At 49.7% G+C, this 54,448-nt stretch carries 45 protein-coding genes; 10 read left to right on the forward strand and 35 right to left on the reverse strand.

The annotated features are described in order from the left end of the window. On the forward strand, positions 1-812 hold an 812-nt coding region (locus tag QNJ26_17870; GenBank protein ID MDJ0987412.1), incomplete at its 5' end, for a hypothetical protein. A 209-nt stretch (positions 813-1,021) separates the two neighbouring features. Here the strand turns inward: QNJ26_17870 and QNJ26_17875 are convergent. The 18 genes from QNJ26_17875 to QNJ26_17960 all read right to left on the reverse strand — a co-directional run bounded on the left by QNJ26_17875 (position 1,022) and on the right by QNJ26_17960 (position 18,264). Then, positions 1,022-1,690, reverse strand: coding sequence for a potassium channel family protein (locus tag QNJ26_17875; protein ID MDJ0987413.1), 669 nt, complete (start codon positions 1,688-1,690; stop codon positions 1,022-1,024). Positions 1,691-1,740: 50 nt separating this feature from the next. Then, positions 1,741-5,415 carry an AsmA family protein gene (locus QNJ26_17880; protein MDJ0987414.1) on the reverse strand — a complete coding sequence of 1,225 codons (3,675 nt, stop codon included), beginning with the start codon at positions 5,413-5,415 and terminating at the stop codon, positions 1,741-1,743. Positions 5,416-5,475: 60 nt separating this feature from the next. After that, positions 5,476-6,453: a hypothetical protein gene (locus QNJ26_17885; protein MDJ0987415.1), complete on the reverse strand. Its 978-nt coding sequence runs from the start codon at positions 6,451-6,453 to the stop codon at positions 5,476-5,478. Positions 6,454-6,621: 168 nt separating this feature from the next. Then, on the reverse strand, positions 6,622-7,035 hold the full coding sequence (locus tag QNJ26_17890) for a GIY-YIG nuclease family protein (protein MDJ0987416.1): 414 nt from the start codon (positions 7,033-7,035) through the stop codon (positions 6,622-6,624). Between the two features lie 151 nt (positions 7,036-7,186). Then, a complete protein-coding gene (locus QNJ26_17895) occupies positions 7,187-7,972 on the reverse strand; it encodes a TatD family hydrolase (protein ID MDJ0987417.1) in 786 nt (261 codons plus the stop codon). Positions 7,973-7,982: 10 nt separating this feature from the next. Continuing rightward, the gene (locus tag QNJ26_17900) at positions 7,983-8,258 is read right to left on the reverse strand and encodes a cupin domain-containing protein (protein ID MDJ0987418.1); all 276 of its coding nucleotides are present in this window, start codon (positions 8,256-8,258) and stop codon (positions 7,983-7,985) included. Between the two features lie 10 nt (positions 8,259-8,268). Further along, positions 8,269-9,192 (reverse strand): MBL fold metallo-hydrolase, encoded by a 924-nt coding sequence (locus QNJ26_17905; GenBank protein ID MDJ0987419.1) that lies wholly within the window; start codon positions 9,190-9,192, stop codon positions 8,269-8,271. Between the two features lie 32 nt (positions 9,193-9,224). Continuing rightward, complete coding sequence (locus QNJ26_17910) at positions 9,225-9,542, reverse strand: hypothetical protein (GenBank protein ID MDJ0987420.1); 318 nt, start codon at positions 9,540-9,542, stop codon at positions 9,225-9,227. A gap of 118 nt (positions 9,543-9,660) precedes the next feature. After that, complete coding sequence (locus tag QNJ26_17915) at positions 9,661-10,317, reverse strand: transglutaminase domain-containing protein (GenBank protein MDJ0987421.1); 657 nt, start codon at positions 10,315-10,317, stop codon at positions 9,661-9,663. 29 nt (positions 10,318-10,346) lie between these two features. Then, a complete protein-coding gene (locus tag QNJ26_17920; GenBank protein ID MDJ0987422.1) occupies positions 10,347-11,093 on the reverse strand; it encodes a hypothetical protein in 747 nt (248 codons plus the stop codon). A gap of 6 nt (positions 11,094-11,099) precedes the next feature. Then, the gene (locus QNJ26_17925) at positions 11,100-11,498 is read right to left on the reverse strand and encodes a hypothetical protein (protein MDJ0987423.1); all 399 of its coding nucleotides are present in this window, start codon (positions 11,496-11,498) and stop codon (positions 11,100-11,102) included. Between the two features lie 3 nt (positions 11,499-11,501). Beyond that, complete coding sequence (locus QNJ26_17930; protein MDJ0987424.1) at positions 11,502-11,924, reverse strand: hypothetical protein; 423 nt, start codon at positions 11,922-11,924, stop codon at positions 11,502-11,504. Between the two features lie 151 nt (positions 11,925-12,075). Further along, the gene (locus QNJ26_17935; GenBank protein ID MDJ0987425.1) at positions 12,076-12,717 is read right to left on the reverse strand and encodes a hypothetical protein; all 642 of its coding nucleotides are present in this window, start codon (positions 12,715-12,717) and stop codon (positions 12,076-12,078) included. Positions 12,718-12,746: 29 nt separating this feature from the next. Then, the gene (locus QNJ26_17940; protein ID MDJ0987426.1) at positions 12,747-13,289 is read right to left on the reverse strand and encodes a GNAT family N-acetyltransferase; all 543 of its coding nucleotides are present in this window, start codon (positions 13,287-13,289) and stop codon (positions 12,747-12,749) included. A gap of 89 nt (positions 13,290-13,378) precedes the next feature. Then, positions 13,379-14,119: a hypothetical protein gene (locus tag QNJ26_17945; GenBank protein MDJ0987427.1), complete on the reverse strand. Its 741-nt coding sequence runs from the start codon at positions 14,117-14,119 to the stop codon at positions 13,379-13,381. A gap of 330 nt (positions 14,120-14,449) precedes the next feature. Continuing rightward, positions 14,450-15,007 carry an NUDIX hydrolase gene (locus tag QNJ26_17950; protein ID MDJ0987428.1) on the reverse strand — a complete coding sequence of 186 codons (558 nt, stop codon included), beginning with the start codon at positions 15,005-15,007 and terminating at the stop codon, positions 14,450-14,452. Between the two features lie 222 nt (positions 15,008-15,229). Then, entirely contained in the window at positions 15,230-16,084 is an 855-nt protein-coding gene (locus QNJ26_17955; protein MDJ0987429.1) for a ChaN family lipoprotein, read from the reverse strand. A gap of 11 nt (positions 16,085-16,095) precedes the next feature. Further along, complete coding sequence (locus QNJ26_17960; GenBank protein MDJ0987430.1) at positions 16,096-18,264, reverse strand: M1 family aminopeptidase; 2,169 nt, start codon at positions 18,262-18,264, stop codon at positions 16,096-16,098. A gap of 688 nt (positions 18,265-18,952) precedes the next feature. Here QNJ26_17960 and QNJ26_17965 point away from each other — a divergent pair. Next, positions 18,953-19,492, forward strand: a complete 540-nt coding sequence (locus tag QNJ26_17965) for an NUDIX hydrolase (protein ID MDJ0987431.1) — start codon at positions 18,953-18,955, stop codon at positions 19,490-19,492. Between the two features lie 70 nt (positions 19,493-19,562). Continuing rightward, entirely contained in the window at positions 19,563-20,180 is a 618-nt protein-coding gene (locus QNJ26_17970; protein MDJ0987432.1) for a tetratricopeptide repeat protein, read from the forward strand. Here the strand turns inward: QNJ26_17970 and QNJ26_17975 are convergent. From QNJ26_17975 to QNJ26_17995, 5 genes are all read right to left on the reverse strand, one after another. After that, positions 20,177-21,118, reverse strand: a complete 942-nt coding sequence (locus QNJ26_17975) for an Hsp33 family molecular chaperone HslO (protein ID MDJ0987433.1) — start codon at positions 21,116-21,118, stop codon at positions 20,177-20,179. The genes QNJ26_17970 and QNJ26_17975 overlap by 4 nt on opposite strands. Beyond that, positions 21,111-21,806 (reverse strand): ligase-associated DNA damage response endonuclease PdeM, encoded by a 696-nt coding sequence (gene pdeM / locus QNJ26_17980; protein ID MDJ0987434.1) that lies wholly within the window; start codon positions 21,804-21,806, stop codon positions 21,111-21,113. Before pdeM ends, QNJ26_17975 begins: the two co-directional genes overlap by 8 nt. A gap of 74 nt (positions 21,807-21,880) precedes the next feature. Then, a complete protein-coding gene (locus QNJ26_17985; protein MDJ0987435.1) occupies positions 21,881-24,400 on the reverse strand; it encodes a ligase-associated DNA damage response DEXH box helicase in 2,520 nt (839 codons plus the stop codon). A 13-nt stretch (positions 24,401-24,413) separates the two neighbouring features. Next, the gene (locus QNJ26_17990; GenBank protein MDJ0987436.1) at positions 24,414-26,003 is read right to left on the reverse strand and encodes an ATP-dependent DNA ligase; all 1,590 of its coding nucleotides are present in this window, start codon (positions 26,001-26,003) and stop codon (positions 24,414-24,416) included. Positions 26,004-26,039: 36 nt separating this feature from the next. Next, entirely contained in the window at positions 26,040-27,050 is a 1,011-nt protein-coding gene (locus QNJ26_17995) for a ligase-associated DNA damage response exonuclease (GenBank protein ID MDJ0987437.1), read from the reverse strand. A gap of 248 nt (positions 27,051-27,298) precedes the next feature. Between QNJ26_17995 and QNJ26_18000 the strand changes: the two genes are divergently transcribed. Next, positions 27,299-28,555, forward strand: coding sequence for an NAD(P)/FAD-dependent oxidoreductase (locus tag QNJ26_18000; GenBank protein MDJ0987438.1), 1,257 nt, complete (start codon positions 27,299-27,301; stop codon positions 28,553-28,555). A 34-nt stretch (positions 28,556-28,589) separates the two neighbouring features. On the opposite strand, the gene QNJ26_18005 is transcribed toward QNJ26_18000, so the two are convergent. The 10 genes from QNJ26_18005 to QNJ26_18050 form a co-directional block, all read right to left on the reverse strand. Continuing rightward, a complete protein-coding gene (locus QNJ26_18005) occupies positions 28,590-29,456 on the reverse strand; it encodes an alpha/beta hydrolase (protein MDJ0987439.1) in 867 nt (288 codons plus the stop codon). 18 nt (positions 29,457-29,474) lie between these two features. Next, on the reverse strand, positions 29,475-30,413 hold the full coding sequence (locus tag QNJ26_18010; protein MDJ0987440.1) for an alpha/beta hydrolase: 939 nt from the start codon (positions 30,411-30,413) through the stop codon (positions 29,475-29,477). 131 nt (positions 30,414-30,544) lie between these two features. Further along, the gene (locus QNJ26_18015; GenBank protein ID MDJ0987441.1) at positions 30,545-31,438 is read right to left on the reverse strand and encodes an alpha/beta hydrolase; all 894 of its coding nucleotides are present in this window, start codon (positions 31,436-31,438) and stop codon (positions 30,545-30,547) included. Between the two features lie 162 nt (positions 31,439-31,600). Then, entirely contained in the window at positions 31,601-32,752 is a 1,152-nt protein-coding gene (locus QNJ26_18020; GenBank protein ID MDJ0987442.1) for a serine hydrolase domain-containing protein, read from the reverse strand. 33 nt (positions 32,753-32,785) lie between these two features. Beyond that, positions 32,786-33,031: a hypothetical protein gene (locus QNJ26_18025; GenBank protein MDJ0987443.1), complete on the reverse strand. Its 246-nt coding sequence runs from the start codon at positions 33,029-33,031 to the stop codon at positions 32,786-32,788. 547 nt (positions 33,032-33,578) lie between these two features. Continuing rightward, positions 33,579-36,278 carry a LuxR C-terminal-related transcriptional regulator gene (locus QNJ26_18030; protein ID MDJ0987444.1) on the reverse strand — a complete coding sequence of 900 codons (2,700 nt, stop codon included), beginning with the start codon at positions 36,276-36,278 and terminating at the stop codon, positions 33,579-33,581. Between the two features lie 408 nt (positions 36,279-36,686). Continuing rightward, positions 36,687-39,095, reverse strand: coding sequence for an AAA family ATPase (locus QNJ26_18035; protein MDJ0987445.1), 2,409 nt, complete (start codon positions 39,093-39,095; stop codon positions 36,687-36,689). A 248-nt stretch (positions 39,096-39,343) separates the two neighbouring features. Next, positions 39,344-40,159 carry a nitrilase-related carbon-nitrogen hydrolase gene (locus tag QNJ26_18040; GenBank protein ID MDJ0987446.1) on the reverse strand — a complete coding sequence of 272 codons (816 nt, stop codon included), beginning with the start codon at positions 40,157-40,159 and terminating at the stop codon, positions 39,344-39,346. Positions 40,160-40,907: 748 nt separating this feature from the next. Further along, a complete protein-coding gene (uvrA, locus tag QNJ26_18045; GenBank protein MDJ0987447.1) occupies positions 40,908-46,283 on the reverse strand; it encodes an excinuclease ABC subunit UvrA in 5,376 nt (1,791 codons plus the stop codon). 155 nt (positions 46,284-46,438) lie between these two features. Continuing rightward, the gene (locus QNJ26_18050) at positions 46,439-46,633 is read right to left on the reverse strand and encodes a ferredoxin (GenBank protein ID MDJ0987448.1); all 195 of its coding nucleotides are present in this window, start codon (positions 46,631-46,633) and stop codon (positions 46,439-46,441) included. A 210-nt stretch (positions 46,634-46,843) separates the two neighbouring features. Here QNJ26_18050 and QNJ26_18055 point away from each other — a divergent pair, with 210 nt between their 5' ends. Both QNJ26_18055 and QNJ26_18060 read left to right on the forward strand, forming a co-directional pair. Continuing rightward, positions 46,844-48,031, forward strand: coding sequence for a hypothetical protein (locus tag QNJ26_18055; protein MDJ0987449.1), 1,188 nt, complete (start codon positions 46,844-46,846; stop codon positions 48,029-48,031). Positions 48,032-48,080: 49 nt separating this feature from the next. Then, positions 48,081-48,872, forward strand: a complete 792-nt coding sequence (locus tag QNJ26_18060) for an SDR family NAD(P)-dependent oxidoreductase (protein MDJ0987450.1) — start codon at positions 48,081-48,083, stop codon at positions 48,870-48,872. 98 nt (positions 48,873-48,970) lie between these two features. Here the strand turns inward: QNJ26_18060 and QNJ26_18065 are convergent, their stop codons facing one another. Next, positions 48,971-49,609, reverse strand: coding sequence for a nuclear transport factor 2 family protein (locus QNJ26_18065; protein MDJ0987451.1), 639 nt, complete (start codon positions 49,607-49,609; stop codon positions 48,971-48,973). Positions 49,610-50,036: 427 nt separating this feature from the next. On the opposite strand from QNJ26_18065, the gene QNJ26_18070 reads away from it, so the two are divergent. The 3 genes from QNJ26_18070 (at position 50,037) to QNJ26_18080 (ending at position 53,552) form a co-directional block, all read left to right on the forward strand. After that, positions 50,037-51,251, forward strand: a complete 1,215-nt coding sequence (locus tag QNJ26_18070) for an LbtU family siderophore porin (protein ID MDJ0987452.1) — start codon at positions 50,037-50,039, stop codon at positions 51,249-51,251. A gap of 245 nt (positions 51,252-51,496) precedes the next feature. After that, on the forward strand, positions 51,497-52,174 hold the full coding sequence (locus tag QNJ26_18075; protein ID MDJ0987453.1) for a response regulator transcription factor: 678 nt from the start codon (positions 51,497-51,499) through the stop codon (positions 52,172-52,174). Continuing rightward, positions 52,152-53,552 (forward strand): HAMP domain-containing sensor histidine kinase, encoded by a 1,401-nt coding sequence (locus QNJ26_18080; protein MDJ0987454.1) that lies wholly within the window; start codon positions 52,152-52,154, stop codon positions 53,550-53,552. Before QNJ26_18075 ends, QNJ26_18080 begins: the two co-directional genes overlap by 23 nt. A gap of 46 nt (positions 53,553-53,598) precedes the next feature. Here the strand turns inward: QNJ26_18080 and QNJ26_18085 are convergent, their stop codons facing one another. Continuing rightward, on the reverse strand, positions 53,599-53,775 hold the full coding sequence (locus QNJ26_18085; GenBank protein ID MDJ0987455.1) for a hypothetical protein: 177 nt from the start codon (positions 53,773-53,775) through the stop codon (positions 53,599-53,601). 182 nt (positions 53,776-53,957) lie between these two features. Between QNJ26_18085 and QNJ26_18090 the strand changes: the two genes are divergently transcribed. Next, positions 53,958-54,448, forward strand: a 491-nt coding sequence (locus QNJ26_18090) for a DUF4390 domain-containing protein (protein MDJ0987456.1), incomplete at its 3' end; no start/stop codon positions are given.

Genomic DNA, 54,448 nt, shown 5'->3' on the forward strand with positions numbered 1-54,448 from the left:
TTCACGGTCTGGACGATCCCGGTAAGGTGTGGCAGAATTTGGCCCCTACACTGGTTAAACAAGATTATAATGTATGGCTGATGCGCTACCCCAATGACCAGCCGATCGTGGAGTCGGCCCAGCTGTTTTTCGGCAAGCTGCAGGAGTTTAAACAACAAGGCATCAATTCCATTTCGATTGTAGCCCACAGCATGGGGGGTCTGGTTACCCGAGAAATGCTCACCCGTCCGGAAATAGACTATGGCAGATCAGCAGATCGCCATCAGGTGCCTATGGTCGAAGCTTTCATTATGGTGGGAACACCCAATCATGGTTCTCAGCTGGCAAGATTCCGGGTGTTTGCTGAAATGCGTGATCAACTGGAGCGTTTGGTAAAAGGCGAAGCAGACTGGCTGGGGTCCATTATCGACGGTGTCGGCGAGGCCAAGATCGACCTGCTGCCGGGAAGCCGTTTTTTAACCGAGCTCAATGCCCGACCGCACCCGGCGGGGTTAGAAATGTTGATTATTGCCGGTGTGACCAGCCCCTGGAAGGAAAGTGAAATCAACCGCTGGGTGACTGACGTACGTCGAAAAGTGCCGCCTGAGCAGCAAAAATGGGTGGATGACCTGGGAAAAGATATGATTGCCCTAACCCATGGATTGGGGGATGGCCTGGTGACAGTCGCGTCAACCCAACTGGCAGGGGTGCCCCACCGGACAGTGGACGGCACCCACCTGTCGATGATTCGCAATATTACGCTCAGCAGCCAACGCATACCACCGGCGGTGCCCATCATTGTCAATCAGCTCAAGGGTCAAGAAACTCAATAAGGTTTCAGGTTTCAGTGTTCAGGTGTCAGTCTTTGGCCCGGAGGGCCTAACCTTTGCCTTGAAAGCTGTGGACAAAAAGCGTTTCAAGAGAGATTGCATGCCACGGAATAAAAGTTGAATGCTGACACCTGACACCTGATCCGCCTTCGGCGGAAACACTGAAACCTTATGAAAAACCAAATTCTAAAATCAACTTCGAGACTCAATACCTACTTTCTGGAGTTTTTAGACTTTGTAGCAACCCGCATTCCCACAAACCAGGCGATCACCACCACCAGATAAAGCTGACCGATCACCGCCTCCAGAGCCGAGAACATTTTGGCCACGTTGGTAAGGGGGGTAATATCACCAAAGCCCAAAGTGGTCAGCGTCACAAAACTATAATATTCAAATAACAGTAAATTACCTAGTCCCCCTGACAAATTAAAGGCGGCCGCATCGATCAGATACAATAGCATGTAAACCATGGCCCACATCTTCGCGATCAAAATATAAAGCAGCATGGCCGCATAAACCACCTCCCGGGAGACCGTCTCTGTTTTAATAATCAACATTAAGGTGTTTTTGGTCACAACAAGCGTTAATAAAATACCGCATATCATACTTACCGTAGAAAAAATATCATGTTCAAAGAAATTATCCAGCCACATCGTCAAGATCATTATGCCCGCCAAAACACCGCCAAAATAGAGCAGACGTTTTCTGTTGGTGATTAGATACAGCATACATATGACGGTGGCTGTCATAAAGACATCGATCAGGTTGCTGACAGCCACGAAAGACTCCAGAATCGGCCCGACAATCAGCAGAGACAGGATGAGAACCGTCAGGATTAAAAATCGTTCGCTTGTTTGCATTACCTGGTGTAGTGATTTCAACTAAAGTGTCCTTTGTGTGTATTCTGGTCGATTGATAACTGTTTCGACTCTCATTGCTGCTCAGTTTCGAGTCTGTTCCGGGCATGTTCCACCGCGGCATCACAGGGATTGGCCTCACCGGTGCCGCGGTCACTAAAGGCAAAGACCAGGAAAGCAGGATTGACCAGGCCTGCCAAAATGCCCGAACCGGCCACCTGACGTCTCCGGGGGAGCCGGGTGACCGATACTTCCGGTTCGGTCAGGGTGCCTTGAATTCGCACTGGATTGGCCAGACTGACGAGACTGGCCCGCTTGGGTCTGGGGGCCATGATGATATCCAGTTCTTCATTTTCAAGATTCAGTATACCGCCGGCGGCGATGGTAATGCGCTGGGTATCGAGCAAAAATTCTTCTATCGCTGCCTGGCCTTCCCCCACCTCGATGCGGGCAACGAGACAGTTTGTTTCAGTTACATCCTCACTTTCCCATTGGTTGGATAACATCGTGGGGACCAGGTCGGCCGCCCACAGATCGATCTTTCGGCCCGAAATTCGGCCGGGACCGCCGATGACGCTGATGCGGCCTGCGACATTTCCAAGAATGTTGTAACGTGTGGTGCCGCTGCCGGCAAGATCGACCAGCAGGTCGACGTTGCCTTCAACCAGGTCGGTAACTTCCAGGTTGCTCAGCAGAAATCCCAAATCAATATCGTTAGCCTTTATGTGTAACCTGGACAACGGCGGATCCGAAGCGGCATCAACGTCAAACTCACCGTTGAACTGGGCGCCCTTAGACCCTGTAGCGCTGTAAGAAGATGTGAGCTGACCGTTTTTCAGGTGAAATTTAGAGATGATTTCACCGAGACCGCCCAATTTGCCGCGCACTTGTTTGGCGTTTAATTCTATGTCCACATCCACCGCGAAAAAGGCATCAACCGGGATGGTGTAATCGGGAATGACGCGGGATTTATTTTCGGCTGCCGGCGTCTCACTGTCCACATCCAGCAGTTGCAGGTCATCCATATGTATTTGGGTTGCGGTTATGAGACCCTTGACTATGGGGCGCGGTGTTTGTTGAACAATGGTAAGATTGGCCTTAAGATCACTTTTGCCGACCCGCAGATCTTCCTCATATGTGAAACGGTTGCCATTAGCCGTGAAGCGCCCCCGGGTATCGAACTCGCCCCGCAGCGGCACCAAAAAATTGGCTAAAGGGTCAATAACCTGTATGTCGGTGCCTGACATTTCGTACGCCAATTCAAACACTTTATTTTCAAATGGCCTGTTAATGCTTCCTTCGGCCTGTAACTGCAAGTCTTCTCTGTGAAACTTCACCCGCAACGGCAGGGGGGAGCCGGCTTTGCGAATTTGGGTCAAATTTGCGGTGCTGAATTCGGCATTAAAAGGCACATCCTGCAGTGTTCCTTTGATATCACCCTTTAGTGGCAGATCTTTATCAGCCCCAATCGCTGCACTTTCGATCTCGAAATCGTAGATCCGGTCGCCAACATCAAGTGTGTAGGTCAAGTTGGCCGGCTTAATTTGCACAGTGAAGGACGGTTGTGCCAGCAATGCGCGCAGCGTATTCCCGCGACTGCTGCCATCAAAGGTGACTGTCTCCGCCGTCCCGGCAACGATATCCGGCATTTTTAGCTGTTTAAGTGTTTGGCCCACATCCATTTTAGCGGCCTTGGCCTTAAGCGAAACAGTGGCAACGTTATTACGCTGGCGCAGCTGCATTTGACCTTTTACGGGGTGGCCCGCCGCTTTTGTGCGAAACGTGACACCCAGGTTACCGTTTTCCAGTGTCACGGTAGATTTAACGTCTGTAACGGGAATAGGGCTGTCCACTATATCCTTTACCGAAAGGTCAAGCTTGGCGTCAAAGGCTTTTAAACTCTCAAACTTTATAAGGCGATCCAACAGCCCCTTCGACTTGCTTTTCGCCGCTGTTTTGGATGAGGCGTTAAACGCGCTGAGGGTGAGGCGCTTGGCAGACAACTTGCCGCTCAGAGCCGGTCGGGGTGCTTTGTCTTCCCAGCGGGCACTTCCGGTAATTCGGTTTTTTCTAGCCTGAATCTGCAGGTTATTGATTTGGTGCCCAGTACCGTCGCTGTTGATGTCAGCCCGTAGATCGAATTTACCGATGGCTGGAAGAGAAGTACCGAACAACGGGCTCAGACTCTCAAAGCGATTGCCAGAGATACGCGTAGCAAGCTGTAAGACGTTGCCGCCTTCGCTGGTCCCGATAGCGCCTTCGCCCTTAATGGTCGCCCCGGAGGCAGCGGCTTCAAATTTTAGGGGCCAGGTCTTGTTGGCGGTCTTAGCGGTTGCTGTGGGGCCGCCTGTCATGGACAGCGTTAAGGGGACTTTGTCAAGCTTGGCGTCCAGTGATGCCGTTAGGGATCCTTTTTTGTTAGCGGTTATGCTGCCCTGTGCAACGCTTAGCGTCTGCCAGGGCCCAACTTTTTCAATGGTGCCTTTGAGTTTGCTGAAGGTGAAATGATCTTCTTGAAATTGAGTGCGAAATGAAAGCTGATAGGGACCGGTTTGCGGCAATCCCGCGTCGAGGAATTTTGCCAGGGCCTCCAGATTTTTGCCCTGCAATCGGGCATCAAACTCTAAACGTTCCTTGATATTGGTCGGGATCAATTCTCCTTTGATGGTCAATTTTGTATCCACCACGTCTAGTTGTGCCGCTATCGGCCAGGGGGCTGTATGCGAGATACCCTTAAGAGATTGCGAAGAGTTGATCTTAAGCGCAAACGGTGTTTCTCCAAACTGCCCCTGCACGGAAACCTGAAGCGGATCGTCCTGTCCGCCGGAGGCTTCTCCACTAAGGATATTGAGTGCGGGTGTTTCCGCAGGCCCCTGGAGTCGGGCGGTGATGTCGGTCACGCGGAAGGAACCCGGATATTTATTGACGTTGGCCGATAAATCAAAAGGGCCGGTGGTTGGAAAAGTCTCGCCAAATAGTGTTTCAAGAGAATCCGCCTGGCTGCCACTGATCTTGATGTGGTAGTCGCCCCGTTGCCATTTGAATGCCTGCTCCATTTGCCCGGCAAGTGCCAGTGACATATCGGGCCCTTGGATGTCCAAATGAATGGACCACGGGTTTTCAGGCGTCGATAACTCTGCAGCACCATCAGCGGCCAGCAGGAGGGTAAATGTCATGTCTTTGGTTGAGCCCTTAGCCTCAATTCGTTCCGGCTCTCCGGGAATGTTCCAGAGCCGGGCGTGATTGATCCCAAAGCGCATGCTGTGTCCGTCAGCGGTTTTATAATCGATGACGCTGTCATTGACCTGGAAGCGTTCAACCGCCGGGAATAGCCTGGGTGCGTCGCTTTGGTCGCGATCTCCAAAAGTGTAATTATTGACACCGTCAGGGCCTTTCTCGATGATCAGATTCGCACCGTTAAATACAACATCCAGAACTTCCAATTTGCCGAAAAACAGTGGTATAAGAGCCACTTGGACAGCGACTTTTTCAGCCGTAGCAAAATACGGGCTCGTGGCCCAATCCGGGTTGGCGATGGATATATCCTCGACGATTATTCGCGGTTGCAGGGAGCGTTCCAAATCAATGGGGCCGGCTATCTTAAATTTCCGGCCGAAGGCTTCGCTGGCTCTGGTCTCAATTTGATTGCGAAAAACAGAAGGATCCACGAACATCAGAGTCGCAACGGTCGCAACGGCCGCCAGCACCAGCCCAATAATCACAATTAAAACGATTTTGTTTATGCGCATGTTTCGTGTTTTGTTCTAAAACGATGTCATATGGCTGAGATTTTTTATCAAAAATGATGCCTACTGCCCCGGGCTAAATAGAAAAATTCCAGGAGTTTTCAATCTGGCACGATCGATAACGTCAAATACACCCAGGCCAAAGTTTAATCCGGCCACATAAAAAGTACTCGCCAAGCCGTATACATTACGTGTTTCACCGGGAGTGTCGTATGCGGCAACGACTTGTAAAGATTTAGGGTTGCGAATATTGATAAGCTGAAGACCACCGGAACCGTCAGCGACCAGAAGCAGGTCATACAGCGGGTAGACACCCTGGGCCTCACCGGGTGTCACCAGCGACCCGGTCACACGCGGCTGTTTCGGGTTGCTGATATTGATCGTATAAATACCACCGAGCAAATCAGCTACAAAGGCATTTTCTTCCAAGATAATAGCCGAGCGCGCATCTCGCGGTGCATTGACAGATGCCGCCAATATCGGCTGAGAAGGTCTTTTGATGTTAATAATCTGAAGACCGCCCCTGCCGGCTGCCACATACGCATGGTCGCCGGCAACAAAAACGCTGTGAGCCTTGCCCGGAAGAGACAAAGATGCTTCTATTCTCGGGTGTGCGGCATCGCGTATGTTGATCACCTGAAGACCGGCCTGGGCATCCGCCACGCAGGCGTAATCGCCAAACACATAAACATTGCGCGCATCACCGGGTGTCGCAATCGAACCAGTAATCCTGGGGCTATCCGGTTTGCGAATATCTATAATTTGAAGACCGGCAGAACCGGCGGCTACATAAGCAAAGCTGCTGATGGCAAAAACGCCCTTGGCTTCTCCGGGCGTATCCACCGCGGCAACCTGGATAGGCTGATTAGCGCGGATATCGACTACGTGAAGCCCGTGCGTCCCCCCCGCAACATAGGCATGCTGACCCAACACAAAGACATCTGATCCCGTCAGCTTTTCGGCGCCGGCACCGGCTGAGACCAGAACAAGGCTTATCAAGATGGCTACGCGCACCAAAGGTAAAGAACGACGTTGTATCATATGACCTCCCAACTTCAATGCGACATTATCTCCGAATATTGTCGTGGCAGCTGCTGAAAACAGTGACTTATTGCATCCGTATTTATTTCTGGCGGTCTAACGATCATAAGTTCTATATTCTATGAACGAATACGGGTGAAATCAATACTTCTTCCAAGATGAATCCACTCAAATAACGCCGGGCTGTTGGCGGCAACCCATTAAATGACACTTCAATTTACGGCGCAATAGCCGATCGGACGGTTTGCGGCTGAATCTGAAAAGATGAGATGGGCAGCTGCAATCTGAAGCGCCGAAACCGATAATTGGAACTGAGGCACCTTTAAAACCATTGAAGGCGCCTGCCCATCGGTGTTCATGTCTTTCAGGGTGATACGAATAGCATACTTCTTTTAGTTTTAAAATCGGTCGTAAATAATCCATGTGCCAGTGCGGACGGTGCGACATGCGGATATGGTGGGCAATGCGCGCTTTGAGACCGCCGGGACCGAAGGCGCTGCCGACGTACACATAGCTGCCGGGTTTGATATTAAATCGGCCGAGCTTGCCGACCTCAACCTGTTGATCGGAATCACAAGTCATGATCAACGCATATGTACCGGGCTGAGCTTTCATAGAAATAGTGTAAATTTTTACCACAGAGAGCACAGAGCTCACAGAGATAAATTAAAACTGTTAAGCGTTAGATTGAAAGTTTTTGATTTCTCCGTGGGCTCCGCGAGCTCTGTGGTAATTATTTTTCAAAAGAAACTTCCGTTAACTTTCCGTATAACCGCTCGGTATTTTCAGTTACAGCCGTCACAACCTCTTCTTCAGAGACGTCCTTAATCTCCGCGATGGCTTTGACCGATTGCCAGACATTTGCCGGTTCATTGCGTTCCTGCGGGGTGGGGCCCAGAACCGGGCTGTCGGTTTCTATCAGCAGACAGGAAAGGGGCAGGCGTTTAACCAGTTTTTGCTTCTGGCGGGAGCGGACCACCGATGGTGGCACTGAAAAATAGTAACCGGCTTCAACCGCCGGTAAAGCGGCAGCGGCTTTGCCGTCAAAGGCATGCATTTGTACCAGGGCGGCATTGTTTTCCAGCAGCAGCGCAATCGCATGACGGCCGGCAGATCGGGAGTGTATGTTCAACGGCAGATTTAGCTCTTTTGAACAATCGATAAATATTTTTAGAATTTCGCGTTGCAGCTCTTTTTGGGGATCATCTTTTATGACCCAGTAATCGAGCCCCACTTCTCCGATGGCCACCAACCGGGATTGATGATGGCGCAGAAAACCTGCCAATAGATGAGCTTGTTCTAAATCCAGGTGCGTCGGATATAGCCCGGCAGCCGGTTTGCATATCGGGTATTTGCGGGACAGCTCGATGTTTTTGCGCGCATCGCTAATATTTTCCCCAACAGCAATGATGGCATTGACACCGGCTTTGCCAGCTCTTGTCAAAACCGCCTGCCGGTCGCCATCAAAGCTAGGATCGCATATGTGGGCGTGGGTGTCGGTCAGTCTTGCGTTTGGCATTGTCAGGCCTTTACCCGAACCGATAATGCTTTTTAACGTCTTTACGGATTTTCCAGGTGCAGGACATGCCGGTGGGGAAGGTGACCAGATCCCCTTTGCCGACTTCGACCGGTTCCTGCCCTTCGGGTGTGACGACAACATCGCCTTCCAGGAAGTAGCAGGTCTCAGATTCATCGTAGGACCAGGGAAATTCCGATGATTCCTTGGTCCATATGGGCCAGTCGCTGACACCCAGCTCTTTGAGTTGCTCAGGGCTGGGATTGCGAATCACTTTAATCTTGCTCATGTTATCTCCTTCAAGGTTTGATGGTTGTTTGCATATAGCCGTTTTGCGTTATGACGATACCGCGCTTCAAAAAATCTTTCATAATGGTATCATAGATGGGCCGGTATTCGGCATTAAAATACAGATCAACGGTTTCCTTATACCAGTGGGTTTTCATCAGGTCATCATAAAATGAATTTTCATCCACAGTTTTGCGCATCATCAAAGTATAAATGGATATTTTTTTCAACAGGTCGAGACCCATTTGATCACGATGGTTCAGAAAGTGATTGAGCCGTCTGCGGGTTCTCGTCAGGGCTTTATGCATATCCGTGAATGCTGGGCCGTGTCCGGGATAAACGATCTGAACGTCGAGAGCCGACAGTTTTTCAAGGGACTCCAGCATTTGAAAGGGCGCTGCACTGCCCTCGATCTGCAGGGTCATAACGGCCATATCGTTTTTCCAGAGGGTATCGGAAGAGATGAGCAGTTTATCGCGGCGGTTATACAGCACGATCCCCTCCGCGGCATGGCCCGGTGTATGCATGACCGTGAATTCATGTGGGCCGACTTGGAGAATGTCCCCGTCGTTCAATTCGATTGTGCAGTCGAAAAAATCGGCTTCCTGATCGAAGTACCCCCACCAGGTGGCCCGATCATTGCGCGTATCAATAAAATGTTTTCCGATTTTATGCAGCGCAATATCACAACCGGATTGATCCTGAATGTGTCGATTGCCGCCGATGTGATCGCAATGGCAGTGGGTGCTGATAATCAACTGCACATCTGCCAGTTTTATGCCCAGCTGTTTGATCAACTTTGCGGTTTGGTCAAAATCGGCAATATAAGCGGTATCAATTAAAACCGGTTTTTCAGACCAATAGGCAAAATGGTTGCCATTCAGGAAACCGCGCTCGATAAAAAACAGGTCTTTTAATATTTCAACAGGCTTCATGTGAACTGAGATACACTTTGTTTATGGGTAACTTAGCGATGGGCTTCCAGGCAGGCGACACCCTCGGGCCCAACAACGGCATTGTGCCGCACACCGGCCGGCAAATTCAGGCGATCCCCGCTGTTCAGGGTGACTTTATCTCCGGCATCCGGCAGACCGAAAGTGATGGAGCCGCGAACCACAAAAATGACCTTGTGATAGGAATGGTCATGGGCACCGTAAACATCCCCGGGGCCGTTGGACCACACATAGGGGTGTAAATCTTCATCCGCCATCAAGCCGCGCAACAAGGCCTCATCCGGTGCTGTTTTTTCCAACCAGCGAATGACTTCAATATTATCTGATTGCATGGTGTCCTTCTCCGCTTTTGTTATTATTTAAAACCAATTTTATCGTTTGCATATTCTAATTAAAACTTTGCATTTTTCATCTCAGGTCAAGCTTCGAGCCGCTCTTTGTTGCGGGCCCTCAATTCAGCCGCCGTCTTTTTTCAGAACGATCGGGGTAAATTTTATACAGCGGGTCATCGTAAAAACCCGGGATGCCGTAAATTATTTTTCTGTCAGAATTCCGATCCAGTTCCAGCACCTGCCAGCGATGGTTCTCATACGCCACCACCCACATATGGCCATTGGAGATGCCGGCGTATGCATCGTAGCCGGCTGATACCAAAAATGACATCAACAGCAAGGATAAGCTTTTGCAATCTCCTTTGCGGGTCTGAAGGGTCTCTTCGACTGACTGCCATCTGTGGGGATCCATCACATACTGATAGCGGCTGAGGATGTACTGATAGATTCGCTTTACCTTGTGCGGTTCTCTGGAGATAACATCTGTGCGGAGCAGGACATTAATGGCGGCCACCTGCTCGGGTTCGATCAAATTCTGAATGATCGCACTGCCGTATGAGGTGTCGACGATAAATTCATAAGGGGCATAGTCGGTTGAATAATGCTGCTTGATTTGTGACATGTTTTCCTTGACAAAGGCCGCATAGCTTTCCAGCTGCCGTTTTTCTTCCGGGATAATGCTGTTTTCAGGGATCTGTTCGTGCCGGACGGCGGCACAACCCCACAGGATAAGTAAACACAACAAACTGGTGGTGATAACGTTTGGTTTCATCATTTAGCGACGTGGTGACAGTTGATCTGATACTATCTCATTTGTATTTGGATATCCTCGATATCGATACTGACCAGGGTAATAAGGCGCAGCGGCGATCCGTCTTTTTTGCGTGGAAACACCCGCCGGCGAGTTGGAAATGGTATGCCGCTTATTTCCTTGTGATCCCAGGAGTAGTGCGCGGCTTTGGCAAAATTTCCAAAAACCAGGGCGGTGTAATCGTGACGTTTGAGCAAACCCTCGGTGTCAAAGTAAAATGTTTGCTGTGGAGAGTGGGTTAAGAGACCCGGTGGGAAGGTAACTTGCAGGCGATTCCAGGTCTCGTTATTTTCCTGCCAGGGGGATAACTTTTGTAAATGAATCCCCGGCCGGCACAGCAAAAAGGGTGTTGTCAGGTAATTCCAGAGGGCATAGCCGGCAAAATGGGTGGCATCTAAATGATCCCACCAGATTTTATGGCGCCAATCTTTGAATGCCTTGCGGGCGCTTTGGCGTTCCTGAATGATTTCACCGTTTTCAGATTCAATACGGACGGTATCTTCGGAAAAGATGCCTTGCATCCCGGACCTGGGGTGTGGCGTAATCCGGACGTACACCTCGTGGGCACGGATGTGGGCACGATAATCCTTGAAGGCGCCAAATTTAAAGCGCAACGGCAAGGCGACGCCCCCGGTTTTGGCGTGCATGCTGATTGATTCAACCGCAGACCAGAGCTTCATTCCCCCGTGACGCTCGATAATCCGGTTGATGAGATCTTGCCCATTTGGGTTATTAACCATGAGTTATCAGGGATTGGTTGCATCGTCTTGCAAATAAGCGAGACCTTCAAGGAGGCTCAGCCCAATTAGAAGCAGAACCAACAACCAAAGCAGGAGCTGTCCTCTTAAAGACAGCTTTAATGCACCGGACAGAAGCCAGACAGTCAGGACCAATCCACCACAAAGGTTAATGGCAATGGCGCCTCCCAGCCCGAGCCCATTGAAGCGGCTGGATTTCCCATAACATCCAAATAACAGGGCCAGGCCAATTCCAAAAAGTATACTGCCTAAAAGGGTTGGATAAAAGGATGACGCTGCCGGCGGGATGCCCAATACCTTTGCCAGTCCGGCCGGGAACGCCATCAACAGGATGCCCAAACTGATATTGATGGCGGCGTCCGCTTTGAGCAAAAAGTTGCGTTTCATCCGCTATCCCGGGAAGGTCAGGGTAACCCGATCTCCCTTCTCTTTGGATTTCATTTTGATCTTCAGTTCGATGCTGTCTTCACGAATACCCAATGCCAGAGGGGATTTGCCTTTACCGCTTTCAATATGTGTAATTTCACGAACGGTGCGCATGATCTTCTCGCCAATTTCGGTGCCTGGTGTTGGAAGTTCGGATTCGCGATATGTGGCGGTCACCTTGATATTTCCATCTTTTGAACGCCTGATGGAAACCTCTTTGGCATTGTTGTTGACACCATGCAGCGCGGCCAGCGCGAGCCATTTGACGGCAGCCTCTTCCTGATCGCTTTCCCCCTCTATTTCGGACATTTCCTTCAACGGATCTGTGGTGGCATAACAATCACACATCTCCTGTACTTTTAAATGTATATTCCGCTTTTCTTTCATAATCGAGTCCTCCTTCATCGATAACCGCAAAAAATTTTAGGTTAACGCTAAATTATACACTTTTTTGCAAAATTCAAGACGACTTTATGCGGCTTTTTAGGGAATCCAGCCCCAGCTCCGATAGATAAAAAGGTGAAGGGCAAATTGCGTCTTAAAACGGTTCTGCAGAAGTAAAGTCCGGTGTGGATGAAGGCTTTTCTTGGCCGAATATTTCCTGATAGGCGACAGCCAAAATACAAATTTGAATAGGGATGGTTAAAACAACACCAATGCCGAAGGCTAGCGCGCCGATACTGCCAATGATGCTGGCGATGGCTGCCAGACCAAAAAAAGGCCAAAAATTGGTTTTGACCGCCTGGATGCTGATCTGAGAAGCCGGCCAGAAAGCCATCTGGCGGTCGACAATCAGATACAGACCGAACATCAAAAAGGCTTGGGCAGCATAGACGAAGAACAAGGAAGCCAGCTGCCCGATGATCGGAAACAAACCCAGTACCAGGGAACCAATCAGGATCACAATTCCCCAGATGACGGTAAAGAGAAACGAATGCAGAAAATAGCTGAACCCTCTAAAAACTGCACCGGGCTCAGGTTTGGGTTCTTCGCTGCGCACAAGTTGCAGCGTCATTATGATCAAACCGGCGATCATCGGGCCGGTTAAAATGCCGATGCTGACCGTGCTTAAGACCAGCGCTATCAGCGCAGCCAGGACCAGTGTCATAAAGTTGTTTTTATACAAGTTGAAACCCGCTTCAATCCATTTGCCCATATGAACATCTATTTTTTGCATCATGATCAGCCTTTCTCTCGGCAGTATATATTTCAAAAATTCAATTCAAATTTCTGCTCTTTGATGAGCTGACCCCATTGATCGATCTCGTGGGATTCACACAATCGGAAATTGTGGCGCTCGTAAAGCCGGCGGGCGGCATCCAGCCCCTCAAAGGTCCACAAAAAAATTTTGGGATAGCTTTTGTCTTTGCAAAATTCGACCGCCCGAGAAATCAAGCGGCTGCCCAAGCCGGTGGCTTGAAATTTGGGATCCACGATGAACCAACGTAAGCGGGCCCCTTCAGTCATGGCCTGTTGGCCGTCGATGGCTACTGCACCCGCAAATTTTCCGTCTACGGTTGCCACCCATAGGCCATCGCGGTCTTCATCGAACTCATTGACAAAAATCGAAAGTTCTCTACCCACCTGGGTTTCAAATGAACAATCAAATCCCCAGTGATCATAATAATAGATGGCATGCAGTTCGGTGATCTTGCCCACAACTCCCGGGTAATAACCCCTGATTTCCATTTCCTGCATGGCCATTTTATAGTCGTCTGTTTGGTTTTGTGACCCGATCGATAATGATCTCAAAAATGGGAGTGTCCACCTGTGACCCCAACATCAGGTGGGATTTCGCAACAGATTTAAATATATTGAAATACACAAAAGACGCGCATCGATCAAAAGGCTCTTTGGCCTGATTTAGCCCTTTTCAGCTCCTGTCTTTCTTTTTCGATCAATTCCTGCTCGAGGAGCGCATTTATGTTGTCGACGAAAAATATTCGGATTTGATATGCTGGATCACCGAACTGGTCTGGGACGAGGGATACCATGAAAACATCGTTGTTTTTCTGCCAATACAAAGATTGGCCGTTTTTGTGCTGCCAGTCAATTGTTTGGGGTTCGCCGTATTTGGTCTTGAGCGTTGCAACCACGCTGGCTTCATCTTCTTTGAAGTTGATTTTAAACAACAAAGGACGCTGGCTATAATTTGAAAAGACCAGCTCGACAAGATCAAATGGCAGGTCTTTTTTGCGGGCGTATCGATACATCAATTTTGAAATATTGTGCTCGATGCGTTCCCCGGAAGTAGGATTCAATTGAATGTTCAATGCGTGAAGGGCAGGAAAGTGTTCTTGCAGAAAGCCGTAATAGTTGATTTCCAGATTGAGCAAACTTTTTCTTTCAATAGCGTCATTTCCCAGTTGGCGATTGAGATTTTTTCGAACGCCCTCAGATAGCCTGGAATCTGTACCCAAATCGAAAAATGTAAAACTATCGGATGGTGCCTCAGTGCTTTGATCTGTGGCGCTGTCTTTTTTATCACCACAGGCGGAAATCATAAAAAGCGGCAATGCGAACACTAGCGCATATAGCAATGTCCTGGATATGTGATTTCGCCTATTTTGTTCTGGTGTCATGTGACTTCAGCTGACTATTTATGAATAACCTTATTATAGCACGAATTGGAAGCTTCCATAGGCAAGGCACTTAAGGGCGAGGCTATAGTCGACTATGCTTCGCCCTTAATAATCCACCTGAGGCGGACCTATGGGAGCCTCCGGCTCGCCGCGCTGTTCTAAGGGTGAAAATAGATGAGAAATAAACAAAATCCTTATCTTTTTTCATTTTAATTAAAATAGTTTGTTTGTCACCCATATGCAAGTCTGCTGTAACTAAATGGTGAAAAGATTCTCATCTATTTTCATGCAAAATACAGGTATCATAATATAAAATGTGTACATCATCCGTCAATACTCGCCTGCGATTTCTCTTGTTTGCGGTAAAATGTCTCCCATGTGGAAGGGAAATGAACCAGTGGGTTTGTCTTTGAAGTATTGTCGCAATGTCGCTTCTATTACGGTGAAAGCAATTTCATCCCAGGGGATTTCGCTTTCCGCAAACAATCGTACGTCGCTGCTTTCGTGGCCGGCTGCAAAATGATCGTCGAGCATCCGCGCGCGGAACATCACATAAATCTGGCTGACATAGCTGATGTTAAACAGCGCATACGGGGCGATAATATCAATGCGGGCTCCGGCCTCTTCCAGTGTTTCACGCTGAGCACCCTGCGCAACAGTTTCACCGTTTTCCAGGTAGCCGGCCGGCAGCGTCCACATACCGGAGCGCGGTTCGATCGCCCGCCGGCACAGCAAAAGCTTTTCACCCATTTCCGGTATGCAGCCCACTACCACCTTGGGATTTTCGTAATGGATGGTGCCGCAGGATGCGCACAAGTGGCGTGGTCGATCATCACCCGGGGGTGTACCCAATTCCACTTTGTGTCCGCAGTTACTACAGTAGTTCATCGTCAAATGCCTTTAGGCTTGGCGTTATCAATCAATGTCCAATCAGAAATCGATAAATCAAATCTGGGTACCGGAAGATTGGAATATTGATATGAAAGACAGAATGTCTAATTTTTATCATTCTGAATTCCAAGGCCCAATATTCCAGCATTCCATTATTCCACAATTCCAAAAAAGCTGCTTTGCTTGATCGGTTTAGGTGACTACGGTTTTTGACACCAGCTATTTTTGTAGACCGAGGATGATATAATCGGCCTCATTTGAGCTGATGGTTTGCTTGTCGATGCCCCCGGCGACCTCCGGTAAAATAACCGTATGGGGCAGTTTTGATCGCAATTGGATTTGCCTCGGCACCGCACCTTTTTGGGCATGACCGACACCGGTCAGGAGCACAACGACGGCATTTGGATTTTTTTCCAGATAGTTTAGTGAATAAACAGCGAAAGCCGTATCCCATACCATCTGGGCTTCGCAGAAGTAGATAAAATTAAGCTGACCATGACCGTGGCCGCCAAAGGCCTGCCTGATGTAGTTCATATACTGCTGGTCGACCACACAGCTGACTTCAGCCAACTGTCCTTTCTGCTCAGGTGTCAGCGATTTAAAACCGTCGCGGGATACTTTGCGGGTAATTTCCCGCGGGACATTTAACCCGATCATCGGTATTTGATTTTCACGGGCATACTCAAAGATCATGCTATAGGCTTGCCAGGGAAAATTCCAATTGTCATAGTATATTTTCTCGAAGCTCTTGGTGTCGATTTTACCGGATACCCACCGGTCAAGCTCAAGCTGGCTTTCATGGCGAAACATCTCCAGGCCAATGGCAACTTCAACGCCGGCTTCCTTAAGGGCGCGAATTACTGCAAGTTGGGCTCTGTGATGCTGAACCTTACTGTGATGCTCGCCCACCAGCACGATCCGGTTTTTTTTCAAATCGGCGACCGCCTCAGCAAGCGTCAAATCCATTCCACGATTAAAATCGTGTAGACGATAGGCTTCATGCGCGGAGCCGGCTCCAAAAGTCATACCAATCACCAAAACAGCAATAAAGATCACAACGGTACTTTTGCTCATAATCGTATTCCTCATTTCTTGCTTAGCTTAGTATTATGCGGCATCCTGTCTGATATCTCAAAAGCACCGTATGGGGACCGGCGGCTAATATTTGGCGAGCGAGTGCTGCCGCTCTGCAACCATTGGTATTCAAGGGGTGATTGCTCGGTCAACCAGAAGCCCTTATCGCGGTTTGATCCCTTTTGAAATGCCAGATAACTATATTTACCGTAATGCGTTACCTTGCGGGCGACTTCTTCCGCATGCGCCGACGACAGCGGCAAAAACAACGCCGTCACACGGTCTTTGCGCTGCGGGTGGACAAATACCCCAAAAAATATGTCCGTTGCATGGTCATAGGATTTTTTGTTTAGGATAAAGGATTTTGGGTTGATAACCACCTGCTGTGGCATTTTTGAAAGCAGTTCCTTTTGTTTTGGATAACCAACCATCAATATGTCATTTTCGCTAAACTCTTGTTGATCAAAGGCGCTTTCCTGTGCAAATGTGTAGTTCTTGACGCCCAAAGAGCGCAGCAGCATTCGCGTCGCGCTTTTGATATCCGGCTCAAGGTTATCTGCCAGTAAAACCAGCAGCGCCTCAGTGCTTTTGAGAGAATTAATCGCCGGGGGAATTTCGTCAGCAAACAGTAACCTGAATAGATCAACATCGGGGTCCGCACTCAGTTTGAGCGGCATGGAATCACTGACCATTTTAAATCGCGTTTCTTTATGAGCCACCTGGATGGTCTGGGAGATCGTCTTGCCGCGATTTTGCAGCACCAAATTCATCTCAAAGCTGAAGGTTGGATTCTTCTGCACGACACGCCCTTCAATGGTCCAGGTCTTACCGGTCTGTCGTGCTTGAACGTCATCCAGGTAAATTTGGGGGGCCCCTTTGCGAAATACCCATTGTTTAAAGAAGCCTTCCAGTGATCGATCGGCACGGGATTCAAAAACCTTTTGCATATCGTGCCAAGAGGTTTCCTTAAACAGTCGCTCCCGGTAAATGTCTTTGAGGGCTCCCCAGAACGCATCATCGCCCAGCTGTTGTCGCAGCATATGAAATACCATGGCCCCTTTGTCATAACCGATGGTTTTGGTAATCGGATTATATCGGCTTTGAAAACGATGCAGCGCAAAATCCTGACCCGGTTTGACCAGGGTGGCGTAGTTTCTCAAAATCTGTTGTCGATATGCGCGGCCGTCGTCTTTGGATTTCATTTCTTTGTATAAATAGTCAGCTACATAAGTGGTTAATGCTTCGCTCCAGTTGCCCGCCTCATAATCGACCAGTACGCCGTTGCCCCACCAGCAATGGGCAATTTCATGCCCTAGACTGGTATGGATGATAAACGGCAATCTCAGGACCCGCCCGCCGATCAGGGTGTAAGAGGGGAAACCATATCCGGTTGGAAAGAAATTCTCAACGACCGCAAATTTATCGAACGGATAAGGACCGAAAAGATCCTGATACAGCGTCAGATATCTAACCGTAGCATCCAGGTAAGCATCTGACAGGTGATCGGTTTCCGGAAAGAAATAAGTCGCAGCAGTAATTTGGCCTGCCTTTTTTTGGCGCACGACGTATGGACCAACCGATAAACTGAGTCCCCGGATGGGATCTTTGATCAGCCATGTAGATACGCTTTTACCGTCCTGGGTTCTATGCCCTTTGGATTGACCGGCAGTTACGGCCAGCATGCCCTTGGGTGCAATCACCTTCAACGTATAGGCCGAATGCCCCTCAACCCACTGGGGGTACCAGCCGGAGCCGGCCAGCAAAAAACTGCCACGTTCGGAGATCGTGGCACTGACACCGTATCCGGGATTGTCGGCATTTGCCGGGCGTATGGGGGCCGGATCATCAAAAACGGCCGTATAACCAATAGTTATCTGGCTTTTTGAGCTGCTGTGGTCTTGCGGCAATCTGACCAGCAGCAGACCGCCCTCAAAATCAAATTCAAGTGAGCTGCCGTTTTGAGAAACCTCGAGCCTTTTCGCCCGAGGTGAAAGTTTAAATGTCGCTGTACCATTCAAGCTGTTCTCAAAAGTTATCTGATCCAGCACTTGCAGACGCTGTTGCCCTGGAAACAATTCGACCTGAAGGTGATGCCGAGCGGTGTTCTGCGACCCCTGAGCAACAGGTGTCGTTAGGGCAAGAATGATCAACAGTATGATAGCGGTGGCACCATTCATCATCAGGCCGTTTAATCTCTCTGGAAGAGATATACACTTTAAAATTGTGACTTTTTGAGCCAATCTTCTAAACCTTTCATGCACACACCTATGATTTGATAAGCTGCGTTTAATTTCTCTAAAATGTTCAAACAAATTAAGTATTCTGCAGAATATGTCAAAATCGATCCGGTATTCAATTTCACTCACAGCTCTAATGCTCGAGTTGACTTCCGCGTCATTACCCTTAATATTTTAATAAGGAGTACGCACACTCCTGAGCCTAATTGAATAAGTTCTAACTACACCCGCTAACGGTTCACAAGGGAGGTGCCACATGGCCAATCATGAAAATGCAAAGATTTGCTGTTCAATGGAAAAAAGAAGGTTGATGGATGACCTTGAACGCTGTGATTTTTGTTCAGAAAATTATGAGGAATTTCACAACTGTTATCGCAAGGCAGCTCGCGAAAGCGGAAAGCGGTCACGAGCCTGTATTAACGGCTGATAAACAGCCATTATCCAGATGCCTTAAGCGCTCCCCATCGTTTTTTCAAAATTAACAAAATAAAACTACAACATATCATCCTTTAAACCTAAAGCCCGGCGGTGTTACCGGGCTTTTTTCTGACATAGTTGTTTGTAAATTACAGCTTAAGCCCAAACAGTCAGAATCAAAGCAAAGCGGTTCATCTGTTAGGAAGGGGTTCATATGGATTTCCAATTTTGCCCTTTTTGTGGCCAGACGCTCAAGCAGTCAGAGAGCGCCCAAATGGCGCATCTCTTTTGTGACCATTGTCGCTGGACCCACTACCGCAATCCTACCGTAGGTGTTGCCGTTATTGTGGTTGAGGAAAATGATCTGCTGCTGGTCAAAAGATTGGGTTCGTATGCCCATCAGTGGTGTATTCCCTGTGGCCACGTGGAATGGAACGAGGATATCCGAATGGCTGCGGTACGGGAGTTTAAAGAGGAAACTGGTTTGCAAGTAGCGGTAGGCCCTGTGTTTGATGTGCATTCCAACTTCCACGATAAGGAACGGCAAACTGTCGGGATCTGGTTCTGGGGGACAGTCACCGGGGGTAAACTGCAAGCTGGCTCTGATGCGGCTGAGGTCCGATTTTTTGCGCTTGATGATCTGCCATCAGCGCTGGCCTTTCCCACCGACCGTTTGATTTGTAACAAACTCAAACGCTGTCTGTCTTCCGGCGATTGGTCGACCTGGCTGAATTCCTGTCCGGCTCAAAGATAAACGATTAAATAGATTTACCCGGCCGTTTTCGTGTTTATATTTAGGCAAATTTGACAGTTTAGGGGGGGAAATGGCAAAAAAACAAAAACTGGAACAGGGTCAGTATGTCCGCAAGGAAATATTTTTAATGGTCTCGCTGCTGTGCCTGGCAGTGGGGTTTTTCGGTGGGGTTGTCTTTGCGGTTTTTAAGTCCGATTCGCGTGCACCGGTCACTTCTCCACCAGCCCAAATGGGAGCACCCTCATCGGTAAGCGCTGATCGGATTGCAGCCCTCAAACGCCAGACCGAGGCTGAGCCCGGAAATGTTAAAGTCTGGACAGAATTGGGAAATGCCTATTTCGATTCCGATCAGCACCAAGCATCCATTTCCGCCTATCGCAAAGCACTGGATCTGGACCCCCATAATCCCAATGTTTGGACCGACATGGGTGTCATGTACCGGCGCAGCGGCAAACCTGAAGAAGCTATCAAAGCCTTTGACCAGGCCATTTCCGTAGATCCCAAACACGAAGTATCCCGCATGAATAAAGGCATTGTGATGCTGCATGATCTCAATGACGCCGATGGCGCCATCAAAGCCTGGGAAGGGCTGCTGGAGGTGAATCCGATTGCCGTGGCACCCAACGGCATTTCAATTGATCAGATGGTCACGCAGCTCAAAAAGCAGCAGGCGGGACAAAAGCCTTAGCGCAAATGCACTTTGGAACTGTAAACTTGCTGGATCTCTTCTTTTGAAAATCTATAGCTTGTATTGCAAAAATGACAGCGCATCTCAAGCGGAAACGGCCCCTGATCGCGGATATCCTGCAATTGATCAATAGGCAGCATCTTTAGAACACGTCGCAGGCGTTCAGGGCTGCAATGGCACATAAACTCAATGCGCTTATCGGCCAGAAAGTGGGGCGTGTATTTTATGAATACCTTCTGCACCAAATCCTGAGGTTCCTGCCCATCGGCAAAGGCTTCACCTAACGACGGAAATTCAATCACCAAATCCTCAAGCTCCGCGGCCAGTGTATCATCAGCACCGGGCATGGCCTGCAAGAACAGCCCACCGGCACCGGTTACCTGTCCGTCCTTATCGTACTTAATACTGAGGTTGAATGCGGTCGGGATTTGCTCGGATGTCAGATAATAATTGGCCAAATCCTGAGCGATGTTGCCGTATTCCAAGGCGATTTTGCTGGTAAACGGCTGTTTGGCATCTGCCATGTTGCGAATCACCGAGAGAAACCCGGCACCAAAAAAAGGGGAGAGATCAAAATTTTCCATGGGCTTGTCAATCGGAATCGGCACATTTTTCAAAAACCCGCGCACCTCACCGAAAGTGTTGGCCTCCACTGTAAGGCCCTTGATGGGCCCCGAGCATTCGATCTTTAAACTGACACTCTCGATGCCTTTTATATTAGCAGACATCAAGGCAACGCCCAGATAGGCCCGCCCCAGCACCAGGGTCTCCAAGATGCCCAGCTCATGGTTGGCGCGCATTTCATTGACCATGCGCGTGCCATGCAAAACTGCACCCCGAACCGCACCATCGGCCAGTAAAAAATTATACAGGCGATCCTTGGCGCTGGCCACTAAGCGTTCTTTTAAGGATTCAGCCGGAAGCTGTTTTTTAATCACGACGTGATACCTTGCTTTTCTCCGTTGTTGGCCGGATTGGAGCTGGCATAATCTGATCTTCGGCGACAATATACACACGATCCCCGGCAGAGGGGCGTACGAGGTGATGCCCGGTGAAACTGCCAAATGCCGGTAAGATAGCATAATCGGCAGAAAAATAGAAACAGGCAAAGCGTTCCTTATGCCGCCCTTTTCCCTTTAGCATAACGGCCGGATGAACATGGCCGGCGATCGTGTATCCGCGGGCCTGCTGACAGGGTTGATGCGCGAAAATGATGGGTCCGAGGCTGTAATCCTTCTGAACGTGATCAATTCTTAATTCCGATGGCGGATCGCCGGACCTGCGGTCGTGATTTCCCTGAATCAGTCTGATGCGAAGATCTGAAAAATTTTGACGCCACTGACGCAATTCGCTCAAAACATAGCGGCTTTTGCTGCTGGCAGAATGAATCAAATCGCCCAGGATGACCAGTTGGCGCGGCCGAAGCAAACTGATCAAATCTGCCAGGCGGTCCAGATCATGGCGGGTCGTTCCCCTGGGGATGGCAATACCCTGCGAGCGAAAACTTGCTGCTTTGCCGAAATGCGGATCGGCAATGAGCAGTATCCCTTGTTCCTTCCAGAATGCTGCACGTTGCGCCATCAGAAGGAAATGATTTTGCTGTATGGTGTGCCAGGTCGATTTCATTTTGCAATCTTAAAGTATATGCTGTATTGATACCACCCCCAATCACATGACGGCCCTTTCAGTCTTCGCCTTGCTCACGACACCTTATCCGCAGCTGCTTCAAGCCGCAATTGCATTTTGCGGACGCGGTCCGTCAGTTTTTCCGAGCTGATTTTGGCCCGTAGGCGATTGACCATAATGGGAAACGCCAGCGGTGTGGGGTGCTGGACATCGACGATGTGTATCCGGCTTGCAGACATCTTGTTCAAGGTGGCCGTTAAGCGTTGATGCTCCAGTTGGTTTTCCAAAACCTCGCGGTCGGCCTGCGCTACAAGAAAATTGTCCGGTTCATAGCGCTTGAAAACATTAAAAATCAGGCTGCTCGATGCCTGAATCTGGCTGTTTTTCTTCGGCCTTCCAGGGTATCCTTGAAATACGAGACCGGCAATTCTGGCAATTTCGCGAAATTGCCGCCGTGCCATTTCAGACACATTAACACTTTGCAAAATATCATCGAGCAGGTTTTCAGTTGCCATCAGTTGTTTTACATTCGATCGTTGCAACGGAATATTGGCATCTGACAGCAGTTCGAAACCGTAGTCATTAACAGCCATGGAAATGGTCAGCGGCTTTAGTTTAGCCAAACGAAAAGCGAGCAGCGCTGCCAACCCCTCATGCGTCAGATGACCCTCGAAGGGATAAACGAAAAGATGAAAACCATCACGGGATGTGAGGCGCTCTATCAACAGCGTATTTTCATCCGGCAGCATTGACCATTGGGTCTGCAGTTCAAGCAACGGTTTGACGGCCGTCAATTCTGTGCTGTCAAATCGATTTTGCCCGGCGTGCTTCATTTGTAGACGAACCGAATATGCCAGCTGGCTAGACAGCGGCATTCTGCCTCCCATCCATTGCGGCACAGGGCCTTTGTGCGGCCCCGCTTTTTTGACCAGTAGCGTCATGTCCTTGATCTTGACAAATTCCAGCTTATGGCCGGCAAAAACAAAGCGGTCACCTTTATTGAGCCTGGCGGCAAAGCTTTCTTCAATGGTTCCCAACCGTCGTCCATTGCGGTACTTGACGGCCATGGCGGCATCACTGGTGATGGTGCCGATGTTCATACGATGTCGTTTAAGGATCTCCTTGTTGCGAACGTGGTAGCTGCCGTTTTTGCGGACGAGGCGAGCATATTCAGGATAGGCCTGCAATGTCGGCCCGCCGCTTGTGACAAATTCCAGGACGCGTTTGAATTCAGCGTAGGTTAACTGACCGAAGGCATGGGTGTTCTTGGCTTCGCGGTAAATATCATCGGCTGAAAAGCCGCCGCCGGACGCGATGGTAATCAAATGCTGGGATAAGACATCCAGGGGGTTGATCACCGGTTGGCGCAGCTCGATGTTGCTCTTAACTATCGCCTGTCTGGCCGCCGCGATTTCAATTAGCTCCAGCGCATTGGTGGGCACACAGGTGATGCGACTGCGTTCACCCGGCTGGTGCCCGCTGCGGCCGGCGCGCTGCATCAAGCGGGCAATGCCTTTGGGGCTGCCAATCTGGATGACGTGGTCGACCGGTAAAAAATCTACTCCCAGATCAAGGCTTGAGGTGCAAACGACACATTTGAGCTGCCCCTGCTGCAATTGGCTTTCGACAAATTGGCGCTTTTTTTTATCCAGCGAGCCATGGTGTAAAGCCATGCGACCTGCCCAAGCAGGCTGCGCTTCCAGAATGGCTTGATACCAGATTTCAGTTTGCGAGCGCGTATTGGTAAACACCAGGGTGCTGCGGGCAGCTGCAATGGTTTCAATGACCTGTGGCAACAAGGTGAGCCCCAGATGCCCGGCCCATGGGAAGCGCTCGATGTGCTCAGGCACGACACTTTCAACCGTAATTTCTTTGGGCATCAGCCCCTGTATTTTCAATCCGCCGGCTGCCCGGGCTCCCAACAACACCTGCATGGCGGTATCGGTGTTGCCCAGTGTTGCTGAAAGCCCCCAAATTCGCAAGTCTGGGCACCAGCTGTGCAGGCGGGCCATGGCCAGTTGCGCCAAAACCCCGCGCTTGCTGCCCATCAGTTCATGCCATTCATCGGCGATAATTGCAGCCAGGGAGCTGAACTTACGCTTTGAGCCGGGATATGACAACAGGAGCGAAAGACTTTCAGGGGTGGTAATCAAAACAGCGGGCAATTGTTTTTGCTGCCGGGAGCGCACCGAAGCGGGCGTGTCCCCGGTGCGTGTTTCCACTGTCCAGTCCAGCTCAACAGTCGATAAAGGTTCGCGCAATGCCTGGCAGATGTCCTCTGCCAAGGCACGCAGGGGTGTTAACCACAAGACCTTTAAGGCTGGCAATTTTGCGCCCGGGTCTGCAGATGGACCTTCGCCTGAATGGCGGTTGTGCGTATCGGTAAGCTCCGCCATCAGAGGGCCCATAAAAGCTGCATAGGTTTTTCCAATACCGGTGGGCGCATGAATCAAACCGCTGCGGCCCTGCAGGTAAGCATGCCATGCCTGTTTCTGAAAATCGAACGGCCGCCACTTTTTCGATTGAAACCAGCGGGTCACCTGCTTGAAAGCGGGCCGATATCGTTTGCTAAATGTTGGCGGTTGTCGGGTCATGAATTCTCTTTGGTCAGGCAGCTGTCAGCAGGGATTTTAACGTCTGCAGCGAATCGGCATCCTGTATTTTTTTATCAGTTCGCCAGCGCGATATGCGCGGGAATCGGACGGCGATACCGGATTTGTGACGGGAGGATTGGCGAATGTCTTCAAAGGCGATTTCAAATACCAGCTGCGGTTCGACAGAGCGCACCGGCCCGAAGCGCTCCAGCGTATGGGTGCGAACGAAGCGGTCCACCTGACGAATTTCTGCATCTGTTAATCCTGAATAGGCTTTGGCAAAGGGCACCAGTTTGTCCGCATCCCAGACCGCAAAGGTGTAATCCGTATAAAGTCCGGAGCGCCGTCCATGGCCGCGCTGGGCGTAAAGCAGCACGGCATCGATCATCAGCGGATCCACTTTCCACTTCCACCAATCACCCCGGCGGCGTCCCACACGGTAAGGTGAAGACAAGCGCTTTAACATCAAACCCTCGACACCCCGGCTGCGGGCCTGCTCTCTGGCCCCGGCCAGCTGTTGCCAACTGCCGGCGGTGACCGGTGATATTTTCAAGATCTTATCGTCCGGCAGTGTGGCTGAGATTTGTGTCAGGGCCTCAAAACGTTGCGTGAGGGTGTGGTCGCGTACATCTTTTCCGTCAACTTCCAGGATATCATAGGCCATCAGGATCACTGGCACCTCTTTTAGCAGTTTGGGGCCGACGTTTTTACGGCCGATGCGGCGCTGAAGTTCGGAAAAATTTAATGGCCGCTCGTTATCCCAGGCTAAAATCTCACCATCGAGCACGGTTCCGTTGGGTAACCTTTCAGCGGCCTGCGATATCTCCGGAAATTTATCGGTCACCAATTCTTCCCCCCGAGACCAGATAAACACCTGATCCTGCCGTTTGATCACCTGGGCGCGAATACCGTCCCATTTCCATTCAGCCTGCCAGTCATTGATGTCTCCCAGGTCGGTGGTTTTCTGATCGAGCGGGTAAGCCAGATAAAACGGATAGGGCCGACTGATGTCACTATCGCTTGTGTCGGTTGACAGAATCTGATGATAGGTTTGTGCGTCGGGCGTCCAGTCTCCCATCAAGCGATGTGCGATCACAGCGGCATCGATGCCGCTCAGCTGCGAAAGTGCCCGGGTCACCAAACGTTGCGATACTCCGACCCGAAAGGCACCGGTGATCAGTTTGTTGCACACAAATCGCTGCGGGCTGTCCAGCTGCTGCCACGTATCCAGGATGGTTTTTTGCTGGTCCGTTTCGTCTTTTCCGCGCAGGGGTAAAAGGATGTCTTCGATCCAGACGTGCAACGGCCGGTTTTGCAACCGAGTGCTCAGGGGCAATACCAGGGTAATGGTTTCCGCCAGATCGCCGACCACGTCATAGGAAGCATCAAACAACCAATTGGGTATACCGGCAAGCTGGGCGGCCCATTCTCTGAGCTTGCGTGTCGGGACCACCTGACGCGGCTTGCGGCCAATCAGAAAATGAATGGCCCAGACGGCATCCTTCGGAGGCGCTTGCTGAAAATAATCCACCAGGGCCTGGATCTTGACATTGGTCCGGGTGGTTTCATCCAGAGCCGTATAGAGTTGCGCAAATAATTTCATAATAATGATCGAGGATATTTTAGATCGCTAAATCACCTATGCCTCGGTGCGATCGATTCCGCTGCTGAACCGGGTGTCGACCTGACGGGCGTTTAAGCCCTGCTCCTGCAGGTACTGAACCACTTCGGCTGTGTAGCCGTGTGTTACCCAGATGTTTTCCGCTTCGCTGGCCATAATCGTTTTGATCAATCCGCTCCAATCGGAATGGTCTGAGAGCACAAATCCACGATCGACGGACCGCCGTCGGCGCATGCCGCGGATCTGCATCCAGCCGGAGGTAAACGCTTTGCTGACGTTGGTAAATCTTTTGGTGTAGGCCGGCGTATCGGCTGAAGGCGGTACGACCACCATTCCGCCGACAAAGGCATTCTTTTTTTCCACACTGGCTACGTGGCGGGTTTCCGGCAGTGAAATACCCGCCTGCAGATAGCATTTGTTAACATTTTCAACCGCACCATGCGTGAAAATTGGGCCGAGAGTTGCGTCCAGTCCGGCAATGACCCGCTGAGCCTTACCCAGCGAATATGCAAACAACACACTGGTTTTTTCAGCAGCCTGGTTGGACCGCCACCAGCCATTAATGTCTGCAAAGACGTCTGTTTGCGGTCGCCATTTAAAAACAGGCAGGCCAAACGTCGATTCGGTCACAAATGTATCGCATTTAAGCTGCTCGAAAGCAGCGCAGGTCGTATCCGACTCGATTTTGTAATCGCCGGAAACCACCCAGACTTCGCCTTTGTGTTCGATTCTGACCTGAGCGGATCCGAGCACATGTCCGGCCGGATGCAATGATACACTCACACCGTTGAGCGCCACTTTTTCCCCGTAGCCTACTGATTGCAACCGGATATCATTTCCCAGTCGCAGCCGCAAAATTCCTTCACCGTCCGATGCAGCCAGGTAATGCCGGCAATCCGGCCGGGCATGATCGGCATGTGCGTGGGTGATGACCGCGCGGTCGACCGCCTGCCAGGGATCGATGTAAAAATCGCCCGGCCGGCAGTAAATGCCGGCCGCAGTTATTTCGAGAAGCTCATTTTTAGGCATGGACCGATCACCTTCACGTTGATTTTTGACCAATCGTTAACATAATTACCCATGAGGTCTTTGCAATATGTCAATCTATCGTAGGGGTACGGGGAACCAATCTTTTGCCTGCAAACAATATACAAAGAAAAGTAATACATTTGGTTTCAGGTGTCAGGTGTCAGGTTTCAGGGCCGATTACAAGGGCTGACACCTGAAACCTGAAACCATATTTTGCTAATGAGTTAGAAATGGGCTAAGAACTTAAAATGGGAACCACTACTGAAATGGTGATCATCGTGGGAGCCGGCATAGCCGGCCTGAGCTGTGCGCGGCGACTGCAAAAGGCCGGAATTCCTTTTCAAATTATCGAGGCTTCGGACCGTATCGGCGGACGTGTCAAGACCGATCAAATTGATGGATTCATACTGGACCACGGTTTTCAGGTCTTGCAGGATGCCTACCCCGAAGCCCGGCGGCAGTTGGATTATGAGGTCCTGGATTTGCGCCCATATGCACCCGGCGTCATTGTACGGGCCGACGGCCGATTTTATCGCCTGGCCGACCCTCGACGCATGCCGCAATATGTAAAGGAGACCCTGCGGGCGCCGATTGGCACCTTTATGGATCGTCTAAAACTGGTACAATTAAGTCGTCGGGTCAGTCACGGGTCATTGGCGGATCTTTTCCAGCAGCCGGATATGCTGACGGACGATTTTCTGCGAACCAACGGCTTTACAGAAACCATGATCCAACGATTCTTCAAACCGTTTTTTAGCGGGGTGTGCCTGGATCCGCACATTCGCGTGTCCAGCAACTTCTTTCAATTTGTCTTTCGCATGTTTGTCAAAGGAGACGCCACCTTGCCGGCTGAAGGCATGGCGGCTATCCCCCGGCAGCTGGCTGCGGGAATTCCGGACGATTCGATCAGATTCGGTCAACGGGTGACATCGGTAGGCGAGAACCGGATCCGTCTTGAGTCCGGCGAGGAGTTGAAGACACGCGCTTTGGTTCTCGCCACTGACGGTCCTGAAACGGCGCGCTTGTTAGTAGCCGGTGAGACGATTGCCTCCCGCCCGGTGAGCTGTGTGTATTATGCTGCCGACAAACCGCCGATCAAAGAACCTTTTCTGGTGCTTAACGCTGACGGCCCCGGTCCGGTCCACAGCCTGAGTGTGCCCAGTTTGGTGGCGCCGACCTATGCGCCGCCGGGGCAGGCGCTAATATCGGTTGTGGTGCTCGGCAATTTAGATGTGGCGGACGCTGTTTTAGAAGGGCAGGTCAGAAAGCAGCTCTCCGGCTGGTACGGGGCAGCGGTTGATGGCTGGCGCTTGATTAAAATGTATCGAATCCAGCATGCATTGTCAGCTGAAGGGCCGCCGATGCACAATCCGATTTTACCTGTCGGCCAAATCAAGCGGGGCATTTATGTTTGCGGGGAGTATCGAAGCACACCGTCAATTCAGTGGGCCCTGGTGTCCGGCCGCCAGGCCGCCGAGACACTCATTGCGGATCTGAAACAATAGGTTGGTGGTTGGGTGTATCGACGACCTGAAAGGCTTATTTGCTTAAGAATTTCAGAATATGGGCGTTAATGCTCTCCGGCTGATCCAAGATCAGGAGATGACCGGCGTCTGCAATGATTTCAAATGTTAGATCGGGCATTAATCGTTGCGCGCGTTCGATAGCCTTGCGGGGATTGTATATCTTTTCGGCATCACCGATTAACAATAGAGCGGGCAGATCGATCTGCTTGAGTTCCTGATCTGTATACACGGTCGGATATATCATGGCCGGGCGACAATAGCGCGTGACTTCCTCCATCAGATGAACAAAGGTCTCTTCCAGCACCGTTTGTTTGGCGGCCGCTGCCTTTAACATCGACCTTGCGGGGGGATGAATCCTGAACTCACCCAGAAAAAATACGAGTTTCGTTATGAAACCCAGGGGGCGGTAGGATGCCGCCGGGGCCAGCAATACGATTTTGCGCAGCCGCTGCGGAAAGGCCTGCGCCATATTCAGCGTTAACCAGCCCCCGTAGGAATGCCCCAGCAGATCTCCTCTTTCAATGTTTAACCCGTCAAACACCTCTTTTAGCCATATTGCATAATCTGCCCGCTTATCCAGTAGTCGCTCCGCCACGCTTTTGCCGGCGTCCCCGATCATATCGACCGCGTAAACCCGATGATGGGCGCTTAACTGAGCAATGTTGGCGAACCAGACGGTTGAGCTCAAACCGGCGGCATGCAACAGCACCAGCGGATACCCATCCTCAGAACCACTGGCATTGATATGGGTAGAGCCATAGCTTGTTTTGACGTCAATGGCATCATGGGGCACTTTCCACAGCGAAAACATGGCCTCGTAGGCCGCCAGATATTGTTCGCGACCCTCCACAGTTGAAAAAATAGGTAGTTTCCTTTTCATCGTCGCACCGAATCCTTTTCATAAATGTTTTTTTAAAAAGCCGGCAATAGCGTCTCGACATTGTTGGTGAATTCCAATTACAAAATGCCCGCCGCTTGGGAATGTGATCAGCTCGGAATCGTGTATGCGCGCATGCGCGTAGGTTGCAAAATCATAATCATTCAGGCGGTCATCCAATGCATGTAAAATCAATGTCGGAAGATTGATTCTATCAAGATCATATTGCTTGTTCGAAATCGTTGCTTTTTGATCATTTCTTATTCCCGGGTATCTTTGGCTGGCGGGATGAAATATCTGCAGCACTTCTTCTACCCATTTCTTTTCATCATGGTTTAAGGTTTTGAGAACAGCTGGATCGACCCCAAATTTTTTAATGAGAAAATTTTTAACGGTATGAGATACAGCCCAATAAATGAAATCGAACCGAAAAAGGCTATTATAAAACCAATCCGATATGGGACGTTTTGGTGTTGTTTTACTTATGGCCGACTGGAGTACCAACGCAGCGCAGCGGTCTGGGTGGCGCAAAGTAAACAACAGCGCTGAAGGGCCCCCGATAGATAACCCAATAATGGCGGCTTTTTCAATCTGCAGATAATCCAGCAGGGCTGCATAAGCATCTGCCTGGGCTTCAAAGGATGCATCCGGCGGTATCGGCGTTCGTAGATATCCAAAACGTGATGGACAAATCCAGAAAAAATCTTCCCCGATCAGTCGCGCAAATAAAAGGCCCATATCATGCCCGCCGCCGGCACCATGGACAAATAGCACCGGCAGACCCTCCCCGGTGGTTGAATATTCGATGCGTCCTCGCGCGGTCTCAACCACCTGGCTTTCTTCTAAAATTCGTTTTCTAGCGGTCGATACTTCCGCTTGAAATTGTTTGATCGATAAACCATCGGCGGAAAAAACAGTTCCGCTAGCTGGCAATGGCATTAACGCTTTTTTTAGTTTCACTCTGACCTCCGTATATAAAGCCTGGTTTACCTCACGTCCGGCCGACATAAAAACCATCTTCAGCCTCTACGAGACGTGCAATTGCATGTGGTTCTTTTTTTGGAAAAGCAGAAACGGTTGGTTATTATGTGTCACCGTTCTCTCAAGAACTCGAGAATTTTTTTATTCACCATTTCCGGATGCACAAATGTGAGGTCGTGACCGGCATCGGGAATAACCTCTGTTTTTATCTGGGGTGCCATCTTATGAAGGCGCTGGATGGCTTTGCCGGCAGAATAGATTTTTTCGTGCTCACCGACCAAATAAAGTGTGGGTACGTTGATGTTCATTAGATCCGCATCGTCTAAAACCGTCGGACGAATCAACCGGATGGTTTTAAAGCACCGCATACGCACAACTATTGCGTCCACCTCTTCTTCTAACATGATGCGGCTATCTTCATCTTTTTTCACTAAATCTTCCAGCAGCCAGAATAAAAAACGTTTGGTGAAGTAGCGATGGGGCAAAAAGCAAAGTACAGCCCGCAAGATCCACTCTAACCGTATGGGTAACACAGTGCCGGCCGGCGCCACCAACACCATTTTAGCGAGTCGCCCGGGAAAGCGGAGTGCGTACTGGCTCGTCAACCAGCCACCGTAAGACAGGCCCATAAGTTTGATATGGTTTCCCAGCCCCAGCGCACTGAACAACTCATCAAGCCATTGCACATAGTCATCCGGGTTCTTTATGACTTGGGTGTATATACTGCGACTGTAGTCATAAATATTATCTACCGCAAAGACGCTATACCGTCTGGATAGCGCCTCAATGTTGGGAATCCATTGTAACGAATCGCCACCGGCGCCATGCAAGAGCACCAGTGGTGAGGCGCCGGCTGGTCCGCTCAGGCGCACAAATGTCTGGCCGTAAGCCGTATCCACGAACTGGGTCCGCGAATCGACCGGCCACTTCTTAACCCTCTCATCATATAACGCAAGATACTCTTTTTTAGCGGCCTTTGATCGAAAAGGGTGGTATGCTGTCATTTCATATCCTCTGGTTGCGATCGAACAAATCTTAACCATGCTGAATTGTTTTCCTGACAAAACCAGCTTACAAGCAGAAAAGTCAATATCAATCTGATACAGTTCCGTGCTTGAGTGATATCAATAACAATGAACGGCCGGGCCGACTGGCTATCCCCATTGTTATATCTTGGCTTCAATAATCCGCATTGTCATCTCAAATGAATCATCTTCGGGATCTTCCCAGTTGTGATTCTTATTGTAACGCTGCACGATGACGAGTTTTAAATCCGGTATAACCACCAAGACATAGTCATCCGCTCCGATATGATAGTAACCCGAATAGCCGATCATCTGCCCTAGATCCGAATCCTTTGGAATAATCTTCCACAAATACCCATAGCCCAGACCGTCTGTATCCGGAATCGTCGAATACGCCATGGTGCTATCATCTATCCAATATTCTTGAATGATCCGCGAGCCATTCCAACGACCATTTTTCTGGTATAGCACACCGAATTTGGCCAGGTCTCTGGGACTCATCTTGAAATGATATGCCGGATGCAAGGATTTATTCCATTGATATTGGTAAGAACAGTTGTTGAAGTCATAATCCACCATTTCCACGCCATTGGCGATTTCCGTTTTAAAAGCCATACATATAGCTTCACCGGTCTCCTGCTCAAAAATGGTTCCCAGCGTATTAACGTCCCATTGGTTATGATAAAAGAACGAATTCGGGGCATGGCTTCCTCTATCAGGTCTATAATCGACCATCGCCGGGTCTTCATCTGCGGCTTTATGGTAAACTCCCGAGCGCGACATCAATAGATGCTCCACTCTGGCTTGTTTTTCAGCATGGGTCAGACCCGGCGGGATGTCGGCGATATGCAAATCCGCCAGGGTGGCATTAAGGTTGATATTGCCCCGGGCATCGTGAATGCCATAGATCGCATTTAAAAATACTTCTCCGATCGAATCGACCGCATAATTTTTGTGAATATTGCCCCGGGAAAAAAAGATTTTACCGTCATGCAGTGCCATGGCGGCCTGACATCTCGTCTGAATGGCAAATTCATGTGCGTCCTGCAATTCGGCAGAAGACCAGCCTGCGTCTTCCGGTGCAATCCATTCCAGAGCCGGATCTTTTGCGGGCAGATTAACTGTGCCACCATTAACTTCACCTTTAATTTCACTATCTGCCGAGCAGCCCATTGCAAAACCGATCAATACACAAATTATTAGGATAAGCAGTAATTTGACCGACATTAAATTGATGAAACGTTTGATCGTAAACATTTTTAACCCCCCTGATGTTGTTTTGAATAATTTCATTTTGCCTCCTTGATTGATGAAAGTTTTTGGAATCTATCCCTTTTCCAGTTGAACCGGTTCGATGCATTCGATCGACAGCAGCGCTATATTCAGGTCGTGTATGCGGTTTAGCAGCCCATGTAATGCGGCCTGATCCGCCACCGAACCGATCAGAATCGTGTCGTCTGCCTCCGTGGAAATGACCATCTGCTCAAACCAATCTGACCATTTGGGGTCGAGGTGGCCTTTCAATCTGATCCGGTAATTTGTTGGGCCATGAAATTTATGTGGATTTGTCATGAAAATTCCTCCTGTTGGCCTGCGTTTTGGACTCAGATCCGGTAAAATTGAGTGAACGGTTCAGAAATTTCTGAGGTCGTCCGGTAGAAATATAGGAAATCAGAGGGGTGCGGTCATCACACTAAGGGGTGATTTTGAGGGGTGATTTTGAACCTATCTTAAAAATGTGTCTAAGCGCCCAGGGCTGCGTTGTACCGCGAATTGAAATACTCACGTACTCTGTGTACGCTCTGTTTTCAATTCACGGAAAGCCTTGCCCTGAACGCTGATCCACTATTTTTAATATAGGTTCTAAATTAGTCAGAAATGCAAATTGAAGGATCAGGTGCAGGATTGAAGATGATCTATACGCGCCGAGAGCTATATCAGGTTTTGCATACTCGGTTTATGAATCGGTTTTCGCCTTGCCCTCGAACGTTATCTACAATTTTTGAGATAGTTTTTTAATAGAATCAGGTTTTCATTATTTTTATGTAAGTTCAGGTTTTAAATAGGGCGGGGAAGTTGTCAGCGTGTGGGATTGATTTAAATTATTGCGCGCCGGGCGCTATATAAGTCCCAGCTCTTTGGCGCGGGTGACGGCTTTGATACGGCTGTTAACATCTAATTTGCTGTTGATGCTCTTGGTGTGGGTCTTTACGGTGTTTAAAGAAATGAAAAGTTTGTTTGCGATTTCGCGGTTTGATAAGCCGGCTGCAATAAGCTGTAAAACTTCCATTTCACGTTCGCTGATCGGGTCCATCAGACCTTCGATTTTCGGTGGGGTGGCTGTTTTAAAGGCTGTGAGGATTTTTTTGGCGTAGGATAAAGAAAAACCGGCCTGGCGAAGTTCATGATTCCGCTTTTTGACCGCAACCAGTTTTTCCAGCAAATCAGCTACGGGCTTTCCTTTGCTGACAAAGATCATTGTTAATCCACCGGGTTCAGCCAGCGCTAATGCGGATTGCAGCTCAGCCATTGCCGAGGCGGTTTCAGCCTTTAGTAGAAAGATCGTTAACCTGCACAACCGCATCTCGATCATCATATACACGTGATCACCGGCCTTGGCCGTTTCAATTAAACGCTGAAGCAAGTGATCCGCCTCATCCAGCCTATTTTGAGCGATCAGAATATGAGCCAAGGTCAGATATTCCAGCTGATACAGGTTGCTTATCTTATCATCAATGCTCAATCCTTTTTCCTGAGCCCAGTTTATAGCCGCATTCAGGTCGCCGGTCGCCAACCAGACAAACACCTTGAAAGCACCAAGGGGGCTGGTAATCCAGGGGGGCAGTGCAAAATTACCCGCACGCGCAGTTATTTCATCCATCAGTTTTAACGCACCGGCAATATCCATCCGATACATTAATGCTCGCACTAAACCAATCTGGCAGCTTGCCAGAATGACCGGATCGCGTCCCAGTTCACTCAGTTCGATGCCTTTGCTGATCAGACGCATGCCTTCTTCAAAATCGTTCCATTCACATAAAATGCTGCCCAAACTTCCATACAGGGAGCCAGCAATTCCGGTTTGTTCGATGCCATTCTCTATCGCCAGATCCAGCAACTGGCGGTTAAGAGCTTCGGCCTCTTTTAATTGGCAGCGTCTAAACATGATTGATCCCAGACAACTGCCGGCGAAGATATGATAGTAGACATTGCCGGCGGTTTTGCTAATCTTCATCGCCTCGACAAAAGCCTGCTGCTGTTCGGCCAACGTGCCTGTTATATTGCCCATTCCCAATGTCGTGGCGGCCACACTTCGCCAGTTTAAATCTTCTGGGGGGAGCAGCTTCAATGCCTGCTTTGAGAAAGTGACGGCTCTCAAGAGATCACCTGTTCGCGTTAACATGTACGCGCGAATCACCGCAATCCTTCCCAACAATCCATCCCTTTCTGAATCGCTGTCCGAAATGGACTCTATCGTTTGTTCGGCTGCTTGCAGTCTCTTTTCAGCATCATCCATGTATCCACTTTTAAACAATTCCCGGGCATAAAAGATACAAAGCTTTGGATGCGCGTCGATTTGTTCATCCGGCAGCTTTTTAAACCATCTTAAGAGTTGGCTTTCGCGGGCACGATCCCAATCGATTTCTGCAATTTCTTCTATCAAAAGCGCTGCGCTTATATAATCTTGAGCCAAAAACGCGTGATCCACCGCTTCGTTCTTAAAACCATTTTCTGCATACCACTGGCTTGCCCGGCGATGCAGTTCAGGGACCCGATCCTCCTGCTTCATGGGCAATCGCTGTTCGAGTAAATCACCAAACAAATGATGGTAGCGATACCAGCTGCGTTCATCGTCGAGTGGTATAACAAACAGATTGGCTTTTTCCAGGGTGTTCAATACCTGTGTGCTGTTTTCCTGATCGGTAACGGCATCGCAGAGCGGGCCGCACAGACGCCCTAAGATAGACGTTTGCAGCAGGAAATTACGGAGATGCTCGGGCTGACGGCTCAGCACCTCTTCGGTGAGATAGTCGGCAATATAGCGATTGTCGCCTTTAAAGCCTTTGATGAAATCGGATGGATCCTTGCGTCCTTGCAGCGACAGAGCAGCCAGCTGCAGACCAGCAGCCCATCCTTCGGTGCGGGTTTCCAGCAATTGGATATCCGGGGCGGAAAGCTGTACATTTAAACTTTGATTCAAAAGGCTGGCGGTTTCATCGACAGTGAAACTCAGATCAACGGCACGCAGCTCGGTCAGCAGGTTTTGACCACGCACCCGCGCCAGTGGCAAAGGTGGGTCCGATCGGGTGGCGATGATCAGATGCATCTGCTCGGGCAGGTTTTCGAGCAAAAACGCAATTAAATCATGAATTGGTTTGGCGTCGACCAGATGATAATCATCCAGAACCAGCGCAAGGTCTAGCGAAATTTGGCTTAAATCATTGAGCAGACTTATCAAAATGGATTCGATCGGCGGTGGCTGCGGTGAGTTGATCATCGTCAGGGCCGCCTTGCCGGCAGCGGCCTCCAGGCTCTGAAGCCCAAGGATGACATAGGTCAGAAAATGCAAGGGTTCATTATCAGCTTTGTCCACTGAGAACCATGCGGCCGGTATTTTGTGGGAGTGGATCCAGTCGACCAAGAGGGTGGTTTTGCCGAAACCGGCTGGAGCAGATATGAGGGCAAGCTTACGTTCAAACCCCTCATCCATCCGCTTGACCAGGCGCGGTCGCGAAATCCAGTTTGGCCTCAGTGGAGGAACGCACAGTTTTGTTCGTAACGGCGTCAGTTGACTGTTACCAGTAAATTCAGGCTTCATCCGCAATCACAACTCCTACACGAAATTGCATTCGGTGATTTTTCGGATCTGATGCATTTTGGGCTCTCATCTCCCGTCTGATCTCCTAACTGCCGTATCATGCTTTTGTGAGTTAATAGCGCTGCAGAAATTGATGCGTCAAAGGATCACAACTATCAGATGAGCGACAACATTCGATTCAGAGTGAGAAGCCGTGCTTCATATTTGATGGAGTAGGAAAATCAGGCAGTATGTATGCGTTTATAGTCAAATCGACGGGTTCCCGTCAATCATAATTAAATGCACACGCAATTATTGATCTCTTGAAGATATCAGACCAGATAACCGGTGAGATGAAAATCTTATTTTACGGAGATGGGGGATCTAATGTAGTAAGGTTTTAAAATTGATTCTGAAGTTGAGTGCTAATTACTCTGCTTCGTCTTCAAGTTCCTTTTTGAGTTTTTCGGTTTGCTTAATATAGCCCCTTAGTTTTTGTTGGACTGCGCCGTACACGCTTCCTACAGGATACATTCTCTTTTTATTGGGTTTGCCGGCCGGAACGCCGGTCAGGATCTCGATGCCCTCTTCAACCCTGGAAACTTTGTAGATATGAAACTTCTTCTGCTTGACGGCATCAACCACTTCTTTTTTGAGCATCAGGTTTTTGACGTTGGCCTCCGGAATGATCACCCCTTGCTCACCGGTGATGCCTTTTTCCTTGCACACCTCATAAAAGCCTTCGATTTTCTGGTTGACATCACCGATGGCCTGAATTTTTCCTTTCTGGTTGACCGAGCCGGTGACCGCAATACCCTGCTTGATGGGCATATCGGCCAGACTGGAGATAATGGCATACAGCTCGGTGGATGATGCGCTGTCACCGTCGATGCCGTAATAGCTTTGCTCGAAGGTGATGCTGATCGACAGGCTCAATGGGTGCTGCTGGGCAAAGGTTCGCCCCAGATACCCGGATAGAATCAATACCCCTTTGTCATGGGTGGCGCCGCTGAGCTCGGCTTCGCGTTCGATATTCACAACGCCCTGCTTGCCCATATAGGTTTCAGCAGTGATGCGCGCCGGCCGGCCGAATGCGAACTCGCCGATCTGGTAAACCGCCAGAGCATTGACCTGGCCGATCACAGCGCCTTTGACATCGATCATAATGGTGTTGTCCAAATAGGATTCATGCATTTTGTGTTCATACAGATTGTGACGGAAGCGATGATCATTGAAGGCTTTAATCACATGTTTATCCGTTACCTGGCGGGCGTTGTTCTTGCGTGCCCAGTAATCCGCTTCCTTGAGAATACCGAGGATGGGACCGAATCGAATGGACAGCTTATGCTTGTTGGAAACATATTTTTCGCCATACTCCACCATAAGGGCTACTCCTCTGGGGGTAAACGGCAGCAGGTTTTCCTCCCGGCAAACCCGGGCGATAAAACGGGCATATTGCTGGATGGTGCGCGGAGTGCGATCGACTTCCGAGTCAAAATCGGCCCGCACCTTAAATATTTTATTAAACCGGGGGTCTTCGCTCTGAATAATTTCGAAGATGTCATAGCTGCCCAGCAGAATGATTTTCACATCCAGCGGGATGGGTTCCGGCCTAAGAGAGGTAGTGCCGAAAGCACTTTCTTCCGGGATGTCTTCGATTTGCAGGCATTTGGTGCGCAACGTTCTTTTCAGCGCTTCCCAGACATAGGGGTTCATCATCACCGAATCGATTTCCATGATCAAAAAGCCGCCGTTGGCGCTCAACAAAGAGCCGGCCTGCACCATGGTAAAATCCGTGTTGATGGTGCCCATAAAGGCGCGTTTTTCGATGCGGCCGAATACATTATAAAATGTCGGATTGGTTTCGAAAATAACCGGCGCACCCCTGGTGGTCTCCTGATCCACCAGCACATTGACTTCATATTGCTGGAAGGCAGCGCTCGCATTGCGCGGCTGATGCTCTGACGGAGGGGTCTCACCTTTATTCGGCGGGATAAACAAATTGAAGTTTTCAACGATATGCTGTTGCACGGCATTCAGGTGGGCGACGATGGCTTCGCAGGTTTTAAATTCTCTGCGCATTGGACGAAGTCGTTTTTTTACCACCGATAACGCGTAGGTATCCATCAGTTTTTCAATATCGGCGTGCAGGGTCAGGTTATTTTTGTCCATATCCATGGCGGTGGCCTCGATTTCAGCCTGGATGGACATTAGATTTTCTTCGATTTTGGCCCGGGCCCTGGCCGGCAGGGCATTAAACTCCTCGGGGGTAATTGGTTGACCGTCGACCATGGGGATGGTCTGAAAATCGGTTTCGGTTTGCTCGATATACAAATTTCTTGAAGCAGCATAAGCTTCCAACTGCTCAAACAGGGCATGCTGCTGCTGGGCAAATGTGTTTTTTAATTTGGATAATTTTTTTAAATAGGCATCGTCTTCGAATATTTCCGGCAACTCTTTTTTTAATCCTTCAATAGCCCTTTTCATTTTTATGCTGAATTTAATGGAAACGCCGGGTGGAACCACGATGGCTTTAGGGCGAAATTCGTCTTTGAAATTGTTGACCAGGCACAGGTCATTGGGGGTAGGCAGGCGTTTGGCGTGCTTGTTGACCAGATCCCTGACAATCGTCGATTTGCCGGTGCTGGCCAAACCGGTCACAAATATATTGTAGCCGGGATCATCCATGTTCAGGCCGAAATCAATGGCCTGCACGGCGCGTTCCTGCCCGATCACCGTATCCAGGGGCTTGACCTCGGATGTATTTTTAAACTTGAAAACCTTTGGATCGCAAATCAGCCTTAAGTCAGACGCCTTCAGCTCAAATTTCTTCGCCATAATTTTTCCAATCCAGTAGAGGAACTTAAGATTATTTAATTGCCAAACAGCACCAAATATATGGTTATTTTAATGTTTAAAATTCGCTTTAAAAGGTTAGCTGATATTCGAGGACAAGGCTTAATTCGCTTCAAAAGCGGAGCGTACACGATAGTACGCGAGTATTTTGAAGCGGATTGTAACGCAGTCATCGGATACCAGATGAGGTTTTAAAGCTAATTTTTAAGTATAGCAAGGAAGAATATATTTTACAATCTTGTCAGCGGCTTATAGTGCTGCGGCTGTCGGTCGGTGACGACGTCATTGATGGGATTAAAGGATTTATCGCGTGCCTTTGCCGGAATGAAGTCTGCCAGCAGGACCTCATCATCGTTATTTCCGGCCTGTGCCAGTTCGCGGCCGCTATAATCATAGATGACGGAGCGGCCTTTGAATTTCAATTCTTCATCATTTCTTCGTTCAATACCGGCGCGATTGGCAACCGCCAGATAGACATTGTTTTCAATGGCCCGGGCAGGCATCACCTGCTGCCAGGCCGTGGTGATTAAATTGGCAGGGCAGACAATCACATCGGCCCCCAAAAGGGTTAGCACCCGGGCCGATTCGGGAAAGCGCCAATCGTAACACACCATTGGCCCGATGCGGACATCTCGCTTTTTATCGGTCACCACAAAAAAGCCGCTATCGCCGGGATCGAAACAATCGGTTTCTTTATAAAAAAGGTGTGTTTTGCGATAGACAGACGGTTTTTGAGTTTCCGGAACGATGACAAAACAGGAATTATACAATTTTTCTTGATGGCGTTCGGCAAATCCGGCCACCACAACAGCGTTTTTTCGTTGCGCCATATCATTAAAAAAATCATAACTTTCACCGTCAGCCGTTTCAGCCACCCGGTCGATTTCCTCCCGGGCAAGAAAAAAATAGCCAGTGGTGCACAGTTCGGGAAAGACAATGATGTCCGCCGTGACCTTTTCAACCAGCTGCTGCATGCGGGCGAAATTTTTTTGTTTCTCATTGAATTCGGGCGTAAACTGGACCGCGGCCAGCTTCAATTGTTTCATCGTAGCGCTCTTCCTTTCATCCAGGTTGGCGATGCTGATTTATACTAAATTATCAGGCCTCTGGCTACTGGCCGATCGGAATCTGCAAACTGCATTTTTTCAGACAGGATCTACAGGATTTACAAGATTATAATTTTTCATTTTCAGTTTCCAGAAGAAACTGAAAATACACAATCGCCTTCGGCGAAGGTGAACATACGCTTCGGTTTTTAGATACTTAACGGCACTACAAAAATAATACAAAGTAAATGGGGCCAACTAGAGGAATTAATGTTACGCTGAAAGCGGATTGAGTTTTCTCACTTTCATTCCGCCGTCGCTAAAAATATTAGCTATGGTGCGGCAGGCCCGGAAAGCGAGAAAGATCAAAATTAATCCTGTTCGATCCTTGTGACCGTTAAATGCTGCACCCATGACAGTTTAAGCCGTAAAACGACACGTCATGGCTCCAGAACGACAATTCAGGCCGGAGAACGACATATTAAGCATCAGAAGTCAGATGACAGAGGACAGAAAACAGATGTTGAAACTGGGAATTCATCAGACAATCCTTTTTCCTGGCCTCTGGCTACTGGCTGCTACCTCTGAACCCGTAAACACAGAAAGTCAAAGATTAATAAAGACGAACGTCCAACATTCAACGTTTAACGTCCAACGTCGAATGGTTGATCGTAGTTGGTCGGATTAAGAGCGATGAGCGAAGCGATATCCCAATTGGAAGTTCGATGTTGGGCGTTAATTATTACATCTACTTTACCTTTGAACCTTTGAACCTCTGAACCTCTGAACCCTGAACCTCTGAACCGTTGAGATACCGCTGAAAGCACCTGGCAGTATGAGATTTAGCACTAAATTTGAGAAGCTCCGCCGGTGATCCGGTGGCCACCACACGGCCGCCTTGATCGCCGCCTTCCGGGCCCAGGTCAATAATGTGGTCAGCTTCTTTGATGATTTCCATGTTGTGCTCAATAATGGCCACGGTGTTGCCCTCATCTACCAGGGCTTGCAACACGTTGATCAGCCGCATAATATCGGCCAGGTGCAACCCGGTGGTCGGCTCATCCAATATATAGAACGTGTGTCCATTTGAGCGCTTAACCAGTTGCTTGGCCAGTTTGATGCGCTGGGCCTCACCGCCGGATAGGGTCGGGCTGGGTTGTCCCAGGCACAGATAGCCGAGTCCGACGTCACAAACAAACTGCACGGCGCGGCGGATGTTGGGGACGGCCGAGAAAAAACGTACCGCTTCGGCAAAGGTCATTTCCAAGACATCAGCCATGCTTTTGCCTTTGTACTGGATAGCCAGGGTCTCCTTATTATACCGCTTGCCGCGGCAGATCTCGCAGGGTACATACACATCCGGCAGAAAACTCATTTTCACTTTAGGTCGCCCCTGTCCTTTGCAGGCATCACAGCGGCCTTCGGCCACATTAAATGAAAAGCGGCCGGGTTTATAGCCTCTGGCCCTGGCCGTCGGTGTCAATGAAAACAATTTTCGAATTTCGCTTAAAAAACCGACATAGGATGCGGGCACCGATCGCGGCGTGCGCCCGATGGGGCTGTGATCAACTTCTAATACCCGCTGAATCTGCTGCCAACCTTTAATGTCCTTGCATTGGCCGGCCGGATAATTTTTCTTCTGCAGGCGGTTGCGCAGACCCTTATACAGCGTTTCTTTAAGCAAAGAGGATTTGCCCGAACCTGAGACACCGGTGATGCAAACCAGGCGGCCAAGAGGAAAACGCGCGCTGATATTTTTGAGGTTGTTGGTCTTGGCCCCCTGAACAAACAGTTTTTTGGCCGAGCGGTAGGGTCTGAGCCGGGATGAAATTTTCTTGGCATGCCCGTCAATCAGAGCACCGGTAATCGACGATTTGACTTTCTTTAAATGATGGAGCCCACCGGAGGCTACCACCTTGCCGCCGTCCTGACCGGCACCCGGACCTAAATCGATAATGGTATCCGCTGCGCGAATGGTTTCCTCGTCATGCTCAACTACCAGAATGCTGTTGCCGCGGTCCCGCAGGGTCTTGAGGGCATCGATCAGGATCCCGTTATCACGGGCATGCAGCCCGATGGTGGGTTCATCCAGGATGTAGCAGACACCGGTCAGATTTGAGCCCAACTGGGCGGCCAGGCGCACCCGCTGGGCCTCGCCGCCAGACAAGGTGTCGCCGCTGCGCGACAGTGACAGATAGGATAGGCCCAGCTGGTTGAGCAAAGACAGTCGCGTCAGAATTTCGTTGACCACCGGTTCGGCGATGGGTTTTTGCGCTGCAGGAAATTTTAATTTTTTGATGGCGTTAAATGTGTCCTGCGCCGGTTTGCGTACCAGGTCCCAGATGGAATGACCGCCGACTTTAACCGCCCGGGTCTGGGGCTTGAGACGGCTGCCTGCGCAGCTCACACAGACTGTGGTGGCAATCGGAACGTCGTCATCGTCGATTTCCAGGATGCCGGTTACCCCCAGCCCGCCGCAATCGGGGCAGGCGCCCTGCTTGCTATTAAAGGAAAACAATCGCGGGTCAAGGGGTTCCAGGCTGATACCGCAAGTCGGGCAGGTGCCTGAGAGGCTATAAATTTCTTCATGACCCCCCCGGCCGACAAGCGTGAGGCTGCCGTTGCCGATTTTCAAGGCTTTGTCCACCAGTGGCGCCAGATTCTTAGACGGCAGGCGCCCGACCACCAATTCAATCGTGTGTTCGTGATAGCGGCTCAAGGCCATACCTTCTTTGAGGGGCGTCATGCGGCCATCGATGCGGGCCTTTTTGAATCCTTTTTTCAGTGCACGGGCCAGCACGTCTTTATGAAAACCCTTGCGCCCGAAAACCTGGGTGGCCAGCATTGTTGCCCGCTTTCGGGCATAACGTTGACGGAGTTGCTTGACGATGGCAGCCTGGCTTTGGGCTGTTAGCTGTCGGTCGCATCCCGGGCAGTGCTGATGGCCAAGTTTGCTGAATAACAGCCTGAGAAAATGGTAAATTTCAGTCAAGGTGGCTACCGTTGAGCGGCGGCTCGAATGACTGATGCGCTGCTCGATGGCCACGGTCGGTGCCAGACCGGTGACCAGGTCCACATCCGGGCGTTCCAATATTTTCATATACTGGCGAACGTAGGGGGCGAGGCTTTCCAGGTAGCGGCGCTGCCCTTCGGCAAACAGAATGTCAAAGGCCAGAGTGGATTTGCCCGAACCCGAAACCCCGCTGAGCACCACCAGTTCGTTCTGGGGAACGGTCAGGCTGATGTTTTTCAAATTGTGCTCGCGGGCGCCTTTTAAGGATATACGCTTCGGCGTTGCTGAAGCGCCGAAAGCGGCCATCGGATCGGCAACCTCAGCCGGTCGGCCGGATGTCGGTCGTTTCAGACGGCCTTTTCCTTCCAAATAGGCTTTTAGGAACCGTCCGGTATGTGAATTGCCGTTTTGGGCGATTTTTTGAGGCGTTCCGCTGGCCACCAGTTGGCCGCCGTCATCTCCGCCTTCGGGCCCCAAATCAATAACCCAGTCTGCGGTTTTAACCACATCCATGTTGTGCTCGATGACCAAAACCGTATTGCCGTCATCCACCAGGCGCTGCAGGGATGCGAGCAATTTGCCGATGTCATCAAAATGCAGACCGGTGGTAGGCTCATCGAAAATAAACAGGCGCTGGCCTGCCCTTTTACCGTTGGACTTTAAATGGCGCGACAATTTCAGGCGTTGGGCCTCACCACCGGAGAGGGTGTTGATCGGCTGACCCAGGCGCAGATAGCTCAAACCAACACCGGCCAGCGGTTGCAGAGCGGTCACAATTTTGGACTGATCAATAAAAAAATCCAGGGCCTGGCTGACGGTTAGATTGAGAATATCGTTGATGTTTTTTCCCTGATAGGTGATCTGCAATATGGCTTCTGTAAAACGGCGCCCCTTACAATCAGGGCAGGTAATGAACACATCCGACAGAAACTGCATTTCAACCTTTTCGAAACCATCGCCTTTGCAGGTTTCACACCTTCCGCCGTCGACGTTAAAGGAAAAATAGCCCGGCCCAAAATTTTTGGCGCGGGCGTCTTCGGTGGCGGCCAGCAGTTTGCGGATGGGGTCAAGGGCTTTGGTGTAGGTCAGCGCATTGGCACGCGGTGTGCGCCCGATGGCGCGCTGATCGATCAACACCACATCGTCGATGTGGTTTATACCAGTGAGCTTCTGGTGGCGACCGGGGCGGTCCTGGGGATCGCCCAGTGCACGTTTGACGGCTTTGTAAAGGATTTCCTCTGCTAGGGTTGATTTGCCGGAACCGGATACGCCCGTCAGACAGACGAACATTCCCAGCGGAATCCGCACATCGATGTTTTTTAAATTATTTTCAGCGGCTTTTTTGATGGTGATCCAGCGGTTTTTATCGGGGCGCCGGGTTTGCCTGCTATGCTCAATGCGGCGTTTGCCTTTCAGGTACTGGCCGGTCAGCGAGCCGTTGACATTGGCCGTGGGGCCAAAATACATTACCTCGCCGCCCTTTTCGCCGGCCCGGGGCCCCAGGTCCAGCAGAAAATCGCTTTCGCGGATAATTTCCGGATCATGCTCGACGACCACGACGGTATTGGACAGGTTTCGCAATCCCTTCAAAATGCGAATCAGCCGATGGTTATCGCGGGGATGCAAACCGATACTGGGCTCATCGAGAACATACAGGGTATTGACCAATGAGGATCCCAGGGCGGACGCCAATGCCACCCGTTGGACTTCGCCGCCGGAAAGGGTGCGGGATTGGCGGTCCAGGGTCAGATACCCCAGGCCGACATCTTTAAGATAGGTCAGACGGCTGCGAACTTCATCGCGAACCAGCAGGCCGGCCTCATCCCGTTCGGGCAGTCTCAGGCGATTGAAAAAATCAAGGGCTTGGAGCACATTTTTTTGGTAAACTTGGGCGATGGTGCGATCGGCCAATCGGTAAAGCAGGGTTTCATCTTTGAAGCGCGCGCCGTCGCAATCCGGGCAGATATCATAGCTGCGGTAGCGCGACAGAAATACGCGTACGGGCATCTTGTAGGTTTTTCTCTCCAGCCAGCGAAACAGGCCTTTGACGCCGTAATAGTTAGATGTGCCTTCGATGATCGCTTTTTTGTCGGCCGCCTTTAGCCGTTTAAATGGAACTCGGGTGGAAATCCTGCGGCGCCGGCAAAAATCCATCAGATCATCGTACTCCATACGCCCGTCTTTTTCTGACCCAAAGGGCTTGATAGCGCCGTCTGCCAGTGAGCGGGAGGGATCCGGGATAATCAGATCCATATCAATGCCGATGGTGCGGCCGAATCCTCGACAGGTATCGCAGGCACCCAGCGGGCTGTTGAATGAGAACAGATTGGGCAGCGGCGGGTTGTAGGTGATATGGCATTTAGCGCATTGCAGCTGGTTGCTGAAGGCTTTGTGGCCGTGGGGTGGAACCCAGATATCCAGCTGTCCGCCGCCGAAACGATAGGCCAGCTCGAGGGAATCTAGGATGCGCTCACGGTCTTTGTCCCGCAGGATGACGCGGTCGACCAATACCGGAATCCGCTTTTGATCTTTTGCCGGCTGCCATTCGTCCAGGTGAACAATGCGGTTTTCGAGGTAAAGGCGGTCAAAACCCATCTGCATCAGATAGCGCCGCACTTCATCGAAGGGTGATCCCTCCAGTTGATAAGGAAAGGTGATCACCACCTGGGCACCGGGCGGCTGGCTTATTAAGAAATTCCATACATGCGCCGGTGTTTCGGGCTTTACCGGCTGTCCGCACATCTGGCAATGAAGCTCCCCGAGTCGGGCGTACAGCAATTTGACGTAATCGGTGATTTCGGTCATGGTGCCGACCGTTGATCGCGAGGTTCGCACGGGGTCTTTGCGGTCGATGGCGATGGCCGGCGGAATCCCTTCGATTTTGTCCACCTGCGGCCGATCCATGCGATCCATAAACTGGCGTGCATAGGGTGAAAACGTTTCCACGTAGCGGCGCTGTCCTTCAGCATAGAGGGTATCAAAAGCCAGCGACGACTTGCCGGAACCGCTAACGCCGGTGACGACCGTAATCCGGTTCAGAGGGATGTCGATATCCAGGTTTTTGAGATTGTGCTGGCGGGCGCCTTTGACGCTAATGGATTGCGTTTTCATAGGTATTCGTAAGGAAAATGATCAGGATAACTAGAACCCATCTCAAAAATGCATCTAATCCGCCTGAGGCGGACCCTTGAGCGTGATCACCTATTTTTGAGATAGGTTCTAATGAATTTAATCGAATCGGAATAAAATTCAGATATATAAATGCCCTATTCTTCGACAATGATCGCACCGGGAGCGCATTCAGCGGCTGCCTGTCGGACCACATCATGATACTGTTCGGGCACTTCGTCAACGATGATCCTGGCCTGCAATTGGTCGGTATCGTAATCGAAGACTTCCGGGCACAGTTTGTTGCAGTTGCGATCACCCATACATAAATCATAGTCAATTTTCACTTTCATTTTTTTTTCCTTTCGATTACAGTATTTGAATTCGTAAAACTTGAAATGCTCAATTTGGGGAACTAAATTGATACACTCGATTTAGGAAAAGGTAATTATTGATTAGGATATTGTCATTAATGATTGCTTTGGATACAAATTTTTTTTCAGATTTTTCCATATCGCATCGAGGGTTTTATCCTTATGACCAAACGAGGCTCAACACCAAAAATGACAACACTGCAGAAAATGGGTTGCGGATGCGCATTGATCATGCTGGTTTTAATGTTCCAGGCTGCTCCTGTCTCCGGTTCCGAGATGTTGACCGAAACTCAGGTTCCCGAGAGCCTTTCGCCAGGATTGATATATCTGTTGGATCTGGCGGATCCTTCTAAGCATCAATCCTTTCAGCCCGCTAAAATTAAAAAATTACTGGAATTTGTACAAAAGCCAAAAGCCACGGATGCCCTTTACTATGCGGACACCAAACTAGGCTCCCCCTCTGCGTATCTGGACTTTGATATCCGGCAGCATTTTGATCATATTCTTAAATATTCTTTTAATCCCAATTTTCCCAGCTATCTTATGGCGCCCTCGTCCACTCGGCTGTCACACTGGAGCCAGGTACAGGGTTCAGACGATCGGATGCCGGTGCTGTGGGATACGGTCGACAACCTTGAGGCGCCGGTGATTGTTAAAGGTCTCGAAACTATTGAAAACACACCAGATGTCTTCTCCGGCGCTTACTATCGCTATCAGCTGCATCGCACCCTTATATTGTTTAAAGACAACAATCGCAAGGTGCTTATATCGATTTCCAAGCAAACAGGCTCTTCGGATGTGGGCAAAAAGGGCTATGTGCTGGGCTTGGACGACAACTGGGATTATTTTTATTCGGGCAAGCCGGGACTCACAATTCCAGGGTTGGGCTGGGTGAAATCCCGCATGTATGATTCATACGGCATTAACATATACACCGAAATGGATCCCGCAGAACCTTTGCTGCGCTGCGGGGTATTCAGGTGGGTACAGGCCGGCTGGTCCAAAATCAACGTTGTAAAAAAACACCATATCCACAACGGGATAAAACGGTTCGCCAAATCATACAAGGAAATAATAGAGCATCCCGACCTGCCAAGCATCGACGCGCTGGCGACGATGTATTCCAATATAAAAGCGTTGCCTGAAGCGGAGCTCAAAGAAAAAATCACCACCTATCTGACGATCCTGGAAAATCATTACGGTCATGATTATCGGCCGCCCCGCAGATGGTCCCCCCGGATTTTCAAAGATAAAAAGCCCTGGTTTCAAATGTCAACCGAGGCCATGCACGCCGTATTGATGGTGGAGTTCATGAAGCATTCGATGGGCAAGCGTGATGCCAAGGATGTTGTGGCGCTCCGGGGATTATCGAAATAAAAACGCGTTCTATTCAAACCATTCGCCTTTCAATACCGAGGGTTTCAAAATGCCTGAAAATCCCGTCGTCATCGTTAGCGGTGCATCACGTGGTGTTGGCGCGGCAACTGCGCGCTGGCTGGCCAAAGCCGGTTCGACCGTCACTTTAATCGCACGCTCGGCGGATGATCTTGAGAAGGTGGCTGAAGATGTGCGGCAGTTGGGGGGCACTTCGCTGGTTTGTACAGGTGATGTTTCCGATGCAGACGCCTGCCGCGTGGCGGTCGCCAAAACCCTGGAACAATTCGGGCGGCTGGATGCGGTGGTCAACAACGCCGGTATGGTCGAACCGCTTGCGCCGGTCAGCGGCAGTGATGTTGACCACTGGCAAACCAACATCGCGGTCAACCTGCTGGGGCCGTTCTATCTGATCCGGACAGCCATCGACGACTTGCGCGAGCAAAATGGCCGAATCGTAAATGTCAGCAGTGGTGCGGCCACGATCACAGTTGAAAATGCCAGTGCCTATTGCGCGGCCAAAGCAGCGCTGAATCATCTCAGCCGGGTGCTGGCAGCCGAAGAGCCCCGGCTGACGGTAATGGCTGTCAGACCGGGTGTGGTGGATACCCAAATGCAGGATACGATTCGGCAAAAAGGGCAGGGTGTGATGTCTGCCGAACAGCTGGCCTATTATCAGAATCTTAAAGCGGGGGGGCAGCTTGAAAAGCCGGAGGTGCCCGGGCGCGCAATTGCCTGGCTGGCGCTTCACGCACCCGGTGAATTCAGCGGACAATTTTTAGACTACGATGATCCCCGCATCAGCCAACCGGCCCTGGCGGCATTCGGCGAGAAAATGAGATAACATAATCCCAGTGATGCTATTCATCTTGGATTTTAGATGACCTGAATTTACGCGGTTCTCTGCACACAATCTTTAAACAGATAACCTTGGCCCGCTGTCTACAGCGTCTCCTCCACGGCCTCGGTGCTGGTAATCAATATCTTCCCGTCTACTATTTCATATACTGATTTCTGGTGCGTCCGCACCTTGACTGCCATGCCATTGACCAGAGTTGAGTTTTCAACCAACGTCACCTCATTAATCGCTTTTTGTTTGCCCCGAGCCACGGTGACTTTTTGACTTTCAATGTTCACCCGGTACGATCGAATTGCAGGCCATGTCTCATTCAGTAAGGCAACATATTCGGCGCGCGTCAGGCTCAATTCACCTACTGAGGTTTGCATCCTGACCGTAAAGGACGGTGCCAGATAAGCGATCATCCCGTTAAGATCTCTGTTGCTTGACGATTCGATCATTCTTTTAGAGATATTGCGGATATCCGACTCTCGAATTTCAGAGATTCCGCTCTTTTGGCTCGACCTGGCCACCCGTCGGCTGGATTTTTTAAATGCTTTTGAACTCCAGGTTTTTTTGGAACGCTGATAGGCATCCGCATTTTTGTCAGCCAGCCGATCATACTCTGCGCGGGTGATTTTGCTGCCATCCGGCGCAAAATAGACCACCTCGCGCGCTTGACCGGGATAGGTCCATAAAGCCGCTAATACGATCAGAATCGAAACGGTTGCTAATTTCTTCATGGGGATATGTCTCCTATTCTCAAAGTGGTATTTTTGCCTCGAAACCCTTTGCGGGTCTGATAGCCGCTTGCCATTCTAAAATATTTGGATTACAGGACTTTGTGTAATTATCGGACAATAATGACATAACTTTATAACGTGTTGATAAAAATGCTCGTGATGTCTCTGTGGTGGACACAGCCGGCTGGCTGTCAAATACGAGTTGAAGTCAGAACATTATTAAATGATAATGTTTGCATAAGCTTGGGATAATGTTGTCCGGGTATACAGTATATTGCCTAATCAACTGTAAAAATTATAAAAAATGGTTTTCATGAAGGACTCCGATCATAATTGGCCGGGGATGCGGTTTTGAAGGCGGCTGCGGGTCTAGGGGCAGCAACGTTAAACAGAATTAATGTTTAAGTTTGTGTTCTGGAGTAGCATCATGCTGAACCGATCAGAACGGTCATGGTGTGCCAAAGGCAAAAATATCGACAGGTTTATGCTGTTTTTTGCCATGGTGATGGTTCTGTGGCCCTATGGTTTGATCTGGGCGGATGACAATCCCGATGATCAAGACGTTAAACAAGAGCTTAAAATAGTCGATGAGGAAGAAGAAAAAGAAGAGTGGGAGCTTAGCTGGCTCAATCAACAAATCCAACCGGTCTTTGGCGAAAAAGTCAGGCTCAATGGCGGTCTTGAACTGAACTATCAATATCTCGAGCCCAAAGATGTGGATGATGAAAATAGTGACACCAGTTCCGATTTTTTTATCAGCACAGCGGAATTGGCTTTGCGTCTTTTTTTTAACGAGTGGAGCAAGGCCAAAATCGTCGCTGCGGCGGAGGATGTCGGCCAACAGGGTGATAAAGGGGAATTGCGACTGGATGAGGCCATCGTTACCTTAAAAAGCACGCAGTTCCCCATGTATTTTGTGGGTGGCAGAACCGTGTTTCCGTTCGGTGTTTTTGAAGATCATTTGATTGAAGGCACGGTGGTCGAAGATATTTATGAGATCGATGAATGGGGTGCCACCATTGGCTTTAACCCTGACTTTTACGGGCTGGACCTTTCATTTTCTGTGTACCGCAACCCGCAAATCCCCGATCAACTGAATGATTTCGAAACCCACGATTTTCGAACCGGACGCCAGCAACAGGACAAATTCAGATCCTACATTGTCAATGCGACCCTTGAGCCCATTGAAGACACCCTGATGTTGAGTGCCTTTTATAACAGTGAGCCCGGTGACGGGGACCGCAACCAGTCCATTGGTGGCGCGTTGACACTAAATTACTGGAAGTTTACCCTGGATGCCGAATATGCCAGGGCGCTCGAGCGCGAGAAAGGAGAGAACGAGGAAGAAAACAAGGAAAGTGCCGGGGTGGTGGGGCTGGCGTTTGATGTGCTGGATTCATTACAATTGGCCGCACGTTATGAAGCTTTCAGCGATGATACGCACGGAGATCAGGATGAGGTTTTGGATTATCGTATCATCACAGGATTTAACTGTTCCTTGTCAGATCTGTTCGATGTCTTCTTTATAACCGACACCTCCCTATTATTTGAATATCGATATTCTAAATTTGAAAAAGAAGACGACAGCGAGGCCACAAATTCACAGAATATGTATCAGGTTCAGCTGGTCTTTGAATTTTAAAAAACCTATCTCAAAAATTCATCTAACGCCCAATGGCATTGTTGAAAACCGATTCAAAATACTCGAATACTACCGTGTATACTCCGTTTTTGAATCGGTTTTGCGCCGCGCCCTTGGACGTGATCTGCTATTTTGAGATAGGTTTTGGTAATCGATCTTAAATACATTTTTAAGATAGCTTTAGGTTATCGAATGGTAACCCTCGTGTAACACGACCATAACATTCTATACTATAAGGTAATGCCATGCGCTTACTACTCGTTGAAGACGACGTTAAAATTGCACAATTTGTGACCAACGGTCTCAAAGAAGCCGGATTTGCGGTCGACCACGCAGCCAATGGCGAAGACGGAATGCATCTGGCGTTGACCGAACCCTATGACATTGCCGTTGTGGATCTGATGCTGCCCAAACTTGACGGTTTAACCCTTATTGAGGAGATCCGCAGAAATAATATCAATACGCCGGTGCTAATTTTAAGTGCCAAAAGATCCGTAGACGATCGCGTCAAGGGATTAAAAACCGGCAGCGATGATTACCTGGTCAAACCGTTTGCTTTCTCTGAGCTGCTGGCGCGGGTTCAGGCGCTCATTCGACGCTCAACGCGCGTCACTGCGCCTGCCGAGCTGAATGTTGCCGATCTGAAATTGGATCTGGATAAGCGCAAGGTCTTTAGAGCGGATCAGGAGATTTTTCTGCAGCCCCTTGAGTTTTCCTTGCTTGAGTATCTGATGCGAAACGCCGGCCGGGTGGTTTCCAAAACCATGATTATGGAGCACGTCTGGGATTACAATTTCAATCCCCAGACAAATGTGGTCGAAGCCCGTATTTGTTATTTACGGGACAAGATTGATAAAAATTTTGATGCTAAGCTGATCCATACGGTTCGGGGAGTCGGATATGTTCTCAAAGAAACTTCGTGATCTAAAAAACTCGTTACTCTTTCGCCTGACCCTTCTGTATGCCGTCGCATTTACGGTCCTATCCACTATCGGTTTTCTGATCTTTTATTACCGGATTTATTCCGTCACCATGGAACATCTGGACGTTGAGTTGCTGGGTGAATCTCAAAAATATTCTGAAATAATCAAAGAAGGCAACGTAGAAGCCGCTGTATCCAAAATCTCTCAAGAGGCTGAGCTTGAAGACCCGGCTGAAGATTTCTACCGTCTGTTTAATTTCAATGGCGACGTTATGTTCACCACCGACATGTCTGCCTGGGGAGCGGTTGGCAAGCAGAAGATCCTGCAAAAATTGCAAAAAGAAGGATCGACTTCCGTCATCCAAACCTTGTCCATCGAGGAGCGCGATGACAAGGCCCGCATGATAACCGCCATTGTCGGCCCGGATACCGTTTTGCAGATCGGCGAAAGCCTGGAAGAGGTAGACGAGTATCTGGATATTTTTCTGCAGTTGTTTTCCGTTTTGATTATCAGTTTGATCATCGTGTCCGCTATCATAGGATGGCTGCTGGCGCGGCGGGCCACGATGGATATGCAAGCCGTTACTGAAACGGCGGAGGAAATATCAAACGGTGCCTACGACCGACGCGTGCAGATCAAAGGGCATCTTAAAGAAGTCGAGCGGTTGGGCGCCACCTTTAACCGAATGCTGGATCGCATTCAAAGCCTGCTCAAATCCATGAAAGAAATTAACGACAATATTGCCCACGATTTGAGAAGTCCCCTGGCCAGAATTCGCGGTATCGCCGAAATGAGCCTGCTTAGGGAAAAAGACATTGACGAATACAAAGACATGGCTGCCAGCACGATTGAAGAATGTGACACCTTGATCGAAATGATTAATACCATGTTGGACATCACCGAGGCAGAAGCAGGTGTCAATGGCGAAACAGATAAAGAATTCGAACTGGTGGATCTCATCCGCGAGGCCTGTGAACTTTTCCGCCCGATTGCCGAAGCCAAAAAAATAGATTTGAAAACCAGCCTGCCGGAATCGCTGGCAGTGACGAGCAATCGCAGAAAAATACAGCGGATCGTGACCAACCTGCTGGAAAATGCCATTAAATACACTTCTGAAGACGGAGTGGTTAAGGTATCTGCCGCAGCACAAAATGGCGAGGTTCGAATCGAATTTGAGGACACCGGCATGGGTATTTCCGAAAACGATCTGCCCCATATCTTCGAGCGCTTTTACCGCTGCGACCGCAGCCGGTCCCAGGGCGGCACGGGCCTGGGCCTCAGCCTGGTCAAGGCCTACACCGAATCCCTTAACGGCAGCATTCGCGTCGAAAGCGCCCTCAATCAGGGCAGCCGCTTTGCCCTGGTATTTGCTAGTTGATCCCATCAAATCCACATGACACTGGATCTTTGGGGATTGCTTCGCTTCACCCCGCCCGCCTCGCCTGAGCGGCTCGCGATGGCGGGCAGGTCGCAATGACGGCGAAAATCATAAAAAGGTCATTGCGCTGAGTCATGGCGACGATGCAATCTTTTTTAAGTTCCAACAGCGCATCAAGACCTAAATATCCTCCCATCTCCTCCAGCCCGATTTCTTTTCCCACATTTATTAGCTCATCTTCGCGCCTTTCCCACATTATCAAATAGTAATCTTGTCATAATCTTCCGGTTAAATTTGTCGTTTATACTCGGAGGCCAGAGTCACAGGTAAGTTTCAAGAAGCTCCTGAACATAATTCCTTGTGTCTAACACTCGAAAAAGATCTTTGCAGTGCCGAGGTATTTTGATGAGTTCCAACCGGGTCATGAAACAGCTTTTTTTTAGATTATTGTGGGCAATCCTCTATCTTGCAATCGGATTTTCGGCGGCCCGGGGAGCCGAGGTAAGGGATCTGGAGATGAACTCCTCCCAGAGCTATCTGCTTTTATCTGTAAAGATCAGTGATGTAATTGCCGGTGATGTCAATGCCTCTTCCGCCGATGAATTATCCGCTACCATCATTTTTTCGATTGCCCTTTATGAGGTCAAATCCTTCTGGTTCGATAAAAAAATGGCGCATCACACCGCAACGAATACCATTAAGCACCACCCCCAAAAAAATGAATACCGCTTGTTGCGCTCATGGGATAACGGGCCGCCGCCGGTAGTCGAATCTTTAAATCAAGCGCGGCTTCTGATGACTGAAATCAAAAACCTGAAATTGACACCGCTGGCCGTGCTCGAGAGGGGTAAAGATTACCAGATCCGGGTACAGGCCATCTGCCAGGATAAAAACGC

Source organism: Desulfobacterales bacterium (assembly GCA_030066985.1).
In the GTDB taxonomy this organism is placed as follows: Bacteria; Desulfobacterota; Desulfobacteria; order Desulfobacterales; family JAHEIW01; genus JAHEIW01.

What these genes read in the sequence shown, in the direction of transcription:
- QNJ26_17880 (MDJ0987414.1), bottom strand. Translation starts at nt 5,415, where the DNA reads ATGCGCATAAACAAAATCGTTTTAATTGTGATTATTGGGCTGGTGCTG.
- QNJ26_17885 (MDJ0987415.1), bottom strand. Translation starts at nt 6,453, where the DNA reads ATGATACAACGTCGTTCTTTACCTTTGGTGCGCGTAGCCATCTTGATA.
- QNJ26_17890 (MDJ0987416.1), bottom strand. Translation starts at nt 7,035, where the DNA reads ATGACTTGTGATTCCGATCAACAGGTTGAGGTCGGCAAGCTCGGCCGA.
- QNJ26_17895 (MDJ0987417.1), bottom strand. Translation starts at nt 7,972, where the DNA reads ATGCCAAACGCAAGACTGACCGACACCCACGCCCACATATGCGATCCT.
- QNJ26_17900 (MDJ0987418.1), bottom strand. Translation starts at nt 8,258, where the DNA reads ATGAGCAAGATTAAAGTGATTCGCAATCCCAGCCCTGAGCAACTCAAA.
- QNJ26_17905 (MDJ0987419.1), bottom strand. Translation starts at nt 9,192, where the DNA reads ATGAAGCCTGTTGAAATATTAAAAGACCTGTTTTTTATCGAGCGCGGT.
- QNJ26_17910 (MDJ0987420.1), bottom strand. Translation starts at nt 9,542, where the DNA reads ATGCAATCAGATAATATTGAAGTCATTCGCTGGTTGGAAAAAACAGCA.
- QNJ26_17915 (MDJ0987421.1), bottom strand. Translation starts at nt 10,317, where the DNA reads ATGATGAAACCAAACGTTATCACCACCAGTTTGTTGTGTTTACTTATC.
- QNJ26_17920 (MDJ0987422.1), bottom strand. Translation starts at nt 11,093, where the DNA reads ATGGTTAATAACCCAAATGGGCAAGATCTCATCAACCGGATTATCGAG.
- QNJ26_17925 (MDJ0987423.1), bottom strand. Translation starts at nt 11,498, where the DNA reads ATGAAACGCAACTTTTTGCTCAAAGCGGACGCCGCCATCAATATCAGT.
- QNJ26_17930 (MDJ0987424.1), bottom strand. Translation starts at nt 11,924, where the DNA reads ATGAAAGAAAAGCGGAATATACATTTAAAAGTACAGGAGATGTGTGAT.
- QNJ26_17935 (MDJ0987425.1), bottom strand. Translation starts at nt 12,717, where the DNA reads ATGATGCAAAAAATAGATGTTCATATGGGCAAATGGATTGAAGCGGGT.
- QNJ26_17945 (MDJ0987427.1), bottom strand. Translation starts at nt 14,119, where the DNA reads ATGACACCAGAACAAAATAGGCGAAATCACATATCCAGGACATTGCTA.
- QNJ26_17950 (MDJ0987428.1), bottom strand. Translation starts at nt 15,007, where the DNA reads ATGAACTACTGTAGTAACTGCGGACACAAAGTGGAATTGGGTACACCC.
- QNJ26_17955 (MDJ0987429.1), bottom strand. Translation starts at nt 16,084, where the DNA reads ATGAGCAAAAGTACCGTTGTGATCTTTATTGCTGTTTTGGTGATTGGT.
- QNJ26_17960 (MDJ0987430.1), bottom strand. Translation starts at nt 18,264, where the DNA reads ATGATGAATGGTGCCACCGCTATCATACTGTTGATCATTCTTGCCCTA.
- QNJ26_17965 (MDJ0987431.1), top strand. Translation starts at nt 18,953, where the DNA reads ATGGATTTCCAATTTTGCCCTTTTTGTGGCCAGACGCTCAAGCAGTCA.
- QNJ26_17970 (MDJ0987432.1), top strand. Translation starts at nt 19,563, where the DNA reads ATGGCAAAAAAACAAAAACTGGAACAGGGTCAGTATGTCCGCAAGGAA.
- pdeM (MDJ0987434.1), bottom strand. Translation starts at nt 21,806, where the DNA reads ATGAAATCGACCTGGCACACCATACAGCAAAATCATTTCCTTCTGATG.
- QNJ26_17985 (MDJ0987435.1), bottom strand. Translation starts at nt 24,400, where the DNA reads ATGACCCGACAACCGCCAACATTTAGCAAACGATATCGGCCCGCTTTC.
- QNJ26_17990 (MDJ0987436.1), bottom strand. Translation starts at nt 26,003, where the DNA reads ATGAAATTATTTGCGCAACTCTATACGGCTCTGGATGAAACCACCCGG.
- QNJ26_17995 (MDJ0987437.1), bottom strand. Translation starts at nt 27,050, where the DNA reads ATGCCTAAAAATGAGCTTCTCGAAATAACTGCGGCCGGCATTTACTGC.
- QNJ26_18000 (MDJ0987438.1), top strand. Translation starts at nt 27,299, where the DNA reads ATGGGAACCACTACTGAAATGGTGATCATCGTGGGAGCCGGCATAGCC.
- QNJ26_18005 (MDJ0987439.1), bottom strand. Translation starts at nt 29,456, where the DNA reads ATGAAAAGGAAACTACCTATTTTTTCAACTGTGGAGGGTCGCGAACAA.
- QNJ26_18015 (MDJ0987441.1), bottom strand. Translation starts at nt 31,438, where the DNA reads ATGACAGCATACCACCCTTTTCGATCAAAGGCCGCTAAAAAAGAGTAT.
- QNJ26_18020 (MDJ0987442.1), bottom strand. Translation starts at nt 32,752, where the DNA reads ATGAAATTATTCAAAACAACATCAGGGGGGTTAAAAATGTTTACGATC.
- QNJ26_18025 (MDJ0987443.1), bottom strand. Translation starts at nt 33,031, where the DNA reads ATGACAAATCCACATAAATTTCATGGCCCAACAAATTACCGGATCAGA.
- QNJ26_18030 (MDJ0987444.1), bottom strand. Translation starts at nt 36,278, where the DNA reads ATGAAGCCTGAATTTACTGGTAACAGTCAACTGACGCCGTTACGAACA.
- QNJ26_18035 (MDJ0987445.1), bottom strand. Translation starts at nt 39,095, where the DNA reads ATGGCGAAGAAATTTGAGCTGAAGGCGTCTGACTTAAGGCTGATTTGC.
- QNJ26_18040 (MDJ0987446.1), bottom strand. Translation starts at nt 40,159, where the DNA reads ATGAAACAATTGAAGCTGGCCGCGGTCCAGTTTACGCCCGAATTCAAT.
- uvrA (MDJ0987447.1), bottom strand. Translation starts at nt 46,283, where the DNA reads ATGAAAACGCAATCCATTAGCGTCAAAGGCGCCCGCCAGCACAATCTC.
- QNJ26_18050 (MDJ0987448.1), bottom strand. Translation starts at nt 46,633, where the DNA reads ATGAAAGTGAAAATTGACTATGATTTATGTATGGGTGATCGCAACTGC.
- QNJ26_18055 (MDJ0987449.1), top strand. Translation starts at nt 46,844, where the DNA reads ATGACAACACTGCAGAAAATGGGTTGCGGATGCGCATTGATCATGCTG.
- QNJ26_18060 (MDJ0987450.1), top strand. Translation starts at nt 48,081, where the DNA reads ATGCCTGAAAATCCCGTCGTCATCGTTAGCGGTGCATCACGTGGTGTT.
- QNJ26_18065 (MDJ0987451.1), bottom strand. Translation starts at nt 49,609, where the DNA reads ATGAAGAAATTAGCAACCGTTTCGATTCTGATCGTATTAGCGGCTTTA.
- QNJ26_18070 (MDJ0987452.1), top strand. Translation starts at nt 50,037, where the DNA reads ATGCTGAACCGATCAGAACGGTCATGGTGTGCCAAAGGCAAAAATATC.
- QNJ26_18075 (MDJ0987453.1), top strand. Translation starts at nt 51,497, where the DNA reads ATGCGCTTACTACTCGTTGAAGACGACGTTAAAATTGCACAATTTGTG.
- QNJ26_18080 (MDJ0987454.1), top strand. Translation starts at nt 52,152, where the DNA reads ATGTTCTCAAAGAAACTTCGTGATCTAAAAAACTCGTTACTCTTTCGC.